This window comes from Arthrobacter sp. FW306-1B-F12A, assembly GCF_058781865.1.
Genome location: NZ_JBYSXD010000035.1, coordinates 1 through 47,978, shown reverse-complemented (window position 1 = coordinate 47,978; position 47,978 = coordinate 1). Strand labels below are relative to the sequence as shown.

Below are 47,978 nucleotides of genomic sequence, written 5' to 3'. Positions count from 1 at the left end.
GAACTTCTTCCATGCATAAAACTGCTCCCCGAAAGTCAGAACTGATTTCTCAGTCCAACTTCCGGGGAGCAGTTCAAGGGGACCGGGCCTTCTTTCACACAGATGGGCCCACACCGCCCGGGCTCCCGGGCCGAAGCGAAGCGAGGCTAGGGAGGCGGTGGGGACTAGTGGCTGTGGCCTGCGTGCTCGTCTTCCTCGGCCGGCTTCTCGACAACCAGGGTCTCGGTGGTGAGAACCAGGGCTGCGATGGACGCAGCATTCTGGAGTGCGGAGCGGGTGACCTTGACGGGGTCGATCACGCCGGCGGCGATCAGGTCCTCGTACACGCCGGACTTCGCGTTGAAGCCGTGGTTGGCTTCCAGCTCGGCAACCTTGGCCACGACGACGTAACCGTCGAAGCCGGCGTTCTGGGCGATCCAGCGAAGGGGCTGGGTCAGGGCACGGCGAACGATGCCGACGGCGGCAGCCGCGTCGCCTTCCAGTGCCTTGACGGCAGAGTCCTCGTCCAGTGCCTTGAGGGCGTGGATGAGGGCGGATCCACCGCCGGAGACGATGCCTTCTTCAAGGGCAGCACGCGTGGAGGACACTGCGTCCTCGATGCGGTGCTTCTTTTCCTTGAGCTCGACCTCGGTGGCTGCGCCGACCTTGATGACGCCGATGCCTCCTGCCAGCTTCGCAAGCCTTTCCTGCAGCTTTTCGCGGTCCCAATCGGAGTCGGTGCGGGTCAGCTCTGCACGGATCTGGGCGACGCGCGCTGCGACGTCCTCAGGCGTACCGGCGCCGTCAACGATGGTGGTGTTGTCCTTGGTGACGGTGATCCGGCGGGCGCTGCCGAGGACCTCGAGGCCAACCTGGTCCAAGGACAGGCCGAGCTCCGGGGAAACAACCTGGGCGCCGGTCAGGGTGGCAATGTCCTGCAGCATGGCCTTGCGGCGGTCGCCGAAGCCCGGAGCCTTGACGGCAACGACGTTCAGGGTGCCACGGATACGGTTCACGATCAGCGTGGACAGTGCCTCGCCGTCGATGTCCTCAGCAATGATAAAGAGGGGCTTGGCAGCCTGCAGGGCCTTCTCGAGGAGCGGCAGGAATTCCTGCAGCGAGGAGATCTTGCCCTGGTTGATGAGGATGAGCGCGTCTTCCAGAACAGCTTCCTGGCGTTCCGCGTCAGTGACGAAGTACGGGGACAGGTAGCCCTTGTCGAACTGCATGCCCTCGGTCAGGACCAGTTCGGTCTGCGTGGTGGAGGACTCTTCGATGGTGATGACGCCATCCTTGCCGACCTTGCCGAAAGCCTCGGCGAGGAGCTCGCCGACCTCATCGCTCTGGGCAGAGATCGCGGCAACGCTGGCAACCTGGGTGCCTTCAACTTCGCGGGCGTTCTCCAGGAGGCGGGCAGCCACGGCCTGGACGGAAACCTCGATGCCGCGCTTGATTTCGCCAGGTGCGGCTCCGGCGGCAACGTTGCGCAGGCCTTCCTTGACGAGTGCCTGTGCCAGCACGGTGGCGGTGGTGGTGCCGTCACCTGCGACGTCGTTGGTCTTGGTGGCGACTTCCTTGGCCAGTTGCGCACCAAGGTTCTCATACGGGTCGTCGAGTTCGACTTCGCGGGCGATCGTCACGCCGTCGTTGGTGATGGTGGGAGCTCCCCACTTCTTGTCCAGAACGACGTTGCGGCCACGCGGGCCAAGGGTGACCTTGACCGTATTGGCGAGCTTGTCAATGCCTGCTTCGAGCGAGCGACGGGCAGCGTCGTTAAACGCAAGCTGCTTTGCCATGGTTGTGTCCTTTCAAGACGGAAAACCCGCACCGCTGATTCGACCGGAAGAAGTCCGACTCGATCTGCGATGCGGGATCCAGGGAATTACTTAACGACGATCGCCAGAACGTCGCGGGCGGACAGAACGAGGTATTCGTTGCCGCCGGTCTTGACTTCAGTTCCGCCGTACTTGGAGTAGATGACGACGTCGCCGACGGTTACGTCGACGGGGACGCGGTTGCCGTTGTCGTCGAAGCGGCCGGGGCCAACTGCGACAACTTCGCCTTCCTGCGGCTTTTCCTGTGCAGTGTCCGGGATGACCAGGCCGGAAGCCGTGGTCTGCTCTGCTTCGAGCGGGCGGACAACAATGCGATCCTCGAGAGGCTTAATGGAGACCGACACTCGGATCTCTCCTTTACGTGAGGTAGTACATGGACTATCAAACCAGGGGTGCCGTGGCGGGCTTACCGTCGTCGCGGTGCCGGTAAGTGCCTGGCGGCATGATTAGCACCCGCCTAGGGAGAGTGCTAATCAAGACTCTATGTAAGCATTAGCACTCGGTCAAGGCGAGTGCCAGAATTCCGTCATGGGTGAACGCCCGAAGCGCCACTTGCGGCTCGAGTAGCTCATTGACCGGCGAGGTCGTCGAAGTCGACGTCCTCGCCGTCGTCATAGTCTTCCTTCGGCGCGTTTCCGCGGTTCAGGTAGAGCACTACGCCGCTGGCGAGCGCGACGACGCCGAACACCACCAGCCCGACGATCGCTGCGATGCGGGCACCGGTGTAGGTGTCACGGATGTCCCGGGCCTCGTCGGTGGCGTCCTGGACGCTCTTTCCGGTCATGGAGTAGGTGGCCGCGTTGAAGGAGTCGAGGAAGAAAATAATGATCAAGAGCGCAATGCAGACAACGGCAATCAAAACACCGACGATGAGTGCGGGGCGGGCATACTTGGAGAGATTTCCGGCGAAGGGACGTTTATCGGGGGCAAAGGGAGAACCATTGGCGTCGTCAGGCTGGCGTACTGGGTTGTCTTCCATGGCATCAACCCTATCCGCCCGGGTGGTCGCGGTTCCCCGTCCGCACTCTATGACGGGCGAGCATTAGGCTGGTTCCCATGGCTGACACACCCCAGGACCAGATTGCCCCCTTGCTGACAACGGAAGGTTGGGAACTCCTGGCATCCTTGGGACCATACCGCGACGCTGAAGCCTTCGCCCTCAACGCGCGCCTGCGCAAAGACGGCCACTCCCCCGCGCTCGTGGCCGCCGTCCTCACCCAATCCAGGCTCCGCACCCGGGCCGAGGCCAAGTTCGGAGAATTCGCCCGTCAGATGCTCTTCACCCAAGCCGGCCTGGAACAGGCCACCCGCCTCAATGTTGCAGCCAGGCACGCCGAGCGATTCGCCAAGGCAGGCACGCGGCACGTGGCGGACCTGGGCTGCGGGCTCGGAGCGGACTCCATGGCCATGGCCTCCATGGACATCGAGGTCACCGCCGTGGAGCTCGACGAGACCACCGCAGCCTGCGCCACCATCAACCTCATTCCGTTCCCGCACGCGACGGTAGTGCACTCCGACGCAACCTCGGTGCCCCTCGACGGGGTCGACGGCGTGTGGCTCGATCCGGCGCGACGCACGACGTCGTCGTCGGGAACCAAACGGATCTGGGATCCGGAGGCGTTCTCGCCGCCGTTGTCCTTCGTTGAATCATTGGCGGCGACCGGCAAGTCTGTCGGGGTCAAGATGGGGCCAGGCATGCCGCACGAATCGGTGCCGGCCGGCTGCGAGGCACAGTGGGTTTCGGTGGGCGGGGACGTCACGGAAGTGACGCTGTGGTTCAACGACGTCGCCCGTCCCGGCATCCGCCGCGCTGCCCTGGTGCTCGGGCCGCAAGGCGCAGCCGAGATCACCAGCGGCGAAGATTTCGACGGCGGTCCGGTGCCCGACGTCGGGCCCGTGGAGGGATACCTGTACGAACCGGACGGGGCGGTGATCCGTGCGGGCCTGGTGGCCGACGTCGCACTCCGGCTGGGCGGCCACCTGGTGGACCAGCACATCGCCTATATTTGCGCTCCGGAACTTGTGGAGACCCCGTTCGCCCGCGCCTACAAAGTCCTGGAAGTCATGCCGTTGAACGTCAAGGCCCTCAAAGCCTGGGTGAAGGCGAACGGCGTCGGCGTCCTGGACATCAAGAAACGCGGCACCTCCGTCACCCCGGAGGAGCTGCGGAAGCAGCTGCTCCCGGCAGGAAAAGGCTCGGCAAAAGGCCGCGGCAACAAAACAGCCACCTTGGTCCTCACCAGGATCGGCGAGGAAAAGGTGGCTGTTGTCGTGGAGCCCGTCGCGGCTGCCTGAGCTGGTCTCTGAGCTGTGGCGCCCTATTGGGCGCGCGTGAACTCCTCGGCCGCAGCGACTTGCTCCGGTGTGGGTGTGACGCCGGTGTAGAGCACGAACTGTTCAAGCGCTTGGATGGTGGCCACCTCGGCGCCGGTGATCACGATCTTTCCTGCCGCGCGGCCGGCTTTGATGAGCGGCGTCTCTGCGGGGAGGGCGACGACGTCGAACACTACCTTCGCGGCCGCCACCGCCGCTTCGGGGAAGGACAGGGAGCTGGACTCGGGTCCGCCGGCCATGCCGATCGGTGTCACGTTCACGAGGACGTCCGCCGTGGACTCCCCTACTTCGGCTTGCCAGCCGAAGCCATAAAGCCCCGCGAGGGCTTGCCCGGGTTTTTCATTCCGGGCAACCACTGTAACGCGGGAGAACCCGGCGTCCCGGAAGGCAGCGGCGGTGGCCTTTGCCATGCCGCCGGAACCGCGGAGCAGCACGGACGACGCCGGGTCGATCGCGTTGCGCTCGATCAGCTGCGCGATCGCGGTGTAGTCCGTGTTGTAGGCCGTCAGTACGCCGGCGTCGTTCACGATCGTGTTGACCGAATCGATTGCGGCCGCCGAAGCGTCCATCCGGTCGACGAGGGCGATGACGTCTTCCTTGTACGGCATCGAGACGGCACAGCCGCGGATGCCCAGGCCGCGCACGCCCGCGATCGCGTTCGGGAGGTCGGTGGGAGCGAAGGCCTTGTAGATCCAGTTCAGGCCAAGCTCCTGGTAAAGGAAGTTATGGAAACGCGTTCCGTTGTTGCTGGGCCGGGCAGAGAGAGAAATACAGAGCGTCATGTCTTTATTGAGGATCGGCATAACGGGGCTTCCTTCGCGTAGCGGGTTCTCTGCCCAGCCTAGACGGGGAGCTAGCCTTGGCGCGCCTTGAAGCGCGGATTCAGCTTGTTGATGACAAAGGTGCGGCCGCGCCGGCGGACCACTTGCGCCCCGGGGACCTTCTTGAGGGCACGCAACGAATTCCTGACTTTCATGGGGTTCTCCTTCTCGTGTTTTCGCTTGGTTGATGGGGGCTTTGTTCCGCCTGGGCTGGAGCTCGACTACAGGGTGGATTCGAGTTCAAAAGGGTCCTCGAGCCCGGCGAAGCCGAGCCTCATCTCGGCTTCGCTCAGCGCGCATGCATCCAGCAGGGACCGGATTTCTGCTGCGTCAACGTCGTCTCCCCTTCCGGTCACGGCAAGCACCGTCCCCCGGTCGCCGAAGCGCGGATGCCAGTCGAGGGCGGCGTCGACGTCGTGGAGTCCGTTTCCGTGCTTCAGGCCTTTGCCGCTGGGGACGGGGCCGATGCCGGCGTCCGCCAGCCACTCGCCCGTACTCTCGAGCCAGACGCGCGGCCCGATTCCCTGCACCGCGATCCGGACTTTGGCAGCCGAGGCAATCCACAAGCGGCCCCGCATCCAGTGGCATCCCCCGGCCAACTTGGGCAGCGCCTCCTGGAAGCGCCTCGGATGAAGGGGTCGCTCCACTTTGTGGAGCACGGTCCGGAAATTCCCCGACTCCTCCTCGAGCGGCACCCTCACGGAACCACGACGGACCCTCGCGAGAGCCTCGGCGCCGTCGTAGCAGCCGGGCCGGAAGTCGTCGTCGCCCGCGGAAATGGCTGCGTGCGGCGCGAGCTGCCCAAGAAGTTCCACGCCGAGGGTCCACGCCTCGCTTGAATCCGGGCGCAATCCGGTGAGCTCTGCCCCAAGACCGGCGTGCACCATGACAGTATCCGCGTGGCCCAATTCCCCGATGAGAAATTCTCCGCTGGTGCGCTCATCCTCGGGCATGGCCGTAAACCCGGATTCATACAGCGTGTGCTTGTCCCAGATATGGTCTTCCAGCCCGGAGGGGTCAATCGCCAACACCGCGTTGTCGATGACGGCGGGCCGCTCCAGGCCGCGCTTGAGTTCGGCTACCGCCATCTCCACGGAGACACCCGGTGGGAGGCCCAGGACGATATGGTCGTGTCCCGACGCGGCGAGGCGTTCCGCCGTCGGGACAACGTCGAGACGGACCGTGCAGCTAAGGCAGCCGTGTTCCAAAGCGGTTTGAGCTTGCTCCACCAGTTGGCCGTTGCGGAAGATCCTTCGCAAGACAATGGACCCGTCCAGGAGGTCGTGCAGGACAACCACCGAATCTCGATGGGTCCGCCCAAGCCTGGCGGCGGCTGCTTCGCGGCATTGGCTGTCCAGTGAGCTGACAACAGAAAGATGCATGCCAATAATCTTAGATGCAAATCATTCTCATTAGCAAACGGCTTCGATTTCCTGTTTTACCTCGCGGTTCCCATCATGCGGTACCGTACCGCCCCTGCATTAGACTTGAGCCAACCGCTGACGGCCCCACGGCGGGCATTGCTCAGGGCGTTTTTGGCAAATACCGAGGGGACCCACGTGCAGATTGATTTCGCTTCATCCAGGCAGTCGACCCTGGGGGTGGAATGGGAGCTAGCGCTCGTCAACGCACGCACCGGCGAATTGGTCTCGGTGGCGAATGAGGTCCTGCGGGGCGTGGCTTCGCGGCATCCGGATTTGAACGAAGACGACGAGCACCCGCACATCAAGCGGGAACTGCTCCTGAATACCGTGGAACTCGTCACCGGTGTGTGCAACACCGTCAAGGAAGCCAAGGAAGACCTGGCCCGCTCGCTGCAGGCCGTCAGGGAAGTCACCGACCCCATGGGCGTGGAGCTCTTCTGCGCCGGAAGCCATCCATTCAGCCCGCCGCAGCTCCAGCCGGTCTCGGACAAAGAACGCTACGCCAAACTGATCGACCGGACCCAATGGTGGGGGCGGCAAATGGTCATCTACGGAGTCCACGTCCACGTCGGCCTGGACCGGAGGGACAAGGCGCTCCCCATCCTCGATGGCTTAGTCAACTACTTCCCCCATTTCCAGGCATTGTCCGCTTCGAGCCCGTTCTGGGGCGGCGAAGACACGGGCTATGCGTCACAGCGCGCCCTCATGTTCCAGCAGCTTCCCACGGCCGGATTGCCTTTCCAGTTCCCCAGCTGGGCCGAATACGAGTCCTACGTCCAGGACATGTTCACCACTGGAGTGATCGACACCCTGTCTGAAATCCGCTGGGACATCCGGCCCGTGCCGAACTTGGGCACCATCGAGATGCGCATTTGCGACGGCCTGGCAACCCTCGAGGAGGTCGGCGCAGTTGCAGCCCTGACCCAATGCCTGGTGGACGAGTTCTCCACGATCCTGGACAACGGCGGCAGCATTCCCACCATGCCGCCATGGCATATCCAGGAAAACAAGTGGCGCGCCGCCCGTTACGGCATGGAAGCGATCATCATCCTCGACGCCGAAGGCAACGAGCAGCTCGTCACCGAGCACCTCAAGGAAACGCTGCTGCGCCTGGCACCTGTCGCGGAAAAGCTGGGTTGCTCGGCGGAACTGGCCGACGTCGAAAAGATCATCGCCCGCGGAGCCGGCTACCAGCGCCAGCGCCGCGTCGCGGCCCAGCACGACGGCGATCTTCACGCGGTTGTCCAGGATCTCGTGGAGCAAATGCGGTCCGTTCCGACCTCCTAGCGTTGCCGGCTAACCTCGAGACGGATTCCCGCGCCTACACCGAAACGGTAGTCACCGGCAGGGAGGAATCCGGAGCGAATGCGACGCCGCTGGGCGCGATTCCCTCCATGATGAGCTGCGAGCCCAAGGCCGCCACCATGGCGCCGTTGTCGGTGCACAGTGGCAGCGGCGGCACATGCAGCGTGATCCCGGCGGAGCTGCAACGTTGCCCTGTCAGCTCACGGAGCCGGGAGTTGGCGGCGACGCCGCCGCCGAGCAGGAGATCCGTGATGCCGTTCTCCTTGCAGGCCAGCACAGCCTTGGACGTGATGACGTCCACCACCGCTTCCTGGAATGCAGCGGCGATGTCGGCGGTGGGAACCTCCTCACCGCGCGCTTCGAATTGTTCAACGCAGCGCGCGACGGCGGTCTTGAGCCCGCTGAAGGACCAATCGTAGCGATGCGGTCCGGGTTCCTCCGCGGTTCCCATGTACTTGGGTTGCGTCAGGCCGCGCGGGAAGCGGATGGCCTTGGCGTTGCCTTGCTTGGCGAGTTTGTCGATGGCCGGTCCGCCTGGGTAGCCAAGGCCCAGGAGCCTGGCCACTTTGTCATAAGCCTCGCCTGCGGCGTCGTCGATGGTGGAGCCGAGCATCTCGACGTCGTCGGTGATGCTGCGGATGCGCAGGATTTCCGTGTGCCCGCCGGAAACCAGCAACGCACCGAGGTTTTCGGGCAGCCGGCCGCCCGAGAGTCCCCCGGTGCCACCGCCGGCGGCCCCGTCAAGGAGCCCGACGCCGACATGCGCCACCAAGTGGTTGATCGCGTAGAGCGGCTTGCCCGTGGCAACAGAGAGGGCCTTGGCCGCGCAGACACCCACCATGAGCGCGCCGGCCAATCCGGGTCCGGACGTTACGGCGATGGCATCGATATCGTCCAGCGCTACCCCTGCCTCGTGCAAAGCTTCCTGCAGCGTGGGAACAAAAGCGTCCAGGTGGGCACGGGAAGCGATCTCCGGAATGACACCGCCAAAACGGACGTGCTCATCCATCGAAGAGGACACGGTGTTGGTCAGCAGCGTGGTTCCGCGGACAATCCCGACGCCGGTTTCGTCGCAGGAAGACTCGATCCCCAGCACGAGCGGCTGGATAGTGTGGGAGCGGTTCATTCCGGTGTTCCTTCAGTCAGTGTGAGCCTCATGATGAGGGCGTCCGTGCCGTCGCGGTAGTACCGCCGTCGGACGTGGATCTGCTCGAAGCCGAACCGCACGTACAGTGCCTGCGCTCGTGGATTGTCGGCACGGACCTCCAGGAGCACTTCCACAGCGCCACGCCGTCGGGCCTCTTCGATCAGTTCCGTGAGGATGGCAGAGCCGATTCCCCTGCCTTCGAATTCAGGGACGACGGCGATCGTCTGGACGTCCGCGATCGGCTCGATGCACATGAGCCCGGCGTAGGCCACAATCTGGCCGCCGGCTTCGGCCACTACGTAGCGGCGGGTATCAATCTGGGCGAGTTCATCGAAGAACATCTGCATCGGCCACGCGTCCACCGGGAAGAGCCGGCGCTCCAGGACCTCGACCGCCGTGACGTCGTTGGCGGTCATGTCGCGCAAGGTCACGCCGTCGAGCTTGAACTGATATGAGCGGTTCACAGGGCACGCTTCCTAGGGCCCGGCACTTGGGCGTCGGATTCCCGCAAATACAAGGGCGTGGAATCGGGCAGTTCCGCGCCGGCCAACAGGAGTGCCATGGCGAACTGGCCAAGCGACGCGGCGTCGGGCTGGGTGGCGCTGAATTCCTCGTTCGCGTTGACGACGTCCGCGTAGATGCCGCCGCCGGCACCGAAGACCGGGAGATCGGGCAACTCCGAGGCGAAACCGACGTGCGGACCGTCCACGAGTTGCGGGAGCTGGCCATCGTTGAGCGTGTAGCGCGCCCAGTAGACCTCCTTGCGACGGGCGTCCGTGGCCACGAGGAACTCAGCCTGTGCTTCCGTTGATTCGGCCACTTCCAAAGCGATCGCGTCCAGGCTCATGAGTCCGAATAGCGGCTTGTTCCACGCAAATGCCAAGGTGCGGGCGGTTGCAATCCCTGAACGAAGCCCGGTGAATGGTCCGGGGCCAACGCCGGTGACGATGAGGTCGATGTCCGCGCCACCTACTCCGGCGTCGGCCAGGAGTTTCTCAATGCCGGGCGCCAGGACCTCGGCATGGCTGCGGGTGTCCTCGGTGGCGAAGGACTCCACCACGCCTTCCATGGCATCGTCCGAGATGAGTGCCGCACTCGCCACAGCCGAAGTATCAATGGCCAAAATCAGCATCAGGCGTTCTCCTCCAGTATTTCCGGCACCGTGCTCCACCGAGGGCCAAAGCCGCGGAAAACGATGGTGCGCGGTTCGTCGTCGTCCTCCGGGTCGAAGTCCAGCACGGCGTCCTGGCCGGCCTCCGGGCGGGTTGCAGCCCCTTCCGCGCCGCCCACCGTCCGGTGCATCTCGACGTCCAGGCGACTTTCCGAAAGGTGTTCGACGCGCTCGCGCCCCCACTCGACCACTGTCACGGAGTTGTCCATGGTGTTTTCAAGGTCGATGTCGTCGATTTCCGCGGCGGAGGCAAGCCGGTAAGCATCAACATGGACCAGATCGGGACCACCCGGCCGCGGCCCGTCCGGCAAGTTCGGGTGGATACGTACCAGGACAAACGTGGGCGAGATGACCCCGGCACGGACGCCCAGTCCTTCGCCGAGTCCCTGGGTGAAGGTGGTCTTGCCGGCACCGAGTTCGCCTGTCAGGACAAGCAGGTCACCGGGCTCAAGGACCCCGGCGAGCGCCGAGCCCAAAGCGTGTGTCTGCTCCGCCGTCGCGACCTTGACCGTGCGTTCCCACAAGGCCTCGCTCAACGGGGTCTTGTCAATCGAGGCCCCGCTCACCGGGCATCCGCCCCCGGGGTCTCATTGATATAGATGCGCGGCACGCGTGGGCTGACACGGGTGACAATCTCATAGTTGTTGGTTCCGGCGGCGGCCCAGTCGTCCGCCGTCGGGCCGCCGTCGGCGCCGTCACCGAACATGACGGCTTCGGCACCCAACCAGCCGGCTTCGTCCGTCACCGCATTCCCAAGGTCGATGACCATCTGGTCCATGGCGATCCGGCCCACCACCGGGTAGTTGACGCCGTTGACCCTTACCGGTCCGCCGGTGGCGACGCGCGGCACGCCGTCGGCGTATCCGAGCGGGATCAGGCCCAAGGCGCTCTCGCTGGACGTCCGGTAGTTGAGTCCGTAGGACACCCCTTGGCCTTCGGGCACGCGCTTGCAGTTGGAAACGAGGGTGCGCACTGTCATGGCGGGGCGCAGGCCAAGTTCCGCGGAGTTTTGTCCTTCGAACGGGGACAGCCCGTAAAGCCCGAGCCCCACGCGGACGAGGTCGAAGTGGGCATCCGGGCGTGAAAGCGTGGCGGGAGTGTTGGCCAGGTGCCGGACTTCGGTGTCCACTCCGGCGTCCTCGGCCACGGCAATCGCTTCCCGGAATGCTGCCAACTGCTCATCGGTCTCGGGACGGTGGGGTTCGTCGGCCACGGCCAAGTGCGAGAAGATGCCCACCACGCGCAGGAGCCCCTCGTCCTGGTACTCCATGGCCTGGCCCACCACTTTGTCCCATTGGGCGATGGTGGAGCCGTTGCGGCCCAAGCCGGTATCAACCTTGAGGTGGATGCGTGCCGGCCGTTCCTGTTCGCGTGCCGCCGCGACCACCGCGTCCAGCTCCCAGCCCGAAATCCCGACGTCGACGCCGGCGGCAACCGCCGCCTGGAAGTTGCTTTGGGTGGTGTGCAACCAGGCCAGCATGGGGGCATCGATTCCAGCAGCGCGAAGCGCCAAAGCCTCCGAAATATGGGCAACGCCAAGCCATCGGGCGCCGGCTTCCAGGGCCGCCCGCGCCACCTGCACCGCGCCGTGCCCATAGGCGTCGGCCTTGACCACGGCCATGACGTTTGCGGGCGAGGCGATAGCCACGAATTGGCGTACGTTGTGCCGGATGGCATCCAAGTCAATGACGGCTGATCGTTCGAGGACCGTTGCCGAACCCGATGTCGTCGAGGGCTCGAAACTGGCAGCTGCTTCGTAAGTCACCCTCACGATTCTAGTGCCGCCATGGCCCTCGGGTTGTCCGGCTGGGTGGGGCCCCGCTCAGGCGTCGGAGTTGTGGGCGATCGTGGCCGTTGCACGACGTTGGGCTCCTGGCGGGACATCCGCCACAATGTCCTCGAGGAAAGCGAACCGTTTGAGCCATTGGCTGGACTGCCGCTCCCTCCGGGCGTTGGCTCGCTGCCACCAATCGGCGATGTCTCCCCAACCGGGCGCAGCCAGCGAGCCGCCCACTTCCTGAACCGCGAGCGACGCGCAAAGATTGGCAAAACGGAGCCGGTCCCCCAAAGGCCACCCGGCCAGGCAGCCCACGACAAACGCCGCACCGAAGCAGTCGCCCGCTCCTGTGGGGTCGTACGCCGTCACGGGAAGGGACGGCACCCATTCCTCCTCACCGGTTTCGGAATCCACGGCCATGGCTCCCTGCGCTCCCAAAGTCACCACAGCCACCGGAACGCGGTCGGCAAGTGTGTAGAGCGCAGACCATGGGTTGTCCTTGCCGGTGAAGGCCATTGCTTCGCGTTGGTTCGGCATGAAGGCGTGGAAATTGCTGAGCTGGTCCAGCCGCTTCGACGACCACGCTCCGGTCGGATCCCATCCGGCGTCGCCGAAGAGTTTGACGCCGGCTTTCCTCGCCGCCAGCATCCATGGCTCCGGCTCCTCGCCCAGATCCGCGACGGCGGCGAGCGCCTTGGGCGGATCGCCGATCAGTTCTGAGGCGCTCATGGGCGGGGGATGTCCGTGGGTGACCATGGAACGATCCTGATCCACGCACAACGAGACCGTGACCGGGGAATGCCAGCCCTCGAACCGCCTGGACAGGGAAAGGTCAACATGCTCTTGGCTTTCCAGGATCCGCCAGTTGAAGTCCCCGTATCCGTCATCCCCGAAGGCCGCCGCGAGGCTGGTCCGCAGCCCAAGCCGGGCGGCCGCGATGGCTTGGTTGGCCACGCCGCCAGGGCAGGTCCCCATGCCTTGGCTCCACACTTCGGTCCCCGGTTCAGGGCTGCGGTCCAGTCCGGTAAAGATAATGTCCTGGAACACAGTCCCTGTCAGCAGGAGATCGCAGGCTGAATCGGCCGCGTCATCACGCGCTTCCCCCCGGATAGCGGCGAGGGGGTCGAATCCAATCCTGGGCGTTGCGTCCATGCACGGCAGACTACGCCGCGGCCACGATTGTGCAAAGCTCTTAGAGCTCCTGGTACATGACGTGCAGCCCGACGTAGCCGAGGGTCGGGTGCTGGAAGGCATCGGGGATGGTCGCCAGGATACGGAAGCCCATGGACTGCCAGAGCCCTACCGCGCGCACGTTGCTCTCGACGACAGCGTTGAACTGCATCGCCTTGAACCCGGAGTCCCGGGCGGCAACCAAGGAATAGGCACAGAGCGCCCGGGCGATTCCCTGCCCGCCGTGATCGGCATGGACCATATAGCCGGCGTTGGCCACGTGGCTTCCGCCACCACCCTGGTTGGCGTGCAGTTCACCGGTACCCAGCACGTCGCCGTCGCGCACTGCCACGAAGGTCAGCCCGGGCGCTTCCTTGAACCACTTGCTCCGTGCGGCTTCTTCGGTGGTGTCGCGGTCCCAGGTGAAGGTCTCCCCGGCCCGGATCACGGGTTCCAGGACGGCCCAGATCCCTGGCCAGTCGCTTGCCCGGGCGGCCCGGATCTCGTAGCCAGCGGCCGCCGGCGTTCCTGCTTTGCTGTTTGAGTGGCTCACGTCCGTTACGGTACCAGCCGTCGCTACCGTGCCGGCCCGTTGGGCCGACTGCAATGCCAGGGAGCTCAGGAGTAGTGTTTTCGCTGGGACGCAGAGATTTTCACTTTGCGGGACTTGTTGAATTTGCGTTGGATACAGGAGGTAGCGGTGTCGTTGATCCGTCGCGTGGCCTTCCTGTCACTCCACACGTCCCCCATGGAACAGCCGGGTTCGGGCGACGCCGGCGGCATGAACGTGTACGTCCGTGCGCTGGCCATGGCGTTGGCGGATCTTGGTGTGGAGGTAGAGATCTTCACGCGTTCGACGTCCGCCAGCCAGCCCGCCGTCGAACATCCCGGTCCCGGCGTCTGCGTCCATAACGTCCTGGCGGGCCCGCCACGGAAACTGCCCAAGGAGGAACTTCCCGAACTCCTCCACGCCATGGTTGCCGAGGTCGAGCGGATCCGGCAACGGCAACCGCACGGCCGTTACGACGCCATCCATTCCCACTACTGGGTGTCCGGTGTGGCGGGCCTCGAACTCTCCGCATTGTGGAACGTGCCGCTGATCCACACGATGCACACGATGGCGAAGGTCAAGAACCTGGTGCTCGAATCCGGCGAGCGGCCCGAACCGCGCCTGCGTGAAGACGGCGAACAGCGGATTGTGGATGGAGCCACGCGCCTCGTGGCCAACACTCCCGCCGAAGCCCAGGAGCTCGTTTCGCACTACAGCGCCGATTTCGACCACATCGACATCGCTCCCCCCGGTGTTGACCTGACCGTGTTCACTCCCGCGTTCCGGGCCCGGTCCCGCGCCGAGCTTGGCGTGCGACCCGGCAGTTTCCACCTGCTCTTCGCCGGACGCATCCAGCGGCTCAAGGGCCCGCAAGTATTCGTCGAGGCTGCGGGCATCCTCCGCAAGAGGCGGCCGGACATCGACCTCGAACTGACCATCCTGGGCGCCTTGAGCGGCGCCAAGGACTTCAACCTGCAATCCTTCATCACCGCCTCGGGGCTCGACGACGTCGTCACGCACCGCGCGCCGGTCAAGGCGCCCAAGCTGGCGGGCTGGTTCCGATCTGCCGACGTCGTGCTGATGCCCTCCTTCAGCGAGTCGTTCGGGCTGGTTGCCCTTGAAGCACAGGCCTGCGGCACTCCGGTGGTGGCCACCAACGTGGGTGGGCTGACCCGCGCCGTTGCCGACGGCCGGACGGGTATTTTGGTTGACGGCCACGATCCCGCTCGCTGGGCCGACGTCATCGAAGCCCTGTACGACGACCCCCGCACCCGCGAAGACATGGGCCGTGCCGCGGCCGTGCACGCGGAGGCCTTCGGCTGGCACAGGACGGCAGCCATCACGCTCGAGAGCTACCACGCAGCCATCGGCGCTGTCCTCGTCCGCCCAAGCTAGACCCCCGCTCACAAACAGGCCCCTCCCCGGCGACCCTCGCTCACCTATGAAGGGAATCCCGACGACGCTCGCTCACCAATGTGCGCCCCTCCCGGCGACGCCCGCTCACCAATGAAGGCAATCCCGACGACGCTCGCTCACCAATGAAGGCAATCCCGGCGACGCCCGCTCACCTATGCGGACACGACTGATAGATTGTCGCGCACAGTGTTCCGCACGGATTTGAGGACAAGGATGTCTGAAAACAAGATCTTGAGCGACCTTGAAATTGCCCAGAATGCGGCGATGCGTCCCATCGAGGAGATCGCGGAGCATGCCGGGATCAACGTCGACGCGTTGGAACTCTACGGCCGGTTCAAGGCGAAAATCGATCCGGCCAAGCTCCGTCTCCCGGATGCCAAACGAGCGGGCAAGGTAGTCCTCGTCTCCGCCATGTCCCCGACGCCGGCGGGTGAGGGAAAGTCCACAACCACGGTAGGCCTCGCCGATTCTTTGGCGCGGGCCGGTCACCGCGTGATGATCGCGCTACGCGAACCGTCCCTTGGACCGATCCTGGGCATGAAGGGAGGTGCGACCGGGGGCGGCTATTCCCAGGTTCTCCCCATGGACCAGATCAACCTGCATTTCACCGGCGACTTCCACGCGATCACCTCGGCAAATAATGCCCTGATGGCCCTCGTGGACAACCACATCTTCCAAGGCAACGAGCTCAACATTGATCCACGCCGCATGACCTTCAAACGGGTTCTCGATATGAACGACCGCTCGCTTCGCGAGATCATCATCGGCTTGGGCGGGCCCGCACAAGGAGTGCCGCGACAAGACGGATTCGACATAACCGTCGCCTCCGAAATCATGGCCGTCTTCTGCCTCGCGACGGACTTGGATGACCTCCGCGAGCGCCTCGGCCGGATCACTTTCGGATACAGCTATGACCGCCAGCCGGTCACGGTGGCCGATCTCGGCGTCCAGGGTGCCCTGACCATGCTGTTGAAGGACGCCATCAAACCGAATCTCGTGCAGACCATTGCGGGAACGCCGGCCCTGGTGCACGGTGGCCCGTTCGCCAACATCGCCCACGGCTGCAACTCGCTCATCGCCACACGGACGGCCCAACAACTCGCCGACATTGTGGTCACGGAAGCGGGATTCGGCGCCGACCTCGGTGCCGAAAAGTACATGGACATCAAGTCGCGCATCGCGGACGTGGCGCCGTCCGCCGTCGTCGTGGTCGCGACTATCAGGGCTCTCAAGATGCAGGGCGGCGTTCCGAAGGAGCTGCTCAAGGAGCCCAACGTCGAGGCGCTCGCTGCCGGCGTCGAGAACTTGAAACGGCACGTGCACAATGTCGAGAAGTTTGGCGTCACACCGGTTGTTGCAATCAACAAGTTCGCGACGGACACACGCGAAGAGCTCGAATGGCTGCTGGCTTGGTGCGCCCAGGAAGGAGTCCAGGCGGCGGTGGCGGATGTGTGGGGTCGCGGCGGAGGGGGCGACGGCGGTGACGAGCTCGCGGCGAAGGTCGCCGCGGCGGTGGCGGCAGCAACGCCGTCGGACTTCCGGCACTTGTACCCCCTTGGCCTGTCCGTTGAGGACAAGATCCGCACGATCGTGCAGGAAATCTATGGTGCCGACGGTGTGGAGTTTTCCGTCCCTGCGCTCAGGCGCCTCGCGGACATCCGGAGAAACGGCTGGAGCGGAATGCCCGTTTGCATGGCAAAGACGCAGTATTCATTCACTGACGACGCGTCCCAGTTGGGCGCCCCCAAGGGTTTCACGGTGCACGTCCGCGAGCTGATTCCCAAGACCGGGGCGGGCTTCATTGTCGCGCTGACGGGTGCTGTCATGACGATGCCGGGTTTACCTAAGGAACCCGCCGCGATGCGAATGGACGTCGATGAGCACGGCAATCCGGTGGGTCTCTTCTGACCCTCGCTCAGCTATGGGCCGTATGTAAGAAACCCTCGCTCACCTATAGGGCACTTTCGCGGGACGCTCGCTCACCCGTGGCGCCGGAAGGCGGCCGTACCGTCGTCCGAATCCCAGGCCTGTGGATAACTTCTGCGGGCATCCGCCCCTTTACGGCACAATGCGGGTATGCAAAACGAGCTCGCCCTTCCCGCCGAACTGCTTTCAGGACCGTTCACGCTCACCCAGGCCCAAGCCCAAGGTGTCCCGCGCGGCCGTCTGCTTCGCGCCGACGTCGAACGCGTCAGCCGTAGCCTCTACCGTCCGATCGGCTGGGACTTCGAACTTGAGTCCGCCGCACGTGCGTTGTCGGCTGCTACCCCGGGGGCCTGGATCTCGCACGTGACGGCAGCGCGCCTTCGCTCTTCCTGCCTTCCGCCGTGGCTTGCCGATTCTACGGAGCTGCACCTCAGCAAGCCCCGATCGTTGCCTGGAACCCGCCGCAAAGGCGTAATCGGGCACAGGGTGATCGCGGCCGAGAACGAGGTCGAATCGGTTGATGGAATACGGATCAGCACGCGCCCACGCACTTGGCTGGACATGGCCCGGCTGCTGCCTTTGAACGACCTCGTCTGTATGGGCGACGAGCTGATTCGAGTGCCCCGCCAGGCCCTGGAAGGACGGGACACGCCGTTCGCGACCCTTGAAGGACTGCGTGTTCTGGTGGAGCGCCATCCGAATTTGCAAGGCGTCGTCCGTGCCCGGCAGGCGCTCGAACTGATGCGCGTGGGCGCGGACTCGGCGCCGGAGTCCCTGCTTCGTTTGGCCATGCTGGACGCTGGAATCCCCGAACCCGAACTCCAGCTCAGCTTGCGAAGTGACGATCCGTTCTCGCCGTCGGCGGATTTGGGGTTCCGCCGACGGCGGGTCGCCATTCAGTACGACGGCGGCCATCACCTCGCGGAGGCCCAGACCCTCAGTGATCGACGCCGGAACAAAGCCTTCGAGGCAGCCGGATGGACCGTCCTCGTGTTCCGCAAGGACGATTTGGCAGATGGATTCGAGTCTGCCACCAAGAAGATCAAGAAGGCGCTCCGATCAGCGTGGGTCGATCCCGCCGTCGCATCCGGCTTTGCAAGCGCCGTGTAGCGAACGGGCGTTAAACGACGGACGCTCGCTCACCCGAAGGTGAGCGAGCGTCCGTCAAAAACCCGGCATAAGTGAGCGAGCGTTTAGCGCTCGACGTCGCCGCGGATGAAGGCCTCGACCTTTTCGCGGGCGATGTCGTCGTTGAACTGCTCCGGCGGGGACTTCATGAAGTAGCTGGAAGCGGAGAGCAGCGGGCCGCCGATGCCGCGGTCCAGGCCGATCTTGGCGGCGCGGATGGCGTCAATGATCACGCCGGCGGAGTTCGGGGAGTCCCAGACCTCGAGCTTGTATTCCAGCGACACCGGGGCGTCGCCGAAGTTGCGGCCTTCGAGTCGGACGAACGCCCACTTGCGGTCATCGAGCCAGGCGACGTAGTCGGACGGACCGATGTGGACGTCGTCGGCGTGCAGGACGGCTTCGACGTTGGAAGTCACGGCCTGGGTCTTGGAGATCTTCTTGGATTCCAGGCGGTCGCGCTCCAGCATGTTCTTGAAGTCCATGTTGCCGCCGACGTTGAGCTGGTACGTGCGGTCCAGCGTGACGCCGCGGTCTTCGAAGAGCTTGGCCATGACGCGGTGCGTGATGGTGGCACCGATCTGGCTCTTGATGTCATCGCCGACGATCGGCACACCAGCGGCGGTGAACTTGTCGGCCCATTCCTTGGTGCCCGCGATGAAGACCGGCAAGGCGTTGACGAAGGCGACACCGGCGTCGATGGCGCACTGGGCGTAGAAGTGCGCAGCATCCTCGGAACCCACCGGCAGGTAGCAGACCATGACGTCGGCCTTGGCTTCGCGCAGTGCGGCGACGATGTCCACTGCCTCTTCCGGAGCCTCGACGATGGTCTCGCGGTAGTACTTGCCCAGGCCATCCAGGGTGTGGCCGCGCTGCACGGTCACGCCAGTGGAAGGGACATCGGCGATCTTGATGGTGTTGTTCTCGCTGGCGCCGATGGCGTCCGCGAGGTCGAGGCCGACCTTCTTGCTGTCGACGTCGAAGGCAGCGACGAACTGGACGTCGTTGACGTGGTACTTGCCGAACTCAACATGCATCAGACCCGGAATCGTGGCCTGGGGGTCGGCATCGCGATAGTAGTGGACACCTTGGACCAGCGAAGCGGCGCAGTTACCTACGCCGACAATGGCGACACGAATCGGATGTGAAGACACGGAACTCCTTTGAGAACTAACCTCAGGTGCCTAGCGCGTCAGTACCTGTATGTACGACGGCGTCTTAAAGGCACAGCGCCATTCGGCGCTCTTAGCATTGTAACCAACCTGAACGGGGCCGGCTTTGTTCCCAGCCGGCCCCGCAAGTGTATTAAGTTTTTCGAATCTACTTCTGCGCCCACAGATTGATGTCGGACTCGACGGCGAACTCGTCAATCGCTGTCAGTTCCTCCGACGTGAAGTCGAGGTTGTTGATCGCAGACACGGTGTCCTCCAGCTGCGCCACACTTGACGCGCCCACCAGGGCAGAGGTCACCGGCGAACCCTTCGGCTGATCGCGCAGGATCCAAGCGATCGCCATTTGGGCGAGGGTCTGGCCGCGTCCTTCGGCGATGGCGTTCAAACCACGCACCCGGCTCAGCTTTTCCTCAGTCAGCGCCGATTCGGACAAGAACCGTTCCTTGGCGGCGCGGGAGTCCGCGGGGATTCCGTTCAGGTACCGGTTGGTGAGCATCCCCTGTGCCAGCGGGGAGAAGGCGATGGATCCCGCGCCAACCTGGTCAAGCGTTTCGTAAAGGTTGGGCGAACCGTTCTCGGTCCAGCGGTTCAGCATGGAATAGCTGGGCTGGTGGATGAGGAGCGGCGTGCCCATTTCCTTGAGAATCCGGGCTGCCTCAAGGGTCTGCTCCGGGGTGTAGGAGGAGATTCCGGCATAGAGCGCCTTGCCGGAGCGGACAGCGTGGTCCAGGGCGCCCATGGTTTCTTCCAGCGGGGTTTCCGGATCGGGACGGTGGCTGTAGAAGATGTCCACGTAGTCCAGTCCCATGCGCTGCAGCGACTGGTCAAGGCTGGAGAGCAGGTACTTGCGGGAGCCCCATTCTCCGTAGGGGCCGGGCCACATGTAGTAACCGGCCTTGGTCGAAATGACGAGTTCGTCGCGGTACGGCTTGAAGTCATCCTTCAGGTGGCGGCCGAAGTTCGTTTCAGCCGATCCGTCCGGCGGACCGTAGTTGTTGGCAAGGTCGAAGTGGTTGACACCCAGATCGAAGGCCCGGCGCAGGATGGCGCGCTGCTCTTCGAAACGCTTGTCGTCGCCGAAGTTGTGCCACAGTCCCAGCGAGATCGCGGGAAGTTTGAGGCCGCTGCGTCCGACGCGGCGGTAGGGCATGGTTTCATAGCGGTTTTCCGCAGCCGAATAAGTCATACCTACCATCCTGCCACCGCCTTCGAGGCTCGAAGCGCGATGTCCGTCATGTGGGCACGCTCACTTAAGGGCACAGTCACTCAAGGCGCACGACGGCGGCGCTCTCCCCCGGGAGGGTCAGCTCTCCGTTCCCGACGGCGGCCGCGGAGTCCGTGGCGAGCAAGACTTCACCGCCCATCGCCTTCGTCAGGGTCCGGTCCCCGAAGTTGCAAGCAACCCTCACGGCTCCCCTGCTGAGAACGAGCCATTTGTCCTCTTCGCTGAAGTCGACGTGGGTGTCGGTGAATCCACCGCCCGCTAGCTCCGGCGTCGAGCGCCTGAGGTTCGCAAGCGCCCGGTAGAGTTCCAGTAATCGGGCGTGATCGCCGTCGTGCGCTTCCTCCCACTTGAGCTTGGAGCGTTCGAAGGTCTCCGGGTCTTGGGGGTTCGGCACCAACGCGGGGTCCCAGCCCATCCGTTCGAATTCCTTGAGCCGGCCCTTTGCCGTGGCCTCTGCGAGCCATTCCTCGGGATGCGACGTGAAAAACTGCCAGGGCGTGGACGCGCCGAATTCTTCGCCCATGAAGAGCATCGGGGTGAATGGCGACGTCATGGTCAGCACGGCGGCCAACGCGAGCCTCCCGTACGACAGGCTGGAACTCAGGCGGTCACCGGCGGCGCGGTTGCCGATTTGATCGTGGTTCTGGTTGCAGACCACCAACGCGGCAGGATGAACCAGCCCCGGGCGGATGGGGCGGCCATGGTGCCTGCCGCGGAAACTTGAGTAGCTCCCGTCGTGGAAGAAACCGTGTTCAAGCACCTTTGCCAGTGCGCCCAAGGAATCGAAATCCGCGTAGTAGCCGGCAGTCTCGCCTGTGAGGTTGACGTGCACGGCGTGGTGGAAGTCGTCGCTCCACTGACCTTCCAGGCCGTAGCCATTGGTGTCCCGGCGGTAGATGAGGCGAGGGTTGTTCAGGTCCGATTCCGCGATCAAGGTCTTGGGGACGCCAGTTTCGGCTTCGATCCCGTCCGCGAGGCTGGCGAGGTCTTCCAGGATATGGACGGCCCGCTCATCGCGGAGGGCGTGTACGGCGTCGAGGCGTAGCCCGTCCACGTGGAAGTCCCTCAACCACATAGCGGCATTGTCCAGGATGTATTGACGGACTTCGTCGGAACCGGGGCCGTCCAGATTCACTGAGTCGCCCCAGGTGTTGCCTTCGCCGGACTTCAGGTAGGGGCCGAACTTCGGCAGGTAGTTCCCGCTGGGTCCCAGATGGTTGTAGACCACATCCTGGATCACACCGAGTCCGGCAGCATGCGCGGCATCCACGAATCGCTGATAGGCCTCCGGTCCGCCGTAAGCCTCGTGGACGGCGAACCACAGCACGCCGTCGTAGCCCCAGTTGTGGGCGCCGTTGAACGCATTGACAGGCAGGAGCTCCACAAAGTCGATTCCAAGTTCAACGAGGTAATCCAGCTTTCCCACGGCCGCGTCCAGGGTGCCTTCCGGCGTGAAGGTTCCGAGGTGGAGCTCATAGATAACCGCGCCGCCGAGCCCGCGCCCCGCCCAATCCGTATCGTTCCAGGCATACGACGAGGCGTCGAAGGTGCGGGAAAGAGCGTGCACCCCGTCCGGCTGGTGCTGCGATCTGGGGTCGGGAAAGGGACCCTCGCCGTTCACCAGATAGCCGTAGTCGGTCCCGGGCTGCCTTGGTACGTCCGCCGTCCACCAGCCCGCGGCGCCGTCGTCGTGCGACCGCATATCGTGGCGCTGCTCCTTCGCGAGCAGAGTGACAGATTCCGCAAACGGGGCCCATACATCGAACCGTTTCCCGGCGCTGGTCTTCTCGGCCATCGCTCCCCCTCAATCGTCTTGTCCGGGCTTCGTTTGCCCGCCGTTGTTGGTGCTCCGACTAGCCAATGGGTACGAGCAAGGCCACCGGGTATCTCTGCAGAAGCCTTGCGACGTGAACCTCGCCCGGAGGGTAGCTGTTGCCTGTCAGTTCATCCCGGACCGCGCTCCCAAGACGAATGAAGGTGTCCTGCCACCCTCCGTTCCGCTCAAGCTTCCGCGGGAGCCTCGTGGCCAAAGTGATGGCACCGCCCCCGGTGGCAAGGGCGCCACGGTCGAACGCGATCAGATGTTCGGCCGCATGACCCTGGGCATCGACAGCGCTGTAACCGCCGAAAAGCTCCGGCCGGTCCCGGCGCAAGCGCAGTGCCCTGGATGTCACCAACAACTTGGCCAGCTCGTCCCGCGCGTCAGTCTGGACACCGGCGTCGAGGGCTGCGAGGGCGGCCTTCCGCCGTTCGAAGTCGACCGCGCGCCGGTTGTCCGGGTCGGTGAGTGAACGATCCCAGAACTCGGTCCCCTGGTAGACGTCCGGTACGCCCGGCATGGTCAGCTGGACCATCTTCGCCGACAGTGAGTTGGACGTCCCGTACGGGTCCACCAGGGCAACGAACTCTTCCAGGGCGGCCGTCAGCTCGGGCATATCGAAGGCGGCGTCGACGGCGGAGGCGAGCGTCGCTTCGAACGCTTCGTTCGGCTCGGTCCAGCTGGTGGAGTTGCCGGCTTCGCGGGCAGCCTTGAGGACGTAACCCTGGAGGCGTTCACGGCTGGCCGGCCACGCACCTGCGATGGCTTGCCATACGAGGGCTGCGAGTGGCCCGTCGGGAATCGGGGCCAGTTCCTGCATGCGGTCCACGAACGCTTCCCATTCGGGGACTGCCTCGGAGATCGCGGAGATCCTGGCGCGGGTGTCTTCGCTGCGCTTGGTGTCGTGCGTGGTGAGGGTGGTCATGGACAGCGGCAGCAGCGCCTGGCGACGTACCATCCGTTCGTGGAATCCGGGCGCGGACAAGGCGAATTCCGTCGGATCCGCTCCCACCTCAGTCAGCGTGCCAAGGCGTGTGTAGCGGAAAAACGCGGTGTCTTCCACGCCCTTGGCCATGACCATGCCGGAGGTCTGCTGGAAGCGGCGGCCCAGTTCATGGCTGGCCTCGAGCAGCAGCGGAAGCAGTGCCTTGATGACGGGTTCCAACTCCGGCCTGGTGCGGGCAGCCCTTTCGACGGCCTCCACCAAGGTGTCTTTGCCATACGGGAGGTAGCTCCGGTAGACGTGAAACGAAGCGATGATTTCAGCCAGCGCGTCAACCACCTCCGGGCTGGCTACCCCTGAATTGGGCAGCTCCGGAGAGTCCGGGACGAGCCGTGCGAGCCGCAGGATTTCCGAATGCAGGATGCCGTCCGTGATGCGCCGCTTGGTCCCGTGGATCATGGCTTGGTAATCGGCGGGCGAGCCGGTGCCCCGGAGCCTGGCATCCAAGGCGTCAAGGTGCGCTTCGGCGTCGGGATCCACGAAAAGGCGGTCGACGTCAGCGAGGGCGTCGTACCCGGTGGTCCCCTCACAGTCGAAGTTCTCCGGAAGTTCCTCCCCTGGCTCCAGGATCTTCTCGACGAGCAGATAGGAGCCGGCCGTGGTTTCCTTCAGGCGCTCCAAGTACCCGGCCGGGTCCGCGAGCCCGTCCGGATGATCGATCCTCAGCCCGTCAACAAGCCCGCCCTGGAACCATCGGGCGATCTCCGCGTGGGCTTCATCGAAGACCCAAGGGATTTCGACGCGGATCCCGGCGAGAGTGTTTACCGCGAAGAAGCGGCGGTAATTCAGTTCGTCGTCGGCCCGGCGCCAGCCGACCAGCTCGTAGTGCTGGCGCGCATGGACCTCGCTGGCGTTGTCACCTTCGGCATAGCTTCCTTCGGCCAGCGGGAAGCGGTGATCGAAGTAGCGCAATTCGCCGTCGACGACTTCCAGCTTGTCGACGTCGTGATCGCTCCCTAGGACCGGAAGACGGAGCTTTCCGCCGCCGAAGTCCCAGTCGACGTCGAACGCTTCCGCGTAGCGGGAGTCCCTGCCCTCTTTGAGCAGGGACCACCACCAAGCATTATGCGGGGGCGACGCGACTCCCATGTGATTGGGGACAATGTCTACCAACACCCCGAGGCCGGCTTCCCGAGCCGCCTTGGAGAGCGCCGCGAGCCCTTCGACGCCGCCGCGCGAAGCATCAACGGTGGAGGGGTCGGTGACGTCGTAACCGTGATCCGAGCCCTCCTCCGCCGTCAGGATGGGCGACAGGTAAACCCAATCCACCCCGAGCTCGCGCAGATAACCCGTGAGGGCAGCAGCGTCCTGGAGCGTGAACGACGGCCTGATCTGGAGCCTGTACGTGGAGACGGGTGTCCTCATGATCCCCCGTTCTTGTGGGCGCGTGGCTTCCTGGGCTTCTTCGGTGCAGCGCCGGGCTTGTTTTCGGGGTCAGCCTTCGGCTCCGAAGCATGGTGCTTTTTCGGTTCAGGGGTTGCTTCCGGTACAACCTGGAGCTTCCGGGTGGACGGCGACGGTGTAGCCGGCGAAGTCAAGGAAGCCGTTTCGGTGGTGGCCGTCTGCGACAGCGCGGCGAGGGACGCGGCCACGGAATGGTCCGGGTCCGTGTCCGGGACGCTGTGTGCCCTCAGCACCACGAGTGATTTGGCCCCAACACCCAGGACTGCTTCTGCCTGCACGGGTTCGGTGTCGGCTCCGCCGCCGGCGGTGTCGATGATGATGTCCCACGCGGGTGCGTATTCGTCCGAGGGCACCTTGAAACCGACTTCGTCGTCGTGGGCGTTGAAGTACAGCAGGAAGTTGACGTCCGTGATGCGCCGGCCTTGGTTGTCCCGGCCGCGGATCCCGTCACCGTTGAGGAACACGCCCACGGAGCGGCCGAAGCCGCTGTCCCAGTCCGACGGCGTCATGGTGGTTCCGTCGACGTCAAGCCATACGATGTCCGGAAGCCGTTCGCCTTCTCCTCGCAGTACCGGGCGTCCGTCGAAGAAGCGGCTGCGCCTGAAGGTGGGGTGCTTGGCGCGCAAGGCACTGACCGCTGCCGTGAACTCCACTAGCGGCTGGTCCACGCTGTCCCAGTTGATCCACGTCAGTTCGGAATCCTGGCAGTAGCCGTTGTTGTTGCCCCGCTGCGTCCGGCCAAGCTCGTCACCGTGCAGCAGCATCGGGACACCCTGGGACAAGAGCATGGAGGCGATGAAGTTCCGCTGCTGGCGGGCACGAAGGCCAAGGACCTTCGGGTCCTCCGTGGGTCCTTCGACGCCGCAGTTCCAGGAACGGTTGTGGGATTCTCCGTCGTTGTTCCCTTCGCCGTTCGCCTCGTTGTGCTTCTCGTTGTAGGACACCAAGTCAGCCAGAGTGAATCCGTCGTGGGCCGTGACGAAGTTGATGGACGCCACCGGGCGCCGGCCGGAGTGCTCGTAAAGGTCCGCCGATCCGGTCAACCGCGAGGCGAACTCGCCCAAAGTGGAGGGCTCGCCGCGCCAGAAGTCGCGGACCGTGTCCCGGTACTTGCCGTTCCATTCCGTCCACTGCGGCGGGAAATTGCCCACCTGGTAACCGCCGGGACCGACGTCCCACGGCTCGGCGATCAGCTTGACCTGCGAAACCACGGGATCCTGCTGGATGAGTTCGAAGAAGGTGGACAGCTTGTCCACATCGTAGAACTCGCGGGCCAGCGTGGATGCGAGGTCGAAGCGGAAACCGTCCACGTGCATTTCGGTGACCCAATAGCGCAGCGAATCCATGAGCAGCTGCAGCGAATGCGGACTGCGCACGTTCAGCGAATTGCCGGTGCCCGTGTAGTCCATGTAGTGCTTCTCGTCGCCCTCCATCAGACGGTAGTACGCGGAGTTGTCGATGCCCTTGAAAGACAGCGTGGGGCCGAGGTGGTTGCCTTCGGCTGTGTGGTTGTACACGACGTCGAGAATGACCTCGATGCCGGCCCGGTGGAGGGAACGGACCATGGCCTTGAAGTCCTGGACCTGCTGGCCGGTATCGCCCTTGGAACTGTAGCTGTTGTGCGGGGCAAAGAACCCGATCGTGTTGTAACCCCAGTAGTTGTTCAGTCCTTTGTCCTGCAGGATGCCATCGTTCGTGAACTGGTGCACCGGCATGAGCTCGATCGCCGTCACCCCGAGCTTTTGCAAGTGGGAAATCACCGCCGGATGGGCCACGCCGGCGTACGTGCCGCGCTGCTCCTCAGGAACCTCGGGGTGGAGCTGGGTCAGGCCCTTGACGTGCGCCTCGTAAATCACGGACCGGTGGTACGGGATCCGCGGGAGGTGGTCCCCGTCCCAGTCGAAGAACGGGTTGATGACTACGCCCATCATCATGTGGGGCGCGGAATCCTTGTCATTGCGGGAGTCCGGATCCCCCATGTTGTACGAGAAAAGCGCCGGGTCCCAGTCGATCTGCCGGTGGATGGCCTTGGCGTACGGGTCCAGGAGGAGCTTGTTGGGATTGAAGCGCTGCCCGCTAGCAGGGTCGTACGGACCGTGCACGCGGTAGCCATACTTCTGTCCGGGCTGGACGTGCGGAAGGTAGCAATGCCATACATAGCCGTCCACCTCGCTGACGGTGTAGGAAATCTCTTCCCCATCGTCGTCGAAGAGACACAACTCCACCTTTTCCGCCTTCTCGCTGAACAGCGCGAAGTTGGTTCCCGTGCCATCGAAGGTGGCCCCCAACGGGTATGCGGATCCTGGCCAAACGTCCATGTGTTCTCCTTCATGTGCCGGATAACTTTCTGCCAGCCTAGCGAGACTATGCGACTTTCACGGAACATCCGGGATCATCCGGCGCGATGTTCCCCGAGAAATCGGAAGACGTCGGGGACCGCCCGGGCGATGCCGGAAGCGGTCAACGGGCCGCCCCTGGAGGCCGCGCTACCAGCCATTCCGTGGATGCTCGCGCCGACGGCGGCTACCGCAGCCCAGCGCTCGTCAGGGGCGATTCCCAGTGCGGCGAAGGGTCCGTCGTCGTCGAGCCCGGATTCCGCGTACGCTGCAGCCAACGCGCCGACGATCCCGCCAAGGACATCCCCGCTGCCTGCCGTTGACATCCACGGATTTCCGTCCGACTGGCTGAAGACCCTCCCGGAAGGCGAAGCAACCACTGTTGTGGCACCTTTGAGCAGCACGACGGCGCCCGTGTGTTCGGCCGCTAGCCGGGCGAAGTGCACGGTCCGCGATTCCACGTCTTCACGCGTGACACGCACTTCACCTCGGCCAAGAAGGGCCGCGAGCTCACCGGCGTGCGGGGTGAGAATCCAGTTCGGCGGGCAGCGTTCCGGCAGGAGCTCGAGGGCTCCGGCGTCGACGACGGCGGGTTGGCCGGCACTGGACGCCGACGCCAGTACGTCACGGGCCCGCTGGAGTTGTTCGACACCGTCCAGGCCAGGACCGAGCAGCCACGCCTGGACCCGCCCGGGCTCGGCGGGCTCCCAGATGGCTTCGGGGGTCCGCGCCAGGACCTGCCGCGCGACCACTTCCGGGCCGAGGTACCGCACCATGCCCGTCCCGGCCGCCGACGCGGCCTGGACACAGAGCGCCGCAGCCCCGGTGTAGCGCCCGGAACCTGCCACGATGCCCAGGACTCCCCTGGTGTACTTCTGGGCCCGGCGCCCCGGGTCCGGAAGCACGGCGGCCAGGTCAGGGGCGGAGAAACGGCGCAGGGCAGGTGCCGGAAGATTTTCCTCGATGCCTATGGGTACCAGGATCACGCGGCCGGCGCTGCCCTCACCCGGATCGGCCATCAGCCCGGCTTTGATTCCCCCGAATGCCACGGTCAGCCGCGCCGTCAATACAGGCCAGTGGACCTCCCCTGTGTCGGCGTCCACGCCGCTGGGAGTATCGCAGGCCACCACCAGGCCGGGCCTGAGTTCTTCCAAGGCGGCAACCAATTCCGCGGCCGAACCGCGGAGGCCGCCCCGGGCACCAGTGCCCAGGATCGCGTCGATGACTACGTCGTCGCCGGCAATCAGCACGGCTAGTTCTTCGGCGTTGTCCTCATCCAAAACGTGAACGCGTCCACCGGCGGCGCGGAAGGCCGCGAGGGCGTCCGGATGGGCCGAACCGGCGGTGAGTACCGCCGTCGTGCGCATGCCGCGCCTCGCGAGCGTTGCCGCGGCGAAGAGGCCGTCCCCGCCGTTGTTCCCTTTGCCGGCCAGCACCGTGACGCTCGAGCCGTACAGGCGACGCCCCTCGGAACGTAGTTCCCGAACGACGGCGTTTGCCAGACCGTAGGCTGCGCGCTGCATGAGAACAGCGCCTTCGCCGGCATCAAGAAGCGGTTGTTCCGCTGCCCTGATCTGTGTTCCGGTGAAGGCGCTGATCATGGTTTCTTGCGCTGCTACGCTTCGGCGATGACCATGGCAGTGGCGATTCCGCCATCGTGGCTCATGGACACGTGCCAGCGCTTCACGCCTATGGAATCGGCAACTGCCAGGACGGTGCCCTTCACCTTGATGGTGGGGCCGTTCTGGTCCAGGCCGATCCAGCAGTCCTGCCAGTTCATGCCTGCGGGAGCTCCCAAGACCTTGGCCACGGCCTCCTTGGCCGCGAAGCGCGCGGCCAAGGACCGCGTGTTGAGCTCGCGTTCCGCGGGAACGAACAAACGGTCACGGAGGCCCGGGGTCCGCTCGAGTTGGCGCCCGAAGCGCTCTATGTCTACGACGTCTACGCCTATGCCAACAATCATGCCGTTATTCTACGGTCACGCTCTTGGCGAGGTTGCGCGGCTGGTCCACGTCGTACCCCTTGGCCTTGGCGAGCTCTGCGGCAAAAATCTGCAGCGGAACAGTGGTGAGAAGCGGCATCAGCAGTGTGGGCGTCTGGGGGACGTAGAAAACGTGCTCGGCGTAAGCCCGCACGGCTTCGTCGCCTTCCTCGGCGATCACCAGCGTGCGCGCACCGCGGGCGCGGATTTCCTGGATGTTGCTGACAACCTTCGCGTGGAGGGAATCGCGGCCCCGAGGCGAGGGAACCACCACAAAGACGGGCTGCCCTTCGTCGATCAGGGCGATCGGACCGTGCTTGAGCTCACCGGCAGCGAACCCTTCAGCGTGGATATACGCGATTTCCTTGAGCTTCAGCGCGCCCTCGAGTGCTACCGGGAAGCCCACATGGCGGCCCAGGAAGAGGACCGACTTCTCGTCCTTCATGCTGCGGGCGAGCTCGCGGAGGGGACCCGCGTTGTCGAGGATCTTCTGGATGTGGGCGGGGATCTTTCCAAGGTCCGCCAGGACGTCCTTGATCTGGCCGGAGAAGATGTTTCCGCGCAACTGGGCGAGGTAGAGGCCCAGGAGGTAGGCGGCGGTGATCTGGGCCAGGAACGCCTTGGTGGAAGCGACGGCGATCTCCGGACCGGCGTGGGTGTAGAGAACGGCGTCGGATTCGCGCGGGATGGTGGATCCGTTGGTGTTGCAGATGGAGATCGTCTTGGCGCCCTGTTCGCGGGCGTAACGGACCGCCATCAGGGTGTCCATGGTCTCGCCGGACTGGCTGATGGACACCACCAGGGTGTTGGCGTCAACGATCGGGTCGCGGTAGCGGAATTCGTGCGCAAGCTCCACCTCGGTGGGGATGCGGCACCAGTTCTCGATGGCGTACTTGGCGACCATCCCGGCGTATGCGGCCGTGCCACAGGCCAGGACGATGATCTTGTTGACCTGCTTGAGCAACTCTGGGTCGATCCGGAGCTCGCTCAAAGTCAGCTGGCCGTTGATGTCCGAGCGGCCGAGGAGGGTTTGGGTGACCGCGTCGGGCTGGTCGTGGATTTCCTTCTCCATGAAGGAGCTGAAGCCGCCCTTTTCCGCAGAAGCCGGGTCCCAGTCAACGTGGTATTCCTTGCCCTGGGCGGGGGCGCCGAAGAAGTCCGTGATCTCCACGGTGTCGGCGGTGATGGTGACGATCTGGTCCTGGCCAAGCTCGACGGCGCGGCGCGTGTGGTCGATGAAACCGGAAACGTCGGAGCCAAGGAAGTTCTCGCCTTCCCCCAGTCCGACGACAAGGGGGGAATTGCGACGCGCGGCGACGACGACGTCGGGCCGTTCCGCGTGCACGGCGAGGAGCGTGAACGCGCCTTCGAGCCGCTGGCACGCGAGCTGCATCGCCTTGGTGAGCCTGCCGTTGGAGGAGTCGCCATTGAGTTGGTTGCGGAAAATATCGCCCAGCAGTGCTGCCGCCACCTCGGTGTCCGTCTCCGATTCGAAAGTGACACCCTTGGCGATGAGCTCCTGCTTGAGCTCGGCGAAGTTTTCGATGATTCCGTTGTGGATCATCGCCAGGCGTCCGCCATCGGCCAGATGCGGGTGGGCGTTCTGGTCGGTGGGTCCGCCGTGGGTGGCCCAACGGGTGTGGCCGATGCCGGTCAGCGAGTCCGGGAGCGGATTTCCCTCGAGCTCGTTCAGTAGATTACTCAGTTTTCCGGACTTCTTCCGGGCTGTGATGGCTCCATCAGCCACCACTGCCACTCCGGCTGAATCATAGCCCCGGTATTCAAGCCTCCGGAGTCCTTCAAGTACGACGTCGAGGGCCGAGTGCCCGGCATCTGCCCGGCGGGATGAATTGCCAACGTAACCTACGATTCCACACATGCCTACAAGAGTAGCGGTTGCCCCGCGAAATGGACGTAGGATATCCGGGCCCGCAATCAGCCCAGGCCGCGGAATATGCAGGTACATGCACCTTTTCCGGGAGAGCATGCTCACACAAAATCTGCCCGCCGTTCATGCTGTATTTCCGGATCAGCCAACGGAGGGGCAGAATCTCTATGGTGACTTTGCAACGCAACGAAGCGAACGGCGACAGCTCCTCTCCGTTCGTGGAACTGGACAGGCAGACGTGGTCCCGGCTCGGTGCGCAGATGGAGCAGCCGCTTAACGAAGAGGACATCATCCGGCTTCGCGGCCTTGGCGATCCCCTGGACATGAAGGAAATCCGCGAGGTCTACCTCCCGCTCTCCCGCTTGTTGCACCTCTATGTCCAGGCGTCACAACAGCTTCATGCAGCCACAACCACCTTTCTTGGAGAGCAGACCCAGCGCACGCCCTTCGTGATCGGCGTCGCGGGTTCGGTGGCAGTCGGCAAGTCCACTATCGCCCGCGTGCTGCGCGAGATGCTCCGCCGCTGGCCCGGCACCCCGAACGTCGAACTCATCACCACCGACGGGTTCCTGTATCCCCTCGCCGAGTTGAAGCGCCGGCACTTGCTTGAACGCAAGGGCTTTCCGGAGTCCTACGACCGCCGGGCTTTGCTTCGTTTCGTGAGTGCGATCAAGGGGGGCGCCGAAGAAGTCCGGGCTCCTTGGTATTCGCACGTCACCTACGACATCGTCCCGGACAAGGAAGTAGTGGTCCGGCGGCCCGACGTCCTGATCGTCGAGGGCCTCAACGTGTTGGCCCCTGCGCGTCCCCGGCAGGACGGCCGGCAAGGCTTGGCCCTGAGCGACTTCTTTGATTTCTCCATTTACGTTGACGCCAAGACTTCCTACATCGAAGACTGGTACGTGGACCGTTTCCGCAAGCTTCGAAGCACCGCGTTCGCCCAGCCGGAATCCTACTTCCACCGTTACGCGACGCTCTCCGATGCCGAGGCCGAAGCCACTGCACGCGGCATTTGGAAGCGGATCAACGAGCCCAACCTTGAGGAAAACGTGCTCCCCACCCGCGGCCGGGCGCAACTTGTCCTCACCAAGGATGCCGACCATTCCATCCGCCGCATGCTACTCCGAAAGGTCTAGCACGGATGTGCTACAACTGCGGCCCCAGCCGAAGGTCCTTCGCGACGCTTCTTGCCGCAGGGGCGGGAATGGCGGCCTTGGCGGCCTGCAGCCCGGATACCCGGGTCGCCTCGCCCACGTCGGCACCGTCCCCCTCGGGTCTCCAAACCGCGACGCCGACCGTGGCGACCACGACGGCGGTTCCCACCGCAGCGGCGAGCGAGCCGCCGTCGAGCGCACCGCCGTCGAAGGCTCCGCCGTCGGGGGTCCTGTCCCAGCAGTTTTCCTTGAGCGACCCGGCGAGCCAGTGGGTCATCGTCAACAAGCACCGGCCGCTGACCCCCTTGCAGTTTGTCCCTCCCGACCTGGTACAGCCCCGCGTGCAACTCGCAGTCAGCGGAGAGGCGTCCCTCCTCAACAGCACCACCGCCGCAGCGGCCGAAAAGCTCTTCGCAGCAGCCGCCTCGGAAGGCGCCACCATGACCTTGGCGTCCGGTTACCGCTCCTTCCAGACCCAAACCGCCACATACAACGGCTACGTGAGCACGCGCGGCCAGGCCTCGGCGGACACGGCTTCCGCCCGTCCCGGCTTCTCGGAACACCAGACCGGTTGGGCCTTCGACATCGGCGACGGCGGCGGGGCGTGCAGCTTCGAACCCTGCTTCGCTGATCAGCCGGCGGCCGTCTGGGCCAAAGCGAATGCGTACAAGCACGGATTTGTTGTCAGGTACCCGTGGATGCTCAATGAGATCACGGGCTACTACTACGAGCCCTGGCATTTGCGATTCGTCGGGGTTGAGGCTGCGACGGATATGGCCAAGCGGGGCATCGGCACCCTCGAGGAGTACTTTGGACTCGAAGCGGCGCCGGGCTACCCCTAACGGTTGATTAACCAGGAAAGTTTCCGACACTCCCGAAAATTGAACGGCCGCTCACTTTGAATTTACAAGCATGCACTAGCTTGGTGCCATGTTGAGTGGATTTAAGAATTTCATTCTGAAGGGCAACGTCGTAGACCTTGCCGTAGCCGTCGTCATGGGTGCCGCCTTCGGTGCAGTTGTTGATGCACTCGTCAAGAACGTCCTCATGCCGCTGATCGCTGCCTTGGTTGGATCCCCCAACTTTGACAGTTTCGCGAAGGTGACCATCAACGGAAATGACCTGCAGTTCGGCGTTTTGCTGACCGCGATCGTCAACTTCGTCCTGGTAGCAGCCGCAATCTATTTCGTCGTGGTGGCTCCGATGAACCACCTCATCGAGCGCCGCAACGCCAAGTTGGGCATCACGGAAGACGAGCCGGCGGCGGACCCCGCGGTCACGCTCCTCACGGAGATCCGCGACAGCCTGGCTCAAAGATAAGCACGGCCTCAATTGAAATAACTGTGGCCCGCCTCCTTATGGAGACGGGCCACAGTTGCTTGCTGGTTTCGGGGCTAGACTGCCAGTTCGCGTGGAATGGCGAGGCGGTCTTCGACGACGCCGGCGAGTTCGGTGCATATGCGGGTGGCCGTTTCCATGTCCGCGGCTTCCACCATCACGCGCACCAGTGCTTCGGTGCCCGACGGCCGAAGGAGCACGCGGCCGGTGTCACCAAGTTCGAGCTCAGCGGCGGCCACTGCGGCAGCGACGCCTTCATCCGTGGCGGCGCGTGATTTGTCCACGCCCTTCACGTTGATCATGAGCTGCGGCAGCTTGGTCATGACGCGGGCAAGGTCTTGGAGGGTCCGTCCGGTGCCGGCCACCTGGGCGGCGATCTGAAGTCCGGTCAGGACGCCGTCGCCGGTGGTGGCGTAATCGGAGAAGATCACGTGGCCCGACTGCTCTCCGCCAAGGCTGAAGCCGCCGTCGCGCATTGCCTCCAGGACGTACCGGTCCCCCACCGCGGTCTCGCGGATGGTGATTCCAGCTTCACGCAAGGCGATCTTGAGTCCGAGGTTGCTCATCACGGTGGCTACCAGGACGTCGTCCTTCAGTTTTCCGGACTTCTTCAGGGCGAGGGCCAGGATCGCCATGATCTGGTCACCGTCAACCTCGTTGCCTTCATGGTCCACGGCCAGGCAGCGGTCGGCGTCGCCGTCGTGGGCAATGCCGAAGTCCGCACCGTGCTTGACGACCGCTTCCTTCAGCTGGCCGAGGTGGGTGGAACCGACGCCGTCGTTGATGTTCAGGCCGTCGGGTTCAGCACCGATCACAACAACTTCGGCGCCGGCGCTGGCGAAGACCTGCGGGGAACAGCCGCTGGCTGCACCGTGGGCGCAGTCGAGGACGACCTTGAGGCCTTCAAGGCGGTGCGGCAGGGTGCCGAGCAGGTGGACGATGTAGCGGTCCTCGGCGTCCGAGAAGCGCTGGATCCGGCCGACGTCGCCGCCCACGGGGCGTGAGGGTTCCTTGCCGAGCTGGGCCTCGATCGCGTCCTCAACCTCGTCCGGGAGCTTCTGCCCGCCGCGGGCAAAGAACTTGATGCCGTTGTCCGGCGCGGGGTTGTGCGAAGCCGAGATCATGACGCCGAAATCGGCATCGAGATCGGCGATGAGGTAGGCCGCTGCGGGCGTGGGCAGCACACCGGCGTCGTACACGTCGATGCCGGAACTCGAAAGTCCGGCTTCCACCGCTGCGGCGATAAACTCCCCGCTGGCGCGCGGATCCCGGGCGACCACGGCGCGGGGCCGCGTTCCGTTGGCCGCACGCTCGTGGCCAAGGACCACTGCGGCAGCTTGGGCCAACTGAAGAGCAAGCTCCGCGGTGAGCAATCCATTGGCGAGACCACGCACGCCATCTGTTCCAAATAATCTAGCCATCGCGTCCCAGTCTAGACGACGGTTGCAGGGGCCGAGCGAAGGAGTGCCGGAAGGGCCGTGCATACTCCTTCAACCGCGCGATCGCTAGAGTGGAACTACTTGACTTGCGCTTTTTGCTCCACTCTAGTAATGCCCCTTAACAAGTATCTACGATTACCGCATGACACCTAGCTCTGGGGGCTTGGCGCTCGAAATAATTGTCCCCGTATTCAACGAGTCCGCCATACTCGAACGAAGCATTTATCGGCTTGCCGACTATCTTTCTCGGGAATTGTTGTACAGCTGGAAAATCACGATTGCCGATAACGCGAGCACGGACGCGACCGGTTTAATTGCGCGGAAGCTCGCTGATGAGGTTCCCAATGTCAGTTATCGGCGCCTTGAGACAAAGGGGCGGGGTTTCGCGCTCCGCGACGCCTGGACCTCGTCTGAAGCGAAAGTTCTGGCATATGTCGACGTGGACCTCTCGACCGATTTGGCGGCGTTGCCGCCGCTTATCGCTCCCCTGCTTTCCGGACACTCGGATGTCAGCATCGGCACCCGCCTCGGCCGGACTTCGAGAGTAGTCAGAGGTCCCAAACGGGAATTCATCTCCCGGAGCTACAACCTGATTCTTAAACGGACCATGCAGGTCCAGTTTTCCGACGCCCAGTGCGGCTTTAAGGCCGTCAGGGCAGAAGTCGCGCATCGGCTGCTTCCTTATGTGAAGGACAACTGCTGGTTCTTCGACACCGAACTGTTGATCTTGGCGGAGCGGGCAGGGCTTCGAATCCACGAGATTCCCGTCGACTGGATCGACGATCCAGACAGCAGGGTGGATATCCGCCAAACGGCCATCGACGATATCAGGGGCCTCGTGCGCGTCGCGGGTTCCATGATGAAGGGAAATATCCCTTTGCAAGCGATATACGCGGAGCTGGGGCGAGGACCTATCGCCGCGCCAACGCGTCCAAGTTTCTTCGGCCAAGTGATACGTTTCGGAATCGTCGGCGCGTTCTCCACTCTTGCTTTTGCTTTGCTATATCTGCTGTTCCAGGGCCCGTTTGGTCCCCAGCAGGGAAACTTCCTGGCCCTGTTGCTCACGGCCATCGCGAACACGGCTGCCAACCGCCGCTTCACGTTCAGGATCCATGGACCCGAGCGGCAGTTCACCCAACAGTTTCAAGGCCTCGTGGTGTTCCTGGCCGCCTGGGGAATCACTTCCTCTTCCCTGCTACTACTACATGCCATCCATCCGGACGCGTCGCCCAGCACTGAGCTTTTCGTCCTGACCTGCGCAAACATATTTGCAACTCTTGTCCGATTCGTGCTGCTCCGGATCTGGGTCTTCCGGGTTCGTCGGTCGGAGGAACGGCGTGGCGTGGCTCCCATTAAGCAGTTGGCAGTTTGAGCAACAAAACCAGCCGACTTCCCGGACAAGCAGTCCCGGGCACCGTCATCGGGGGCCCTTCGCAGGTCATCCGAAAGTGGTTTCGCGGGAATCCCGCGAATGCGGCGTGGGCGCGCCCGGCGCTTCTTGGCCTCCTCGTTCTCACGTCAGTCCTTTATGCATGGGGACTCGACCAAAACGGTTGGGCAAACTCTTACTACTCGGCCGCCGCCATGGCCGGTTCGGAAGATTGGACGGCATTCTTCTACGGCTCCTCGGACCCAGGCAATGCAATAACAGTTGACAAGCCTCCCCTGTCATTGTGGATCATGTCCCTCTCCGTGCGGATTTTCGGGCTTAACTCATGGAGCATCCTCCTGCCGCAAGCCCTGATGGGTGTACTCAGCGTCTATTTGCTGTACCGGATGGTAACGAAGCGAACCGACCCCGCAACTGGCCTGCTTACAGGGCTTTTCTTCGCGATTACCCCAGTGGCAACCGTCATGTTTCGGTACAACAACCCTGATGCGCTGCTGGCGCTCCTCATGATCGGGGCCGCCTACGGGACCCTTGAAGCGATCGACGCGGGTAGGCTGCGCTGGCTGCTCGTCGCGGGAGCCTGTGTTGGCGCCGGGTTCCTAGCCAAACAACTCCAGGTCCTGCTCATTCTCCCGGCGCTCGCCGTGAGTTACCTCGCCTTTTCCCGTGCCGCGGTCGTCAGGCGGTTTATGCATCTAGGTGCGGCGTTCTTTGTGGCGGCGCTCGTGGGTGGCTGGTGGTTTGTTCTTGTTCAGTTGGTAAACCCGTCCTTGCGGCCATTTATTGGAGGCACAAGGAACAACAGCGTCGTAGAACTCACTGTGGGGTACAACGGCCTCGATCGCCTGACCGGTGAGGCCGCCGTTCGAACTATGACTCCTGGAAATTCGGACGACCTCGAAGCCGGATTCCAGCGATTTCTGGAGCCGCAATTTACCGGTCAGTTCGGCTGGTTCCTGCCACTGGCCCTGGCCGGAATCTGCATCACGGCATGGTTTTTGTGGAAGCGTACCGACAGAACGTCCAAGCGCGCCGTGCTGCTTCTGTGCGGGATCTGGTTTGCTACTTCGGCCACTGTCCTTGCTTTCATGTCGGGGATTGTCCATCCCTACTATTCACTCGCGGCGGTGCCACCTTTGAGTTGCTTGGCCGCCTTTGGGTTCGTTCACCTCGTGCGGCATACGAGACACTGGAAACCGCGCCTCGGCCTCGGAATAGCCTTGCTGGCTTGCATGATTATTGCTTATGTCTCAGCGGCACGTTCAACGAGCGATTTCCCTTGGTTTCCGCAGGCGCTCCTCATCCTGGGATCAGTATCCATCTCAGTTGTACTTATCCCCGCGTCGGGCCTTCGGATCCGATGGGTCTCCGTTGCGGTGCCCCTAGTGACCCTTTTGGCGGGGCCCGTGCTTTGGTCGGTCAATACTACCTTGAGCGCACACGTCGGCGCTGGAGTGATAGCTGGTCCGAGCATCCTGCACATCCGAACAGACAGCCCGGACAGGCTGCAGTTGCCGCCGAACATCCCGCCGACGCTCTTGATTCTTTCCTATGGGGACATCCCGGTGCCCGCCGTCATCGATCGGCTGCGCCAAGACCCCCAAAGTGTCACTTGGCCCGCTGCGATGGTTGGTTCTGAATCCGCGGCAAATTACCAGCTCACAAGCGGGCGGGCGGTGATGCCCGTGGGGGGCTTTGATGGAACCGACCCCTTTCCGACGCTTGAACAATTCCAGGACCTTGTTCATGCTGGCCGCGTCGGATCCATGGTTATCCAGAAACTGCCACCAACCACCTTGGAAGGCCATGGCGAGGCCGCGCGGATAGTCGATTGGGTGAGTACCCATTACAAGGCAGAGACCATCGATGGAGCGCAGTACTACGCCCTTCGGCCCTAACTGTTCGATTGACGTTGCTTACCAACGACAGAGGCCCGCCCCACCAAAATGGCGGAACGGGCCTCTGGCTGCCCCTGGTGATGTCGCGCCAGCGACAACACCAGGGGAAAGCGGTTTTAGCGCTTGGAGTACTGCTGAGCCTTGCGTGCCTTCTTGAGACCAGCCTTCTTACGCTCGATGACGCGGGCGTCACGACGCAGGAAGCCGGCCTTCTTCAGGGTGGCGCGGTTGTTCTCGGCGTCGATCTCGTTCAGCGAACGGGCGATGCCGAGACGCAGTGCACCGGCCTGGCCGGAAATGCCGCCACCGTGGATGCGTGCGAAGACGTCGTAGGCGCCGTCAAGATCAAGGATCTTGAAGGGCTCGTTGACGTCCTGCTGGTGCAGCTTGTTCGGGAAGTAGTTGGCCAGCTCGCGGCCGTTGATGATCCACTTGCCGGTGCCGGGCACGATGCGAACACGTGCAACAGCTTCTTTACGACGGCCAACTGCGGCGCCGGCAACGGTAAGTGCCGGGCGCTCCTTCTTCGGCGCTTCTGCTTCTGCAGGACCGCTCTCCGAGGTGTAGCTGGTCAGGTTTTCCTCAGCCACAACGGCCTCGGTGGTCAGTTCTTCGTTCTGAGCCACGATTCTCCTTGATTAAAAGTTGTTTGGTGGCCAGGACTACTGGGCGACCTGGGTGATTTCGAAAGTCTTGGGCTGCTGGGCGGCGTGCGGGTGCTCTGCACCGCGGTATACCTTCAGCTTGCCCAGCTGCTGTGCAGCGAGGGAGTTCTTCGGGAGCATGCCCTTGATGGCCTTCTCCACGGCGCGGACCGGGTTGGATTCCAGCAGTTCCGCGTAGTTGACGGAGGTCAAGCCGCCCGGGTAGCCGGAGTGGCGGTATGCGCGCTTCTGCTCCAGCTTGGCGCCGGTCAGGGCGACCTTTTCAGCGTTGATGATGATGACGAAGTCGCCCATGTCCATGTGGGACGCAAAGGTCGGCTTGTGCTTTCCGCGCAGCAGTGTTGCGGTCTGGCTGGCAAGACGACCAAGGACAACGTCGGTGGCATCGATGACGTGCCACTGGCGGTTGATATCGCCGGGCTTCGGGGTGTACGTACGCACGGTTTTGCCTCGTTCTTGTTCTGGCGTTCATGTTTTAGGCGGCACGCTTGAAGCGTGTGCCTACTAGGTATGCGTTACCGGAGCAGAGGTGAGGGCTCTATGTACCAGTCATCCCGAAGTCCCGATATGCCTGTCGAGTTAACGATCCTGCAACTGGATCCCCAAGCGGGCATGTGTCATCGAGAAAGGACACGCACAACGACTATCAACAATAGCGGCAAGGAGCTTCAGGGTCAAAATAGGCTGGCAACCAGCGTGAACAACTGAGACCCTTCCTGAGCTCCTAGGAGACGCGATGACAGCAACTGCCGCCCAGCCCTTGCTTGTGGCCGCCTTCGGGCTCCTGGGGCTGCTCACGAGCCCTCTGGCAGAGCTTCTGATCAGTTGGTCCATGCCGCGGCTTGGCGGACTCCCTTCCCCCGCCATAAGGCTCACGACGGCGGTTGCCACCGCGGTGTTGTTTGCCCTCATGACGCTGCGGTTCGGCTTGTCTCCGGCACTCCCCGCCTATCTCCTCCTGTCAGTGCTCGCCGTGCAGCTGTCACGCGTTGATATCGCGCACCATTTGCTTCCAAACCCGCTGGTCCTGGTGCTGCTTGCGTCCGGGCTTGGTCTGTTAACTATGTCGGCTGTGCTTGTTCCGGACTGGCCGGGGCTGCTGCGAGCGGCTGCCGGCGGCGTCATCTTGTTCCTGGGGTACTTAATTCTCGGATTAATTTCTCCGGGAGGCCTCGGAATGGGCGACGTGAAGCTCTCGGCACCACTCGGAATGTACTTGGGCTACTTGGGCTGGACCCACGTGTTCTACGGGGGACTGCTGGGCTTCGTGGTGGGCGGGGTGGTGACGGTGCTGATGTTGCGCCTGAAGCGCGGAACCAAGCCATCTGAGGTGGCACACGGACCTGCCATGTTCGCCGCGGCAATTGGAGTGGCCCTTCTCGTTGCGTGAGGTCCTGACGTTCTTCCCAGTTCCCTCGGTTCACAAGAGCCCCATCTGCGCGGGCGCCTAAGTAGTACTTAGGCAGGTAAACCGAGTACCCGTGAATCGTACTTCGAGTAGTCAGCGCCATCCACTGCCGGAAAGACGAGTACCACTACGCATTGTTTGTTAACCCTCCCAGGGGCAATTCTTGTCCTATCGAAATCCGAACCGCCAAAGGGATATGTAAGCGGCAGGGATTCGTAGACAAATTCACTTATCTGGGAAGGGTTTTCCAATGTCATCTCTCATGGTTTCCGTCATTGCTTTCGTCGCCGGCGTCAAAGAGCGCTTTAATTCCGAAAAGGGTGCGACAGCCGTTGAATACGGCCTGCTCGTAGCCCTCATCGCCGCCGTCATCGTTGTTATCGTCGGCACTCTTGGCGGGCAGATCAACACCGCCTTCACAACCATCTCAAACAAGCTCTAGCAAGTCCGATGAAGACTCTGGGAATGCAAGCACTGATTCTTAGGTGGCGTGCGCAGCAGCTATTCAAATCGGAAAAGGGCGCAACAGCAGTCGAATACGGCTTGCTCGTAGCCCTGATCGCTGCGGTCATTGTCGTGATCGTCGGCACGCTCGGCGGGCAGATCAACACCGCCTTCACTTCCATCTCAAGCCAGCTCTAGCAAACAACAACAAAGTAATCAGCCCAGGGGCGGGCGGAACAGTACGGGCTTCTGCTCCACTGGTAACCACTTCGCCCCTGGGCTTTTTATTTGGTAATCACTCTCGTCAAGGAGGGGTTGTGCAAGGTCTCAAGTCTCAGGTAATCACTCTCTCACTACGTCTGAGGAAAGCACTCAGGGTCACGAGTGCCTCCGAGGCCGGCGCCAGCGCCGTAGAGTACAGCCTCCTCGTTGCCTTCATCGCCACGATCATTTTCACGATCGTAGGCACTTTGGGGGCCCAACTCGTTCCAGGGTTCGAACATGTTGTGGCAGGTCTGTGATGAGAATCCGGAACCGTTCAACCGCGAAGACGACCACAACCCGGGAATCGGGCGCAGTGGCCGTCGAATTCGCCCTCGTCTTTCCCTTGTTGATTGTTCTTGTTCTGGGAATCGCCGAATTCGGCAGGGCTTTCAACATTCAAGTTTCGCTTTCCGAAGCCGGTCGGGAGGCCTCGCGCTACGCGGCCATCCACTGTTCAGAGACCACATACAGCGCTTCAAATGCGCAGAGCGCCGGAATTGCGGCGGCGCCGTCCGTCGCTCTGAATGCGTCAAACATCACCATCACGTATTCGGGCACCGGCACATGTTCTTCGGGGAATAACGCGGTCGCCAACGTAAGCTACACGACCGCCTGGATGACCGGCTTCCCCGCACTTATTCCAGGCATGCCTTCAAGTCTGACCGTCAAAGGGACAGGTGTTATGCGATGCGGCGGATAAGGATCGATCAACCGGAGCGCGGCGTCGTAGCTCCGATGACTGCCTTTCTCATGGTGGTCCTACTTGGTATGGCGGCGTTCGCGGTGGATGTCGGCTCAATGTATTCCGAGCACGCACAGCTCCAGAACGGGGCGGATGCCGCGGCCATTGCGATTGCCCAAAAGTGTTCCAAACTGCCGGCCGGCACTTGTCCCGCAGATCAGACGGCATACGCAGCACAGTTTGCCAATGGCAATACCCTGGACAGCCATGGTCAAGCAATCGTCGCAACCGTCAGCGGCAACATTGTGAACGTGACCATTCAGGCCCAGGATCCGTCCGCGAGCAATCACTTCTCCCTCGTCTTCGCACGCGCCCTCGGGATTCAGACAGCGGATATCCGCGCCTCCGCCCAAGCAAAATGGGGGCCGCTAGGCTCGGCCGGCGCATTCCCGCTGGCAATTTCGGACAGCTGCTTCAACTTGTCGTCCGCCAGTCAAACCGCTGAGGTTCAAAGGATCTCGTACAAGCCAGGCGGAACATGCACCGGCCCATCCGGAACGCAAATACCTGGCGGTTGGGGTTGGCTGACCCAGAGTGCTCCGTGTTATGCAAGCACGCAGGTCGGAAGCAACACCATCGGCTCGGACCCGGGAAACAACCCTCCGAGCCTTTGCCAGAGCACTCTCCAAGGCTGGGAAGACACCATTCTTGGCGGCGGTGACGCCGACGTGACCTTCCCGGTCTTCGACAACGCCAGCAACCAGGGCAATAACGGCACGTTCAACATCATCGGCTATGCAACCTTCAAGATCTGGGGTTGGAAATTCGGAAACAACGGCGTCTATGAGTTCCGGAACAAGACATCGGACCCCAACATGACGAGTTCGCTGGCATGTTCGGGCGGAAATGATCGCTGCATCATCGGACAGTTCATCAAATATCAGACCATCGACGCGGCTGGCAGTGGTGGCGGTGGATCGGACCTCGGAACCGAAAACATCGGTCTCAGCAACTAGGTACTAATTAAGGGGAAGAAAGTGAAAACTCGCCTACTGGGAGGCATCGTTGCTCTAGTGCTCGCAATCGCCGGCACACTGCTACTGGTCTCATACGTACAAGGATCTGAAGCCCGGGCTCAGAAGGACCTTCAACCTGTTGATGTGTTGGTGGTCCAGGCTCAGATTCCCTCGGGCGCCAGCCTTGACACGATTAGGTCGTCGGTAAAGCTGACGTCTCTGCCGACAGCGTCCGTCCCCAACGGTGCGCTCAAGAGCCTGGACGGCGTCCAAGGGAAAGTGGCTGGAACGGACCTTTTGCCGGGCGAGGCCCTGCTGGGCGCACGGCTAGTCGACCCCAGCAGCTTGGCGGCACCTGGCTCTGTTCCCGTCCCGGCTGGAATGCAGGAAATCTCCGTGCAACTGGAGGCCCAGCGAGTGGTGGGTGGACGAATCGCCGCGGGCGACACGGTAGGTATCGTCGTCCTCTTCCCTGCCGGATCCGGCGGTGACTCCTCGAGCGCAGCAACGTCCCAGGAGGTATTCCACAAGGTTCTGGTCACAAGCGTGCAGCGTTCCCAAGCCAAGGCTTCGAACTCAACCTCAAACTCGCAGGAACAGGCGAACACTGAACTGCCAACCGGCCAGTTGCTCGTGACTTTCGCTCGCAGTGACGTGGATTCAGCCAAATTGGCATTCGCAGCTGAGTTCGGCAAGTTATGGCTCACCAAAGAACCCGCCTCCGCAGCAGAAAGCGCACCTGTTGTCATCAAGAAGACGGAGCTGTACCGATGAGCCGGTTCGTAGTGATCACGTGTGATGCGGACTTCGAGCGCAGGGCGCGGCATGCGGCCACCGGCCTGCGCGGCACCCTCCACGTGATCACAGCTGATTACCTGCCACCGAGCCCGGAGGACATACTCCGTGTACTGACGGGAGAGATTGCCGAGGTCATCCTCCTCGGTCCAGGCCTCCCGCTCGAGGATTCGATCCGGCTAGCAAGCCTTTTCGACCTTCAGTTCCCGGAAATCAGCGTCGTCCTTGTCACGGAAAGCAGGTCGGAAATAGCCCTGCCGGCAATGCGCGCCGGGGTCCGCGATCTACTGTCGCCCAATGCGGACGCGGATGAAATCCGCGCCATGCTCGAACGTGCAAGCCTGGCCGCCGCCGGGAGGCGTCGTGGCCTTGGAAGCTCAGTAGAGAGTCACCCCAGCGGCGCCCGCGTCATCGCGGTCATGTCTCCGAAGGGAGGTGTTGGCAAGACGACCGTCACAACGAACCTCGCTGTGGGTTTGGCCAAAGTTGCGCCGATGAGCGTCGTCGTACTGGATTTGGACCTGCAATTTGGAGATGTTGCTTCGGGGCTCAACCTTGACCCTGAGCGAACTCTTACGGACGCCGTGGACGGAGCCGCGGTTCAGGACAGCATGGTCCTCAAGTCTTATCTGACGATGCATCCTGCCGGCCTCTACGCGCTCTGTGCTCCGCTCAATCCAGTGGACGCTGACAAGATCTCGGGTGATCAAGTAGGGCACCTGATCAAGCAACTCTCAGATGAATTTCAGTTTGTTGTTGTCGACACCGCGCCTGGCCTGGGTGAGCATGTACTCGCCACCCTGGAGGTAGCCACGGACGTCGTGTGGGTCTGCGGGATGGACATTCCCAGTATTCGCGGACTCCGGACGGGACTGAACATTCTCAATGAGGTGGGTCTTCTCCCGGAGAGGCGCCATATCGTCCTGAACTTCGCGGACCGTCGAAGCGGCCTCACGCTTCAGGACGTGGAGTCCACGATTGGTTCGCCGGTTGACGTGGTCCTTCGCCGCTCCACCGCCGTTCCGTTTTCAACCAACAAAGGTGTGCCCTTGCTGCAAGACGGATCCAAGGATGCCGCCGCCAGAGGACTTTCCGAGTTGGTTGATCGGTTCAAACCGTCTTGGGAAGAAAGGCCACATAAGAAACTTCACAGAAGGGTAGTAGTCCAATGAGTCTCGCCAAAAGGCTGGAAGAAGCCCGCAATTTCGATAAAGCGACTGCGTCAGCTTCGGGGTCGGCTTCGGAGTCAACCTCCCAGGCGGCCCCGTGGGGCCCGGGGGGGCTCGATCCAATGAGTCACACTGCGTCTACATCAGTTGAACAACGGCATTCCTCCGACACCAATGAAGCACTCAATGCAATCAAGGACCGTGCCGGGACCGCTCTCTACGAGCGAATGGGAAGCCGAATCACCGACGCTTCCATGGAGGAAGCGGAGTTGCACCAGTACGTCAAGGACGAACTCCGCGCCATCATCGAAGAAGACGAAATCCCGCTTTCCATGCTTGAGCGGCAGCGACTCGTTAAAGAGATCACCGACGACGTCCTGGGTCTTGGTCCACTGCAAAGGTTCCTCGATGAGACGGCTGTTACCGAGATCATGGTCAATGGGCCCGACAAGGTCTACGTGGAGCGGGCCGGCAAGCTCTACCTGACCGGCGCAAAATTCAGCGATGAAGAACATCTCCGGCGGATCATCGAGCGCATCGTCACCAAAGTCGGGCGACGGATCGACGAATCCTCGCCGCTCGTCGATGCTCGGCTTTCGGATGGATCTCGCGTTAACGCGATCATTCCCCCGCTGGCCGTCGGTGGCTCGACACTCACCATTCGAAAGTTTGGCCATGTTCCCCTCACGGTGGCGAATTTGATTTCGTTCGGCACCATGACTCCGGAGATCGCCGAGCTCCTGCACGCTTGTGTGCAGGGCCGGCTCAACATCATCGTTTCTGGCGGTACAGGCACCGGGAAGACCACGCTTCTCAATGTGCTGTCCTCTTTCCTCCCACCTGAAGAACGCATCATCACCATCGAGGATGCAATCGAACTTCAGCTTCAGCAGGAGCATGTGGTTCGGCTGGAAAGCCGGCCACGAAACATCGAAGGAAAGGGCGAGGTCAGCATCAGGGAACTGGTACGGAACTCGCTGCGCATGCGCCCGGACAGAATCGTGATCGGCGAAGTGCGCGGGGGTGAATCCCTCGACATGCTGCAGGCAATGAACACGGGCCACGACGGCTCCATTTCAACCGTTCACGCCAACTCTCCCCGCGACGCAATTGCCCGCCTTGAGACCCTGGTTCTGATGGCAGGAATGGACCTGCCACTCCGGGCCATTCGCGAGCAGATTGCATCCGCTGTGAACCTGATCGTGCATATTTCCCGTCTCCGCGACGGCACGCGTCGGGTTACACATGTTACGGAGGTTCAGGGAATGGAGGGCGACATCATCACTCTCCAGGACGCCTTCGTCTTTGACTATGGTGCCGGGGTGGACGCTAACGGCAGGTTCCTCGGACGCCCTGTTCCGACCGGAGTGCGGCCGAGGTTCGTCGATCATTTCGCTGATCTTGGAATCGGGCTTTCACCGGCCGTCTTTGGAACCGTGCCGATTGGGGGCGCATTCCGATGACCGTCACTGAACCCGCCTTTTTCGCGATCGGCGTCGGGTTCTGGCTCGTTGCCCTGGCCACGCTGTTCTTCACGACAATTGGATCGGGACGGAACCAGATCTCACTGGCCCGACGCCGGCCCGGAGTGACGGAGCAACCATCGATCCTCACCCGCGTTACCGGGAAGGCAACAACTTTCGTTGAGCAAAACGTGAGTCGAAACTCTAGATTCGGCAGCCGCGATTTGCTTGAACAAGCCGGGCTGAAACTGCGCCAATCCGATTTCATCCTCTTGGTTGCCTGCATTGCTGTGACAGCCGGGGTCGTCGGCTTCGTATTGGCCGGTTTCTTCCTCGGAATCCTGGCGCTGTTGATTACCCCTTTCCTCGCGATGCTCTTCTTGAAATTCAAGACCAACCGCCGTCGGCAGAAATTCGAGGAACAGCTCGGCGACACTCTGCTGATGCTCTCAGGTGGTCTCAGGGCAGGCCACAGCCTCCTGCGAGCGGTTGACGCAGTCGCAAAAGAAGCCGAAGCACCTACCTCGGAAGAATTCGCCCGGCTCGTCAACGAGTCCCTCCTGGGACGCGACTTGAAGGACTCCATGTTGGATGCCGCGCGCAGATTGCGCAGCGAGGACTTCGATTGGACCGCCCAGGCAATTGAAATCCATCGAGAAGTCGGCGGTGACCTTGCCGAAGTGTTGGACCATGTCGGGGAAACCGTGCGGGAAAGGGCTCAGATCAAAGGCCAGGTGCAGTCGCTCAGCGCCGAAGGGAAACTCTCGGCGTACATCCTGGTGGCTCTCCCCCTCGGCATGTTCCTTTACCTGACCGTAGCCAGTCCCAATTATGTCGGGACGCTCTACACCAGCCCATTGGGGTGGTTGATGGTGATCGCGGCCGTCATTCTTCTGGTTGCAGGCAGTTTCTGGCTCAGCCGTGTTGTCAAGATCAAGTTCTAGGAGGGCATCGTGACTACCATGGCCTGGTTGATGGTGGGACTCGTTGTCCTGCCTTGCACCTACATAGTGTGGTCGTTTGTTTCAGTTGACCGAAGTGGGATCGCGGCAGTTCGCACCAACCTCAGGCGCAGCGGAATCGCTGTCCCCGTCGCCTCGAATGCAGGCGTTGTGGTCGGCTCCACTTCCGACGCAAAACGGGTCGCTTTAGGGCTTCGCCTGACGCCCGCCGGTTATGCGGGCTGGCTTGACAAGCTCCTTGCGCGGGCAGGGCGACCAGCCGGAATGCCTTTGGAACGCCTGTTGATAGCCAAGCCGGCGACGGCCTTGGTGGTGAGCATCCTGGGGTTCCTCTTGGTTTTTAGAACACCGAGCAGCAACGCCGTTCTCTTCATCATCTTTCTGGTGGTGCTGAGCTACTTCGTTCCCGACATTCTCATCCACGGCCGCGGGGCGAAGAGGCAGGAAGCAATCGAGTTGGAACTACCCAATACGCTTGACCAGATGCTCATTTCAGTCGAAGCGGGTCTCGGCTTTGAATCCGCGATGGCCAGGGCAGCCCAAAACGGAAAAGGGCCGCTGGCTGCGGAACTAGCCCGAACGCTCCAGGACATGCAGGTGGGCCGCAGCCGTAAGGAAGCCTATCTGGCCATGGCCGAGAGGGTGTCGGTCCCGGATGTTCGGAGCTTCGTCCGGGCGGTCGTCCAAGCGGACACCTATGGGATCGCGATCGCAAACGTACTCCGGACGCAGGCGAAGCAGATGCGTGTCAAGCGGCGCCAAAGGGCCGAAGAAAAGGCGATGAAGTTGCCTATCAAGGTTCTGTTTCCGCTCATGTTCTGCATCTTGCCCGTGCTCTTCATCGTGATCATCGGTCCAGCGGTCATCAATGTCATGAAGAACTTCGTCGGAGCGTTCTAGACAGCTTAACGTCGAGGGCGCCAAACGAATCCCCCAAAGACCGGTCCTCCTCGACACCCAGAGTCGAGGAGGACCTCCTCGCGGGTTCCGTGGACGCCCCCAAACCGGCTCTTCACGGTTCGTGGGGAAATAGATCCCTGGGATGAGTGTCATGCCGCCGTCCGGGCGGCACTTCTCAAGAGG

At 62.9% G+C, this 47,978-nt stretch carries 45 protein-coding genes; 21 read left to right on the top strand and 24 right to left on the bottom strand.

Annotated features, from left to right (window positions below; genetic code table 11):
* Window positions 1-164: 164 nt before the first annotated feature.
* The 3 genes from groL to AC3WJU_RS16005 form a co-directional block, all read right to left on the bottom strand.
* On the bottom strand, window positions 165-1,775 hold the full coding sequence (groL, locus tag AC3WJU_RS16015) for a chaperonin GroEL (protein ID WP_284991332.1): 1,611 nt from the start codon (window positions 1,773-1,775) through the stop codon (window positions 165-167).
* 86 nt (window positions 1,776-1,861) lie between these two features.
* Window positions 1,862-2,158 carry a co-chaperone GroES gene (groES, locus tag AC3WJU_RS16010; RefSeq protein ID WP_028265041.1) on the bottom strand — a complete coding sequence of 99 codons (297 nt, stop codon included), beginning with the start codon at window positions 2,156-2,158 and terminating at the stop codon, window positions 1,862-1,864.
* Between the two features lie 224 nt (window positions 2,159-2,382).
* The gene (locus tag AC3WJU_RS16005) at window positions 2,383-2,793 is read right to left on the bottom strand and encodes a hypothetical protein (RefSeq protein WP_284991330.1); all 411 of its coding nucleotides are present in this window, start codon (window positions 2,791-2,793) and stop codon (window positions 2,383-2,385) included.
* Window positions 2,794-2,870: 77 nt separating this feature from the next.
* Here AC3WJU_RS16005 and AC3WJU_RS16000 point away from each other — a divergent pair, with 77 nt between their 5' ends.
* Window positions 2,871-4,109, top strand: a complete 1,239-nt coding sequence (locus AC3WJU_RS16000) for a THUMP-like domain-containing protein (protein WP_492260338.1) — start codon at window positions 2,871-2,873, stop codon at window positions 4,107-4,109.
* A 23-nt stretch (window positions 4,110-4,132) separates the two neighbouring features.
* On the opposite strand, the gene AC3WJU_RS15995 is transcribed toward AC3WJU_RS16000, so the two are convergent.
* The 3 genes from AC3WJU_RS15995 to AC3WJU_RS15985 all read right to left on the bottom strand — a co-directional run bounded on the left by AC3WJU_RS15995 (window position 4,133) and on the right by AC3WJU_RS15985 (window position 6,351).
* A complete protein-coding gene (locus tag AC3WJU_RS15995; RefSeq protein ID WP_441432552.1) occupies window positions 4,133-4,951 on the bottom strand; it encodes a shikimate 5-dehydrogenase in 819 nt (272 codons plus the stop codon).
* Between the two features lie 50 nt (window positions 4,952-5,001).
* Window positions 5,002-5,124, bottom strand: a complete 123-nt coding sequence (gene ykgO, locus AC3WJU_RS15990) for a type B 50S ribosomal protein L36 (protein ID WP_059387417.1) — start codon at window positions 5,122-5,124, stop codon at window positions 5,002-5,004.
* 66 nt (window positions 5,125-5,190) lie between these two features.
* Window positions 5,191-6,351 (bottom strand): GTP-binding protein, encoded by a 1,161-nt coding sequence (locus AC3WJU_RS15985; RefSeq protein ID WP_492260337.1) that lies wholly within the window; start codon window positions 6,349-6,351, stop codon window positions 5,191-5,193.
* A gap of 177 nt (window positions 6,352-6,528) precedes the next feature.
* On the opposite strand from AC3WJU_RS15985, the gene AC3WJU_RS15980 reads away from it, so the two are divergent.
* Window positions 6,529-7,680: a glutamate--cysteine ligase gene (locus AC3WJU_RS15980; RefSeq protein ID WP_306958941.1), complete on the top strand. Its 1,152-nt coding sequence runs from the start codon at window positions 6,529-6,531 to the stop codon at window positions 7,678-7,680.
* A 34-nt stretch (window positions 7,681-7,714) separates the two neighbouring features.
* Here the strand turns inward: AC3WJU_RS15980 and tsaD are convergent, their stop codons facing one another.
* The 7 genes from tsaD to AC3WJU_RS15945 are packed head-to-tail and all read right to left on the bottom strand — an operon-like array spanning window position 7,715 to window position 13,516.
* Window positions 7,715-8,824, bottom strand: coding sequence for a tRNA (adenosine(37)-N6)-threonylcarbamoyltransferase complex transferase subunit TsaD (gene tsaD / locus AC3WJU_RS15975; RefSeq protein ID WP_492260336.1), 1,110 nt, complete (start codon window positions 8,822-8,824; stop codon window positions 7,715-7,717).
* Window positions 8,821-9,261 (bottom strand): ribosomal protein S18-alanine N-acetyltransferase, encoded by a 441-nt coding sequence (gene rimI, locus AC3WJU_RS15970; RefSeq protein ID WP_059387414.1) that lies wholly within the window; start codon window positions 9,259-9,261, stop codon window positions 8,821-8,823. Before rimI ends, tsaD begins: the two co-directional genes overlap by 4 nt.
* A gap of 44 nt (window positions 9,262-9,305) precedes the next feature.
* The gene (gene tsaB, locus AC3WJU_RS15965) at window positions 9,306-9,977 is read right to left on the bottom strand and encodes a tRNA (adenosine(37)-N6)-threonylcarbamoyltransferase complex dimerization subunit type 1 TsaB (RefSeq protein WP_059387412.1); all 672 of its coding nucleotides are present in this window, start codon (window positions 9,975-9,977) and stop codon (window positions 9,306-9,308) included.
* Window positions 9,977-10,552: a tRNA (adenosine(37)-N6)-threonylcarbamoyltransferase complex ATPase subunit type 1 TsaE gene (tsaE, locus tag AC3WJU_RS15960; protein WP_492260339.1), complete on the bottom strand. Its 576-nt coding sequence runs from the start codon at window positions 10,550-10,552 to the stop codon at window positions 9,977-9,979. The genes tsaB and tsaE overlap by 1 nt, the downstream gene beginning before the upstream one ends.
* A gap of 26 nt (window positions 10,553-10,578) precedes the next feature.
* A complete protein-coding gene (gene alr / locus AC3WJU_RS15955; protein WP_492260335.1) occupies window positions 10,579-11,781 on the bottom strand; it encodes an alanine racemase in 1,203 nt (400 codons plus the stop codon).
* Between the two features lie 57 nt (window positions 11,782-11,838).
* Window positions 11,839-12,945 (bottom strand): carbohydrate kinase family protein, encoded by a 1,107-nt coding sequence (locus AC3WJU_RS15950; protein WP_284991317.1) that lies wholly within the window; start codon window positions 12,943-12,945, stop codon window positions 11,839-11,841.
* Between the two features lie 40 nt (window positions 12,946-12,985).
* On the bottom strand, window positions 12,986-13,516 hold the full coding sequence (locus AC3WJU_RS15945) for a GNAT family N-acetyltransferase (RefSeq protein WP_059387411.1): 531 nt from the start codon (window positions 13,514-13,516) through the stop codon (window positions 12,986-12,988).
* Between the two features lie 147 nt (window positions 13,517-13,663).
* Between AC3WJU_RS15945 and mshA the strand changes: the two genes are divergently transcribed.
* The 3 genes from mshA to AC3WJU_RS15930 all read left to right on the top strand — a co-directional run bounded on the left by mshA (window position 13,664) and on the right by AC3WJU_RS15930 (window position 17,965).
* A complete protein-coding gene (gene mshA / locus AC3WJU_RS15940) occupies window positions 13,664-14,908 on the top strand; it encodes a D-inositol-3-phosphate glycosyltransferase (protein WP_284991313.1) in 1,245 nt (414 codons plus the stop codon).
* A gap of 234 nt (window positions 14,909-15,142) precedes the next feature.
* Window positions 15,143-16,837: a formate--tetrahydrofolate ligase gene (locus AC3WJU_RS15935; protein ID WP_284991856.1), complete on the top strand. Its 1,695-nt coding sequence runs from the start codon at window positions 15,143-15,145 to the stop codon at window positions 16,835-16,837.
* Window positions 16,838-17,005: 168 nt separating this feature from the next.
* Window positions 17,006-17,965, top strand: coding sequence for a DUF559 domain-containing protein (locus tag AC3WJU_RS15930; protein ID WP_332602021.1), 960 nt, complete (start codon window positions 17,006-17,008; stop codon window positions 17,963-17,965).
* A gap of 83 nt (window positions 17,966-18,048) precedes the next feature.
* Here AC3WJU_RS15930 and AC3WJU_RS15925 read toward each other — a convergent pair whose 3' ends face one another.
* The 8 genes from AC3WJU_RS15925 to glmS form a co-directional block, all read right to left on the bottom strand.
* Window positions 18,049-19,134 (bottom strand): inositol-3-phosphate synthase, encoded by a 1,086-nt coding sequence (locus AC3WJU_RS15925; RefSeq protein WP_059387408.1) that lies wholly within the window; start codon window positions 19,132-19,134, stop codon window positions 18,049-18,051.
* Window positions 19,135-19,300: 166 nt separating this feature from the next.
* Entirely contained in the window at window positions 19,301-20,338 is a 1,038-nt protein-coding gene (mgrA, locus tag AC3WJU_RS15920) for an L-glyceraldehyde 3-phosphate reductase (RefSeq protein WP_284991854.1), read from the bottom strand.
* Window positions 20,339-20,414: 76 nt separating this feature from the next.
* Window positions 20,415-22,172 (bottom strand): malto-oligosyltrehalose trehalohydrolase, encoded by a 1,758-nt coding sequence (gene treZ / locus AC3WJU_RS15915; RefSeq protein ID WP_492260334.1) that lies wholly within the window; start codon window positions 22,170-22,172, stop codon window positions 20,415-20,417.
* A gap of 58 nt (window positions 22,173-22,230) precedes the next feature.
* Window positions 22,231-24,564, bottom strand: coding sequence for a malto-oligosyltrehalose synthase (treY, locus tag AC3WJU_RS15910; protein WP_492260333.1), 2,334 nt, complete (start codon window positions 24,562-24,564; stop codon window positions 22,231-22,233).
* Entirely contained in the window at window positions 24,561-26,921 is a 2,361-nt protein-coding gene (gene glgX, locus AC3WJU_RS15905) for a glycogen debranching protein GlgX (RefSeq protein ID WP_306958953.1), read from the bottom strand. Before glgX ends, treY begins: the two co-directional genes overlap by 4 nt.
* Before the next feature lie 74 nt (window positions 26,922-26,995).
* A complete protein-coding gene (locus AC3WJU_RS15900) occupies window positions 26,996-28,540 on the bottom strand; it encodes an NAD(P)H-hydrate epimerase (RefSeq protein ID WP_492260332.1) in 1,545 nt (514 codons plus the stop codon).
* Window positions 28,541-28,554: 14 nt separating this feature from the next.
* Window positions 28,555-28,902 carry a holo-ACP synthase gene (locus AC3WJU_RS15895; protein WP_059387406.1) on the bottom strand — a complete coding sequence of 116 codons (348 nt, stop codon included), beginning with the start codon at window positions 28,900-28,902 and terminating at the stop codon, window positions 28,555-28,557.
* A 4-nt stretch (window positions 28,903-28,906) separates the two neighbouring features.
* The gene (gene glmS, locus AC3WJU_RS15890) at window positions 28,907-30,799 is read right to left on the bottom strand and encodes a glutamine--fructose-6-phosphate transaminase (isomerizing) (RefSeq protein WP_284991849.1); all 1,893 of its coding nucleotides are present in this window, start codon (window positions 30,797-30,799) and stop codon (window positions 28,907-28,909) included.
* Between the two features lie 176 nt (window positions 30,800-30,975).
* Here glmS and coaA point away from each other — a divergent pair, with 176 nt between their 5' ends.
* From coaA to mscL, 3 genes are all read left to right on the top strand, one after another.
* On the top strand, window positions 30,976-31,944 hold the full coding sequence (coaA, locus tag AC3WJU_RS15885) for a type I pantothenate kinase (RefSeq protein ID WP_059387404.1): 969 nt from the start codon (window positions 30,976-30,978) through the stop codon (window positions 31,942-31,944).
* Window positions 31,945-31,949: 5 nt separating this feature from the next.
* Complete coding sequence (locus tag AC3WJU_RS15880) at window positions 31,950-32,804, top strand: M15 family metallopeptidase (protein ID WP_492260331.1); 855 nt, start codon at window positions 31,950-31,952, stop codon at window positions 32,802-32,804.
* Between the two features lie 88 nt (window positions 32,805-32,892).
* Complete coding sequence (gene mscL / locus AC3WJU_RS15875; RefSeq protein ID WP_059387399.1) at window positions 32,893-33,282, top strand: large conductance mechanosensitive channel protein MscL; 390 nt, start codon at window positions 32,893-32,895, stop codon at window positions 33,280-33,282.
* Between the two features lie 74 nt (window positions 33,283-33,356).
* Here mscL and glmM read toward each other — a convergent pair whose 3' ends face one another.
* A complete protein-coding gene (gene glmM, locus AC3WJU_RS15870) occupies window positions 33,357-34,721 on the bottom strand; it encodes a phosphoglucosamine mutase (RefSeq protein WP_492260330.1) in 1,365 nt (454 codons plus the stop codon).
* Between the two features lie 160 nt (window positions 34,722-34,881).
* Between glmM and AC3WJU_RS15865 the strand changes: the two genes are divergently transcribed.
* Together AC3WJU_RS15865 and AC3WJU_RS15860 are read left to right on the top strand one after the other, a co-directional pair.
* Window positions 34,882-36,111, top strand: coding sequence for a bifunctional glycosyltransferase family 2/GtrA family protein (locus AC3WJU_RS15865; RefSeq protein ID WP_492260329.1), 1,230 nt, complete (start codon window positions 34,882-34,884; stop codon window positions 36,109-36,111).
* Window positions 36,108-38,027, top strand: coding sequence for a glycosyltransferase family 39 protein (locus AC3WJU_RS15860; protein WP_492260328.1), 1,920 nt, complete (start codon window positions 36,108-36,110; stop codon window positions 38,025-38,027). Before AC3WJU_RS15865 ends, AC3WJU_RS15860 begins: the two co-directional genes overlap by 4 nt.
* A gap of 116 nt (window positions 38,028-38,143) precedes the next feature.
* Here the strand turns inward: AC3WJU_RS15860 and rpsI are convergent, their stop codons facing one another.
* Together rpsI and rplM are read right to left on the bottom strand one after the other, a co-directional pair.
* Window positions 38,144-38,653 (bottom strand): 30S ribosomal protein S9, encoded by a 510-nt coding sequence (gene rpsI, locus AC3WJU_RS15855; RefSeq protein ID WP_059387396.1) that lies wholly within the window; start codon window positions 38,651-38,653, stop codon window positions 38,144-38,146.
* A 36-nt stretch (window positions 38,654-38,689) separates the two neighbouring features.
* Entirely contained in the window at window positions 38,690-39,133 is a 444-nt protein-coding gene (gene rplM, locus AC3WJU_RS15850; protein WP_024817563.1) for a 50S ribosomal protein L13, read from the bottom strand.
* Window positions 39,134-39,428: 295 nt separating this feature from the next.
* Here rplM and AC3WJU_RS15845 point away from each other — a divergent pair, with 295 nt between their 5' ends.
* The 11 genes from AC3WJU_RS15845 to AC3WJU_RS15795 all read left to right on the top strand — a co-directional run bounded on the left by AC3WJU_RS15845 (window position 39,429) and on the right by AC3WJU_RS15795 (window position 47,795).
* Window positions 39,429-40,082, top strand: coding sequence for a prepilin peptidase (locus AC3WJU_RS15845; RefSeq protein ID WP_441432561.1), 654 nt, complete (start codon window positions 39,429-39,431; stop codon window positions 40,080-40,082).
* A gap of 268 nt (window positions 40,083-40,350) precedes the next feature.
* Window positions 40,351-40,542: a Flp family type IVb pilin gene (locus AC3WJU_RS15840; protein WP_441432562.1), complete on the top strand. Its 192-nt coding sequence runs from the start codon at window positions 40,351-40,353 to the stop codon at window positions 40,540-40,542.
* Window positions 40,543-40,565: 23 nt separating this feature from the next.
* On the top strand, window positions 40,566-40,742 hold the full coding sequence (locus tag AC3WJU_RS15835; RefSeq protein WP_441432563.1) for a Flp family type IVb pilin: 177 nt from the start codon (window positions 40,566-40,568) through the stop codon (window positions 40,740-40,742).
* Window positions 40,743-40,861: 119 nt separating this feature from the next.
* Window positions 40,862-41,065, top strand: a complete 204-nt coding sequence (locus AC3WJU_RS15830; RefSeq protein ID WP_441432564.1) for a Flp family type IVb pilin — start codon at window positions 40,862-40,864, stop codon at window positions 41,063-41,065.
* 56 nt (window positions 41,066-41,121) lie between these two features.
* A complete protein-coding gene (locus tag AC3WJU_RS15825; RefSeq protein ID WP_441432565.1) occupies window positions 41,122-41,508 on the top strand; it encodes a TadE/TadG family type IV pilus assembly protein in 387 nt (128 codons plus the stop codon).
* Window positions 41,509-41,543: 35 nt separating this feature from the next.
* The gene (locus tag AC3WJU_RS15820) at window positions 41,544-42,506 is read left to right on the top strand and encodes a pilus assembly protein TadG-related protein (protein WP_492260327.1); all 963 of its coding nucleotides are present in this window, start codon (window positions 41,544-41,546) and stop codon (window positions 42,504-42,506) included.
* Between the two features lie 21 nt (window positions 42,507-42,527).
* Window positions 42,528-43,280: a Flp pilus assembly protein CpaB gene (cpaB, locus tag AC3WJU_RS15815; RefSeq protein WP_441432567.1), complete on the top strand. Its 753-nt coding sequence runs from the start codon at window positions 42,528-42,530 to the stop codon at window positions 43,278-43,280.
* A complete protein-coding gene (locus AC3WJU_RS15810; RefSeq protein WP_441432568.1) occupies window positions 43,277-44,473 on the top strand; it encodes an AAA family ATPase in 1,197 nt (398 codons plus the stop codon). Before cpaB ends, AC3WJU_RS15810 begins: the two co-directional genes overlap by 4 nt.
* A gap of 119 nt (window positions 44,474-44,592) precedes the next feature.
* The gene (locus AC3WJU_RS15805) at window positions 44,593-45,933 is read left to right on the top strand and encodes a TadA family conjugal transfer-associated ATPase (protein WP_441432667.1); all 1,341 of its coding nucleotides are present in this window, start codon (window positions 44,593-44,595) and stop codon (window positions 45,931-45,933) included.
* Window positions 45,930-46,877: a type II secretion system F family protein gene (locus tag AC3WJU_RS15800; RefSeq protein ID WP_441432569.1), complete on the top strand. Its 948-nt coding sequence runs from the start codon at window positions 45,930-45,932 to the stop codon at window positions 46,875-46,877. The genes AC3WJU_RS15805 and AC3WJU_RS15800 overlap by 4 nt, the downstream gene beginning before the upstream one ends.
* Window positions 46,878-46,886: 9 nt before the next feature.
* Entirely contained in the window at window positions 46,887-47,795 is a 909-nt protein-coding gene (locus AC3WJU_RS15795) for a type II secretion system F family protein (RefSeq protein WP_441432570.1), read from the top strand.
* Window positions 47,796-47,978: the final 183 nt, after the last annotated feature.

What these genes read in the sequence shown, in the direction of transcription:
- groL (WP_284991332.1), bottom strand. Translation starts at nt 1,775, where the DNA reads ATGGCAAAGCAGCTTGCGTTTAACGACGCTGCCCGTCGCTCGCTCGAA.
- AC3WJU_RS16005 (WP_284991330.1), bottom strand. Translation starts at nt 2,793, where the DNA reads ATGGAAGACAACCCAGTACGCCAGCCTGACGACGCCAATGGTTCTCCC.
- AC3WJU_RS16000 (WP_492260338.1), top strand. Translation starts at nt 2,871, where the DNA reads ATGGCTGACACACCCCAGGACCAGATTGCCCCCTTGCTGACAACGGAA.
- AC3WJU_RS15995 (WP_441432552.1), bottom strand. Translation starts at nt 4,951, where the DNA reads ATGCCGATCCTCAATAAAGACATGACGCTCTGTATTTCTCTCTCTGCC.
- ykgO (WP_059387417.1), bottom strand. Translation starts at nt 5,124, where the DNA reads ATGAAAGTCAGGAATTCGTTGCGTGCCCTCAAGAAGGTCCCCGGGGCG.
- AC3WJU_RS15985 (WP_492260337.1), bottom strand. Translation starts at nt 6,351, where the DNA reads ATGCATCTTTCTGTTGTCAGCTCACTGGACAGCCAATGCCGCGAAGCA.
- tsaD (WP_492260336.1), bottom strand. Translation starts at nt 8,824, where the DNA reads ATGAACCGCTCCCACACTATCCAGCCGCTCGTGCTGGGGATCGAGTCT.
- rimI (WP_059387414.1), bottom strand. Translation starts at nt 9,261, where the DNA reads ATGACCGCCAACGACGTCACGGCGGTCGAGGTCCTGGAGCGCCGGCTC.
- tsaB (WP_059387412.1), bottom strand. Translation starts at nt 9,977, where the DNA reads ATGCTGATTTTGGCCATTGATACTTCGGCTGTGGCGAGTGCGGCACTC.
- AC3WJU_RS15950 (WP_284991317.1), bottom strand. Translation starts at nt 12,945, where the DNA reads ATGGACGCAACGCCCAGGATTGGATTCGACCCCCTCGCCGCTATCCGG.
- AC3WJU_RS15935 (WP_284991856.1), top strand. Translation starts at nt 15,143, where the DNA reads ATGTCTGAAAACAAGATCTTGAGCGACCTTGAAATTGCCCAGAATGCG.
- AC3WJU_RS15930 (WP_332602021.1), top strand. Translation starts at nt 17,006, where the DNA reads ATGCAAAACGAGCTCGCCCTTCCCGCCGAACTGCTTTCAGGACCGTTC.
- mgrA (WP_284991854.1), bottom strand. Translation starts at nt 20,338, where the DNA reads ATGACTTATTCGGCTGCGGAAAACCGCTATGAAACCATGCCCTACCGC.
- treZ (WP_492260334.1), bottom strand. Translation starts at nt 22,172, where the DNA reads ATGGCCGAGAAGACCAGCGCCGGGAAACGGTTCGATGTATGGGCCCCG.
- treY (WP_492260333.1), bottom strand. Translation starts at nt 24,564, where the DNA reads ATGAGGACACCCGTCTCCACGTACAGGCTCCAGATCAGGCCGTCGTTC.
- glgX (WP_306958953.1), bottom strand. Translation starts at nt 26,921, where the DNA reads ATGGACGTTTGGCCAGGATCCGCATACCCGTTGGGGGCCACCTTCGAT.
- AC3WJU_RS15900 (WP_492260332.1), bottom strand. Translation starts at nt 28,540, where the DNA reads ATGATCAGCGCCTTCACCGGAACACAGATCAGGGCAGCGGAACAACCG.
- AC3WJU_RS15895 (WP_059387406.1), bottom strand. Translation starts at nt 28,902, where the DNA reads ATGATTGTTGGCATAGGCGTAGACGTCGTAGACATAGAGCGCTTCGGG.
- glmS (WP_284991849.1), bottom strand. Translation starts at nt 30,799, where the DNA reads ATGTGTGGAATCGTAGGTTACGTTGGCAATTCATCCCGCCGGGCAGAT.
- coaA (WP_059387404.1), top strand. Translation starts at nt 30,976, where the DNA reads ATGGTGACTTTGCAACGCAACGAAGCGAACGGCGACAGCTCCTCTCCG.
- AC3WJU_RS15880 (WP_492260331.1), top strand. Translation starts at nt 31,950, where the DNA reads ATGTGCTACAACTGCGGCCCCAGCCGAAGGTCCTTCGCGACGCTTCTT.
- mscL (WP_059387399.1), top strand. Translation starts at nt 32,893, where the DNA reads ATGTTGAGTGGATTTAAGAATTTCATTCTGAAGGGCAACGTCGTAGAC.
- glmM (WP_492260330.1), bottom strand. Translation starts at nt 34,721, where the DNA reads ATGGCTAGATTATTTGGAACAGATGGCGTGCGTGGTCTCGCCAATGGA.
- AC3WJU_RS15865 (WP_492260329.1), top strand. Translation starts at nt 34,882, where the DNA reads ATGACACCTAGCTCTGGGGGCTTGGCGCTCGAAATAATTGTCCCCGTA.
- AC3WJU_RS15845 (WP_441432561.1), top strand. Translation starts at nt 39,429, where the DNA reads ATGACAGCAACTGCCGCCCAGCCCTTGCTTGTGGCCGCCTTCGGGCTC.
- AC3WJU_RS15840 (WP_441432562.1), top strand. Translation starts at nt 40,351, where the DNA reads ATGTCATCTCTCATGGTTTCCGTCATTGCTTTCGTCGCCGGCGTCAAA.
- AC3WJU_RS15835 (WP_441432563.1), top strand. Translation starts at nt 40,566, where the DNA reads ATGCAAGCACTGATTCTTAGGTGGCGTGCGCAGCAGCTATTCAAATCG.
- AC3WJU_RS15820 (WP_492260327.1), top strand. Translation starts at nt 41,544, where the DNA reads ATGACTGCCTTTCTCATGGTGGTCCTACTTGGTATGGCGGCGTTCGCG.
- AC3WJU_RS15810 (WP_441432568.1), top strand. Translation starts at nt 43,277, where the DNA reads ATGAGCCGGTTCGTAGTGATCACGTGTGATGCGGACTTCGAGCGCAGG.
- AC3WJU_RS15805 (WP_441432667.1), top strand. Translation starts at nt 44,593, where the DNA reads ATGAGTCACACTGCGTCTACATCAGTTGAACAACGGCATTCCTCCGAC.
- AC3WJU_RS15800 (WP_441432569.1), top strand. Translation starts at nt 45,930, where the DNA reads ATGACCGTCACTGAACCCGCCTTTTTCGCGATCGGCGTCGGGTTCTGG.